At 67.2% G+C, this 57,671-nt stretch carries 48 protein-coding genes and 3 pseudogenes (1 of these 51 running past the window's edge); 23 read left to right on the plus strand and 28 right to left on the minus strand.

Going from position 1 to position 57,671, the window contains the following annotated elements; all coding sequences use genetic code 11:
- Positions 1-74 precede the first annotated feature (74 nt).
- The 4 genes from AAF430_22700 to AAF430_22715 all read right to left on the minus strand — a co-directional run bounded on the left by AAF430_22700 (position 75) and on the right by AAF430_22715 (position 5,090).
- The gene (locus tag AAF430_22700; GenBank protein MEM7413060.1) at positions 75-1,901 is read right to left on the minus strand and encodes a vanadium-dependent haloperoxidase; all 1,827 of its coding nucleotides are present in this window, start codon (positions 1,899-1,901) and stop codon (positions 75-77) included.
- A 166-nt stretch (positions 1,902-2,067) separates the two neighbouring features.
- Positions 2,068-2,271 (minus strand): hypothetical protein, encoded by a 204-nt coding sequence (locus AAF430_22705; GenBank protein MEM7413061.1) that lies wholly within the window; start codon positions 2,269-2,271, stop codon positions 2,068-2,070.
- Between the two features lie 4 nt (positions 2,272-2,275).
- Entirely contained in the window at positions 2,276-4,498 is a 2,223-nt protein-coding gene (locus tag AAF430_22710) for a molybdopterin-dependent oxidoreductase (protein ID MEM7413062.1), read from the minus strand.
- Position 4,499: 1 nt separating this feature from the next.
- Positions 4,500-5,090 (minus strand): TetR/AcrR family transcriptional regulator, encoded by a 591-nt coding sequence (locus tag AAF430_22715; protein ID MEM7413063.1) that lies wholly within the window; start codon positions 5,088-5,090, stop codon positions 4,500-4,502.
- 271 nt (positions 5,091-5,361) lie between these two features.
- On the opposite strand from AAF430_22715, the gene AAF430_22720 reads away from it, so the two are divergent.
- The gene (locus AAF430_22720; GenBank protein ID MEM7413064.1) at positions 5,362-6,048 is read left to right on the plus strand and encodes a hypothetical protein; all 687 of its coding nucleotides are present in this window, start codon (positions 5,362-5,364) and stop codon (positions 6,046-6,048) included.
- Positions 6,045-7,208 carry a hypothetical protein gene (locus tag AAF430_22725; GenBank protein MEM7413065.1) on the plus strand — a complete coding sequence of 388 codons (1,164 nt, stop codon included), beginning with the start codon at positions 6,045-6,047 and terminating at the stop codon, positions 7,206-7,208. The genes AAF430_22720 and AAF430_22725 overlap by 4 nt, the downstream gene beginning before the upstream one ends.
- 18 nt (positions 7,209-7,226) lie before the next feature.
- Here the strand turns inward: AAF430_22725 and AAF430_22730 are convergent, their stop codons facing one another.
- Together AAF430_22730 and AAF430_22735 are read right to left on the minus strand one after the other, a co-directional pair.
- Complete coding sequence (locus AAF430_22730) at positions 7,227-7,997, minus strand: SDR family oxidoreductase (GenBank protein ID MEM7413066.1); 771 nt, start codon at positions 7,995-7,997, stop codon at positions 7,227-7,229.
- Between the two features lie 34 nt (positions 7,998-8,031).
- On the minus strand, positions 8,032-8,880 hold the full coding sequence (locus AAF430_22735) for an SDR family oxidoreductase (GenBank protein MEM7413067.1): 849 nt from the start codon (positions 8,878-8,880) through the stop codon (positions 8,032-8,034).
- Between the two features lie 266 nt (positions 8,881-9,146).
- On the opposite strand from AAF430_22735, the gene AAF430_22740 reads away from it, so the two are divergent.
- Positions 9,147-9,551, plus strand: a complete 405-nt coding sequence (locus AAF430_22740; protein MEM7413068.1) for a VOC family protein — start codon at positions 9,147-9,149, stop codon at positions 9,549-9,551.
- Positions 9,552-9,574: 23 nt separating this feature from the next.
- Complete coding sequence (locus tag AAF430_22745; protein MEM7413069.1) at positions 9,575-11,218, plus strand: hypothetical protein; 1,644 nt, start codon at positions 9,575-9,577, stop codon at positions 11,216-11,218.
- A gap of 10 nt (positions 11,219-11,228) precedes the next feature.
- Here the strand turns inward: AAF430_22745 and AAF430_22750 are convergent, their stop codons facing one another.
- Positions 11,229-11,786, minus strand: coding sequence for a VOC family protein (locus AAF430_22750; protein MEM7413070.1), 558 nt, complete (start codon positions 11,784-11,786; stop codon positions 11,229-11,231).
- 109 nt (positions 11,787-11,895) lie between these two features.
- Between AAF430_22750 and AAF430_22755 the strand changes: the two genes are divergently transcribed.
- Entirely contained in the window at positions 11,896-12,660 is a 765-nt protein-coding gene (locus AAF430_22755; protein MEM7413071.1) for an SDR family oxidoreductase, read from the plus strand.
- Between the two features lie 25 nt (positions 12,661-12,685).
- Here the strand turns inward: AAF430_22755 and nhaR are convergent, their stop codons facing one another.
- Positions 12,686-13,585 carry a transcriptional activator NhaR gene (nhaR, locus tag AAF430_22760; GenBank protein MEM7413072.1) on the minus strand — a complete coding sequence of 300 codons (900 nt, stop codon included), beginning with the start codon at positions 13,583-13,585 and terminating at the stop codon, positions 12,686-12,688.
- A 156-nt stretch (positions 13,586-13,741) separates the two neighbouring features.
- Here nhaR and AAF430_22765 point away from each other — a divergent pair, with 156 nt between their 5' ends.
- Genes AAF430_22765 through AAF430_22780 form a run of 4 tightly spaced genes read left to right on the plus strand, consistent with a single transcriptional unit; the run spans position 13,742 to position 18,997 of the window.
- Complete coding sequence (locus AAF430_22765; protein ID MEM7413073.1) at positions 13,742-15,874, plus strand: ATP-binding cassette domain-containing protein; 2,133 nt, start codon at positions 13,742-13,744, stop codon at positions 15,872-15,874.
- Positions 15,871-17,196 carry an HlyD family efflux transporter periplasmic adaptor subunit gene (locus AAF430_22770; protein MEM7413074.1) on the plus strand — a complete coding sequence of 442 codons (1,326 nt, stop codon included), beginning with the start codon at positions 15,871-15,873 and terminating at the stop codon, positions 17,194-17,196. Before AAF430_22765 ends, AAF430_22770 begins: the two co-directional genes overlap by 4 nt.
- A complete protein-coding gene (locus AAF430_22775; GenBank protein MEM7413075.1) occupies positions 17,193-18,644 on the plus strand; it encodes a TolC family protein in 1,452 nt (483 codons plus the stop codon). Before AAF430_22770 ends, AAF430_22775 begins: the two co-directional genes overlap by 4 nt.
- A gap of 2 nt (positions 18,645-18,646) precedes the next feature.
- Entirely contained in the window at positions 18,647-18,997 is a 351-nt protein-coding gene (locus AAF430_22780; protein MEM7413076.1) for an HPF/RaiA family ribosome-associated protein, read from the plus strand.
- A gap of 55 nt (positions 18,998-19,052) precedes the next feature.
- Here AAF430_22780 and AAF430_22785 read toward each other — a convergent pair whose 3' ends face one another.
- The 3 genes from AAF430_22785 to AAF430_22795 all read right to left on the minus strand — a co-directional run bounded on the left by AAF430_22785 (position 19,053) and on the right by AAF430_22795 (position 21,924).
- Positions 19,053-20,243, minus strand: coding sequence for a 5-(carboxyamino)imidazole ribonucleotide synthase (locus tag AAF430_22785; protein ID MEM7413077.1), 1,191 nt, complete (start codon positions 20,241-20,243; stop codon positions 19,053-19,055).
- Complete coding sequence (gene purE, locus AAF430_22790) at positions 20,240-20,788, minus strand: 5-(carboxyamino)imidazole ribonucleotide mutase (GenBank protein ID MEM7413078.1); 549 nt, start codon at positions 20,786-20,788, stop codon at positions 20,240-20,242. The genes AAF430_22785 and purE overlap by 4 nt, the downstream gene beginning before the upstream one ends.
- A 239-nt stretch (positions 20,789-21,027) precedes the next feature.
- Positions 21,028-21,924: a universal stress protein gene (locus AAF430_22795; GenBank protein MEM7413079.1), complete on the minus strand. Its 897-nt coding sequence runs from the start codon at positions 21,922-21,924 to the stop codon at positions 21,028-21,030.
- 351 nt (positions 21,925-22,275) lie between these two features.
- Between AAF430_22795 and AAF430_22800 the strand changes: the two genes are divergently transcribed.
- Positions 22,276-22,560 (plus strand): hypothetical protein, encoded by a 285-nt coding sequence (locus AAF430_22800; protein ID MEM7413080.1) that lies wholly within the window; start codon positions 22,276-22,278, stop codon positions 22,558-22,560.
- Between the two features lie 25 nt (positions 22,561-22,585).
- The gene (locus AAF430_22805) at positions 22,586-22,948 is read left to right on the plus strand and encodes a hypothetical protein (protein MEM7413081.1); all 363 of its coding nucleotides are present in this window, start codon (positions 22,586-22,588) and stop codon (positions 22,946-22,948) included.
- 100 nt (positions 22,949-23,048) lie between these two features.
- Here AAF430_22805 and AAF430_22810 read toward each other — a convergent pair.
- Together AAF430_22810 and AAF430_22815 are read right to left on the minus strand one after the other, a co-directional pair.
- Positions 23,049-23,207: pseudogene (locus tag AAF430_22810) on the minus strand (heavy-metal-associated domain-containing protein).
- 219 nt (positions 23,208-23,426) lie between these two features.
- On the minus strand, positions 23,427-24,209 hold the full coding sequence (locus AAF430_22815) for an alpha/beta fold hydrolase (protein ID MEM7413082.1): 783 nt from the start codon (positions 24,207-24,209) through the stop codon (positions 23,427-23,429).
- Positions 24,210-24,315: 106 nt separating this feature from the next.
- Between AAF430_22815 and AAF430_22820 the strand changes: the two genes are divergently transcribed.
- The gene (locus AAF430_22820; GenBank protein MEM7413083.1) at positions 24,316-24,930 is read left to right on the plus strand and encodes a glutathione S-transferase family protein; all 615 of its coding nucleotides are present in this window, start codon (positions 24,316-24,318) and stop codon (positions 24,928-24,930) included.
- A gap of 42 nt (positions 24,931-24,972) precedes the next feature.
- Here AAF430_22820 and AAF430_22825 read toward each other — a convergent pair whose 3' ends face one another.
- Together AAF430_22825 and AAF430_22830 are read right to left on the minus strand one after the other, a co-directional pair.
- Entirely contained in the window at positions 24,973-28,032 is a 3,060-nt protein-coding gene (locus AAF430_22825) for an efflux RND transporter permease subunit (protein ID MEM7413084.1), read from the minus strand.
- Positions 28,032-29,120 carry an efflux RND transporter periplasmic adaptor subunit gene (locus AAF430_22830; GenBank protein MEM7413085.1) on the minus strand — a complete coding sequence of 363 codons (1,089 nt, stop codon included), beginning with the start codon at positions 29,118-29,120 and terminating at the stop codon, positions 28,032-28,034. The genes AAF430_22825 and AAF430_22830 overlap by 1 nt, the downstream gene beginning before the upstream one ends.
- Positions 29,121-29,498: 378 nt before the next feature.
- On the opposite strand from AAF430_22830, the gene AAF430_22835 reads away from it, so the two are divergent.
- Genes AAF430_22835 through AAF430_22845 form a run of 3 tightly spaced genes read left to right on the plus strand, consistent with a single transcriptional unit; the run spans position 29,499 to position 34,671 of the window.
- Positions 29,499-30,179 carry a TetR/AcrR family transcriptional regulator gene (locus tag AAF430_22835; protein MEM7413086.1) on the plus strand — a complete coding sequence of 227 codons (681 nt, stop codon included), beginning with the start codon at positions 29,499-29,501 and terminating at the stop codon, positions 30,177-30,179.
- Positions 30,179-31,405, plus strand: a complete 1,227-nt coding sequence (locus AAF430_22840; GenBank protein ID MEM7413087.1) for an efflux RND transporter periplasmic adaptor subunit — start codon at positions 30,179-30,181, stop codon at positions 31,403-31,405. Before AAF430_22835 ends, AAF430_22840 begins: the two co-directional genes overlap by 1 nt.
- Positions 31,402-34,671: an efflux RND transporter permease subunit gene (locus AAF430_22845; GenBank protein MEM7413088.1), complete on the plus strand. Its 3,270-nt coding sequence runs from the start codon at positions 31,402-31,404 to the stop codon at positions 34,669-34,671. The genes AAF430_22840 and AAF430_22845 overlap by 4 nt, the downstream gene beginning before the upstream one ends.
- A 361-nt stretch (positions 34,672-35,032) precedes the next feature.
- On the opposite strand, the gene AAF430_22850 is transcribed toward AAF430_22845, so the two are convergent.
- Positions 35,033-35,704, minus strand: a complete 672-nt coding sequence (locus AAF430_22850; protein ID MEM7413089.1) for a hypothetical protein — start codon at positions 35,702-35,704, stop codon at positions 35,033-35,035.
- 337 nt (positions 35,705-36,041) lie between these two features.
- Positions 36,042-36,872, minus strand: a complete 831-nt coding sequence (locus AAF430_22855) for a MipA/OmpV family protein (protein ID MEM7413090.1) — start codon at positions 36,870-36,872, stop codon at positions 36,042-36,044.
- A gap of 201 nt (positions 36,873-37,073) precedes the next feature.
- On the opposite strand from AAF430_22855, the gene AAF430_22860 reads away from it, so the two are divergent.
- Positions 37,074-37,775 carry a response regulator transcription factor gene (locus AAF430_22860; protein ID MEM7413091.1) on the plus strand — a complete coding sequence of 234 codons (702 nt, stop codon included), beginning with the start codon at positions 37,074-37,076 and terminating at the stop codon, positions 37,773-37,775.
- A gap of 2 nt (positions 37,776-37,777) precedes the next feature.
- Entirely contained in the window at positions 37,778-39,058 is a 1,281-nt protein-coding gene (locus tag AAF430_22865; protein ID MEM7413092.1) for an ATP-binding protein, read from the plus strand.
- 87 nt (positions 39,059-39,145) lie between these two features.
- Here AAF430_22865 and AAF430_22870 read toward each other — a convergent pair whose 3' ends face one another.
- Positions 39,146-39,694, minus strand: a complete 549-nt coding sequence (locus AAF430_22870; protein ID MEM7413093.1) for a nuclear transport factor 2 family protein — start codon at positions 39,692-39,694, stop codon at positions 39,146-39,148.
- On the minus strand, positions 39,691-41,592 hold the full coding sequence (locus tag AAF430_22875; protein MEM7413094.1) for an NAD(P)/FAD-dependent oxidoreductase: 1,902 nt from the start codon (positions 41,590-41,592) through the stop codon (positions 39,691-39,693). The genes AAF430_22870 and AAF430_22875 overlap by 4 nt, the downstream gene beginning before the upstream one ends.
- 114 nt (positions 41,593-41,706) lie before the next feature.
- Between AAF430_22875 and AAF430_22880 the strand changes: the two genes are divergently transcribed.
- A complete protein-coding gene (locus AAF430_22880) occupies positions 41,707-42,570 on the plus strand; it encodes a helix-turn-helix domain-containing protein (GenBank protein MEM7413095.1) in 864 nt (287 codons plus the stop codon).
- A gap of 19 nt (positions 42,571-42,589) precedes the next feature.
- Here the strand turns inward: AAF430_22880 and AAF430_22885 are convergent, their stop codons facing one another.
- Positions 42,590-43,624: an alpha/beta hydrolase gene (locus AAF430_22885; protein MEM7413096.1), complete on the minus strand. Its 1,035-nt coding sequence runs from the start codon at positions 43,622-43,624 to the stop codon at positions 42,590-42,592.
- Positions 43,624-44,700 (minus strand): Zn-dependent alcohol dehydrogenase, encoded by a 1,077-nt coding sequence (locus AAF430_22890; GenBank protein MEM7413097.1) that lies wholly within the window; start codon positions 44,698-44,700, stop codon positions 43,624-43,626. Before AAF430_22890 ends, AAF430_22885 begins: the two co-directional genes overlap by 1 nt.
- A gap of 151 nt (positions 44,701-44,851) precedes the next feature.
- Here AAF430_22890 and AAF430_22895 point away from each other — a divergent pair, with 151 nt between their 5' ends.
- The 3 genes from AAF430_22895 (at position 44,852) to AAF430_22905 (ending at position 48,693) form a co-directional block, all read left to right on the plus strand.
- Positions 44,852-45,532, plus strand: coding sequence for a TetR/AcrR family transcriptional regulator (locus tag AAF430_22895; GenBank protein ID MEM7413098.1), 681 nt, complete (start codon positions 44,852-44,854; stop codon positions 45,530-45,532).
- Positions 45,529-47,337 carry an NAD(P)/FAD-dependent oxidoreductase gene (locus AAF430_22900; protein ID MEM7413099.1) on the plus strand — a complete coding sequence of 603 codons (1,809 nt, stop codon included), beginning with the start codon at positions 45,529-45,531 and terminating at the stop codon, positions 47,335-47,337. The genes AAF430_22895 and AAF430_22900 overlap by 4 nt, the downstream gene beginning before the upstream one ends.
- 135 nt (positions 47,338-47,472) lie before the next feature.
- Positions 47,473-48,693, plus strand: a complete 1,221-nt coding sequence (locus AAF430_22905) for an aminotransferase class III-fold pyridoxal phosphate-dependent enzyme (GenBank protein MEM7413100.1) — start codon at positions 47,473-47,475, stop codon at positions 48,691-48,693.
- Positions 48,694-48,850: 157 nt separating this feature from the next.
- On the opposite strand, the gene AAF430_22910 is transcribed toward AAF430_22905, so the two are convergent.
- Positions 48,851-49,240, minus strand: coding sequence for a DNA-binding protein (locus AAF430_22910; GenBank protein MEM7413101.1), 390 nt, complete (start codon positions 49,238-49,240; stop codon positions 48,851-48,853).
- A 13-nt stretch (positions 49,241-49,253) separates the two neighbouring features.
- Positions 49,254-49,586, minus strand: a complete 333-nt coding sequence (locus AAF430_22915) for a hypothetical protein (protein MEM7413102.1) — start codon at positions 49,584-49,586, stop codon at positions 49,254-49,256.
- A gap of 86 nt (positions 49,587-49,672) precedes the next feature.
- Here AAF430_22915 and AAF430_22920 point away from each other — a divergent pair, with 86 nt between their 5' ends.
- Complete coding sequence (locus AAF430_22920; GenBank protein MEM7413103.1) at positions 49,673-50,335, plus strand: glutathione S-transferase family protein; 663 nt, start codon at positions 49,673-49,675, stop codon at positions 50,333-50,335.
- Positions 50,336-50,356: 21 nt separating this feature from the next.
- On the opposite strand, the gene AAF430_22925 is transcribed toward AAF430_22920, so the two are convergent.
- The gene (locus AAF430_22925; GenBank protein MEM7413104.1) at positions 50,357-51,085 is read right to left on the minus strand and encodes an SDR family NAD(P)-dependent oxidoreductase; all 729 of its coding nucleotides are present in this window, start codon (positions 51,083-51,085) and stop codon (positions 50,357-50,359) included.
- Positions 51,086-51,175: 90 nt separating this feature from the next.
- Between AAF430_22925 and AAF430_22930 the strand changes: the two genes are divergently transcribed.
- Positions 51,176-51,682: a helix-turn-helix domain-containing protein gene (locus AAF430_22930; GenBank protein ID MEM7413105.1), complete on the plus strand. Its 507-nt coding sequence runs from the start codon at positions 51,176-51,178 to the stop codon at positions 51,680-51,682.
- Between the two features lie 53 nt (positions 51,683-51,735).
- Here the strand turns inward: AAF430_22930 and AAF430_22935 are convergent, their stop codons facing one another.
- From AAF430_22935 to AAF430_22950, 4 genes and pseudogenes are all read right to left on the minus strand, one after another.
- Positions 51,736-54,795, minus strand: coding sequence for a hypothetical protein (locus AAF430_22935; GenBank protein ID MEM7413106.1), 3,060 nt, complete (start codon positions 54,793-54,795; stop codon positions 51,736-51,738).
- A 93-nt stretch (positions 54,796-54,888) separates the two neighbouring features.
- Positions 54,889-56,076, minus strand: a complete 1,188-nt coding sequence (locus AAF430_22940) for an integrin alpha (GenBank protein MEM7413107.1) — start codon at positions 56,074-56,076, stop codon at positions 54,889-54,891.
- Positions 55,970-56,296: pseudogene (locus AAF430_22945) on the minus strand (hypothetical protein). Before AAF430_22945 ends, AAF430_22940 begins: the two are co-directional and overlap by 107 nt.
- A 158-nt stretch (positions 56,297-56,454) precedes the next feature.
- Positions 56,455-57,671 (minus strand): annotated as a pseudogene (locus tag AAF430_22950) (integrin alpha) (it continues 580 nt past the right edge of the window).

Genomic DNA, 57,671 nt, shown 5'->3' on the forward strand with positions numbered 1-57,671 from the left:
CCGCGGGGGGGGCGTGTGGTTGGGGCGGGCGGCGGGGGGGGGGGGCCGGCCGGGCGGGGCCCCCCCCCCCGGCTCTACTTCCGCCCGATGCGCACCGTCTCACCATCGAAGGTCGGCACCGACAACACGAAGTCGTCGGTCGGGTATCCGATCGCCTGCTCTTCGAGGATGCCGATCGCGATCTCCTCCCCCATCCGCAAACTGTCGTAGTAGTCCGAGTAGTAGTGCACGCCGGCCATGTTGCGACCGATCGAGATGTTGGCTGCCAGCTTGTTCAGCTCGCCCTCGAGGGTCAGCGGGCACTCGTGCGGCTTCGGCGTCCGGGAGTCGATCGGAACCTTCTTCTTGCCACCGTTCCTGGTCGGTTCGAAGACCAGCGCCCTCGAGACGTTCCGATAGAAGCCCGCCTTCCCGCGGTTGCAGCCCGGGTCGCCGTTGAGACCGAGGACCGTTCCCGTATCGAAGAAGGCCTTCACGATCGTGGTGCACGCACCCGCGACCGTCGCGTGTCCAGCACCGTAGGTGGGGTGCATCGGCGAGCCCTCGGCAAAGGCCATCGGCAGCAGCGCCGAGGCCTGACGGACCGTGTTCCGGTTGAAGTCGCAAACCGCCTCGACCGTGGCCCCGATGCCGTCGCGCAGCTCGCCGAAGCCGCCGCAGAGCGCCGGGAACTTGCGATCGAGCTCGCGCGCCTTCTCGATGCGCGCGGCCAGGGCCTCGGGGCGCAGCCGGAGGTGGTTGTTGAACTTCTGGAAACGCACGGCCTTGAGCGCCCGCGTCGCGACCTCGGTGACCAGGGTCAGGATGTGCGGGCCGCCCCAGAGCGCGAATCCACCCGCGTTCTGCGGAATCTCGTCCTTCGAGAGCGGGTGGAACACGTCGCGCATGCCCGACAGCTTCGCGAAACCCGGATCGAAGGGCGTCTTCATCGCCAGCAGGATCAGCGTCGCGTTCAGGTAAGCCTGGTAGAGCGCGTCGAAGTGCACGTAGGTGGCGAGATCGCGGGGTGTACAGATGAGCCGTCGCTCGCCCGCGAAGCTCTGGCCGGGACCGCACTTCGCGTTCCTCCGGCCGCGTCCGCAGTCGTTGACGTCGAAGCCGTCCTGGACGTCGAGCCAGTCCTTCCAGAGCTGCATGTAGTCGACGTGTTCGTCGGCCACCGGCACCTTCTGGTCGATCAGCTGCGCGCCGTAGGGGATCTTGCCGTGCTCCAGATCGAGCTCCCCGGTCTGGTTGCGTCCGCCGATATGCAGGAACTGGGACAGATAGGGCCCGTTCTCGACCCCCGGGCTCGAGCCGCGGAAGAGGGTCTGCCGATCGAGAAGGCCGCTCGCGTCCGTCGTGCGCGGCCGCTCCGGGAAGCCGTCCTGGGCGTAGTCGAGGGCGTTGAGTCGCGCGATTGCGTCGTTCAGAGCGGGTCCGCCCCCGGTCTCGAAGGCGCTGAAGGGCACGTCTCGCAGCAGGGCGAGTTCGTAGACCTCGGCCATCTCGAAGGCGAGTTCGTCCGAGCCCAGCTCGGGGGCGGGCGGCATCGTCACCGCCTGGGCATCCGGCCCCTCCAGGTCGAACACGAGCCCCGCGGTCGGCGCCTCCCACTGGCGGCGACGACACCCGCGCTTCGGCGGGGTCTGCGGCGCAGTGGGCACCGGCACGCGGGTGGAAAAGGGCTCCACGAAGCCGTCGTCGATGGCGGCCCGGAAGGCTTCGAAATGGGCCGCGTCGGACACGACGCCGAGGTTCGCATCGTGGGCCAGGCCCTTCGTGAAGCTCATCGGGTAGCGCGCGAACGCGTAGCGCTGCTCGTCGGGGTTCGCGGTATGGGTCGGGTGCTCTCGGTTGCGCGCCCGCTCGGCGGCTTCGATCCGGACACGGCGGGCGGCTTCGGCGCGATCTTCGGGCATGGGAGACTCTCCTCGGTGGGTTGGGTGGGAGGAGAGCGTGTCCGAAACGCGAGGGTTTCGATGTAAACCAGGTTGCTTTCGGCGAGCCTCCACAACGCCCGCGAACGAGTACGCCCGACACCCGTCACCGGGGGGGCGCGACCTCGGAAACGCGCGGAACGGCGCCTCAGTCGATCGGGCGGTCCCAGTCGTCCGGGTGGTCGAGCTCGGGGTCGGCCTCCACCGAGCCGCCGGCCTGCTTGCCGAGCATCTTCTTCGCGAGCCCATCGAGGCCGGTCGTCCGGGTACTCAAGGCGCGGCGCGCCAAGCGGGTGAGCATCGATTGCTTGAGCTCGCGGAGACGCTGATCGCGTTCGGTGCGGATCGTCATGGCGCTAGGCCAGGGTCGTCTGCGACATGCCATCCGGCGGGTCGCATGGGACCAGGCGTCCCGGGTAGCCCTTGAAGTTCGGGATGCCCTGCTCGTAGTCGAGAAGGTCGTCGGTGTCGGTGGTCAGGACGGCGTCGGACGACACGAACGCGCCCGCGAGGTCGAGGTCGCCGCGGGTCTCGGGGTACCACCAGCCATGGGGCACGCGCAGATGGCCCGGGCGCATGCCCGACTCGATGCTCACCCGCGCGTAGACGTGGCCGTGCTCGGTTTCGAGCCGCGCCCACTGGTCGTCGACCAACCCATCGCGCGCCGCGTCTTCCGGGTGCACGTAGAAGTAGGGAGCGGGCGAGCGCCGCCGCAGCACGCCGATGTTTCGCTGACCGGTCTGGAAGAAGGGATCCTCGCGAACGCCCGAGAACACCCGGTAGGGATACGCGTCGGTCGGCTCCGGCGCGGGGCGGTGGTAGGGCAGCGGGTCGAAGCCCAGGTCAGCGAGGATCGACGAGGCCAGCTCCACCTTCCCGGACGGCGTCGCGAAGCCGGTCTTCCGGTACTTGCGATACTTCGGCACGGGCACGTCCATGAAGTTCGACGCGCGGAACTCCTCGAAGGTCCGTCCCGACGGCTCGAGCCGGTAGTCGATCAGCTCCTCGGCCGTCTTCCACGGGAAGTGCTCAGCGAGGTTCATGCGGTGGGCGAGATCCGTCCAGAACTGGAAGCTCGAACTCGCCTGCTCGGGTGCATCGGCCACCGCTTCCGACAGCGTCAGCCGGTCGGTCCAGGCCCAGGAGTCGCTGATGTGATTGCGCTCGCTGAAGACGTCGCCCGGCATCACGTAGTCGGCCAGCATGGCGGTGGGCGTCATGAAGATCTCGTGGGCGACGATCAGGTCCTGATTCATCATCGCGCGACGGATCTGGTGCTGGTTCGGGTACGAGAGCAGCGTGTTGTTGCCGAGGGTGAAGAACGCCTTGATCGGATAGGGGTCTCCGTCGGCCATCGCGCGGAAGACTTCCGTCGGGTTGGCCATCTGGCAGCCCATCACCTGGTCGACCCAGGGCTGCCCCCAGACGCGCTCCATATGGGGCTTCAGCATCTCCGCGGTCCGGTAGGTGTACGCGGGGTGCCTCTCGTAGCCGAGCTGCTTCGCGCGCTGCTCGGGCAAGATCGAGTCGTGGAGCTGCAGCTCGGATTCGTAGCGCCAATCCGAACGCAGCCCATGCAGGATCTCGCCGCCGACGACGTCGAGATTGCCGGTGATCGCACGCAGGATCGTCTGGATGCGGATCCCGGACGTGGAGTCGAGCTGCTGGTCGGTGATCGGCGTCCACGGAATCACCGCGCCGTCGGCGTTCGCGTAGATGCGCGCGGCCTCGGCGATCTGCTCGGCCGGGACGCCCGTGATCTCGGCCACGCGCTCGAGCGGATACTCGGCGACGCGCTCACTCAGCTCCTGGAAGCCGACACACCAATCGCGCACGAAGTCCTTATCGTAGAGACCCTCGTCGATGATGACCTTCGTCCAGCCGAGGAGCAGCGCGGCGTCGGTGCCCGCGCGAATCTGCAGGTGCAGCGTGGCCCGCTCGGCCTGTTCGGACACGCGCGGGTCGACGACGATCGTCTTCGCGCCCCGCTTGCGGGCCCCCTCGATCGCGTTGTAGATCGGCGTCCACGAGTGCTTCCGCGGGTTGTGGCCTAGCAGCACGATGCAGTTCGCGTTGCCGATGTCGGGCATCGGAAACCAGCCGTAGGTCAGTCGGTTCACCGCGGCCGTGTTCCCGGCACACAGGGCGACGCCCGAGATCCAGTTCGGGGCGCCCAGCAGGTTCATGAACCGGCGGTCGAGGCCGTAGGTGGTCTGGGTATTCCAGCCCGACGTCGAGGTGGCAAAGCCCTCCGGGCCGTACTCGTCCACGACCGCTCGGAGGCGCTCGGCGATCTCGTCCATCGCCTGTTCGTAGGAGATCTCTTCCCAGCGATCCTCACCGCGCGCGCCCACGCGCTTCAGCGGGACGCGCAGGCGTTCCTCATGGTTGTGGATGTGGGGTGCGGCCGTGCCCTTGTAACAGATGTTCCGCGCGAGGGCGGGCGAGTCGTGGGCGATGACACGGTCGACACGGCCATCGACGGAGATGGTGCGGACCTGGCAACCGATGTCGCAGACCGAGCAGATGTTGTAGCCGGTGCGCCGGGTCGAATCCGTCGGTTGGTTCTGGGTCGTCACGTCAGTCTCCCTCGCGCCCGATGCGGGCGTCGTGTTCGTCGGCCAGGCGGAGCAGCTGCTCGAGGACGCGATCCTCGTGGCGGAGCGGCTCGCCGTTCGTGGCGCGTCCGAGCAAGAGCCCGAACATGGTCTCTCGCGCCATCCAGAAGAAGGACTGGGCCGGCTCGTCGACGAGCAGCGCGGAACGCTGCTCGGGGTGCACGAGCTTCGCGAAGCGCTCGACGACGGGCCCGATCGAGGCGCCGAGCGCCGGGTCGTTCGCCGCCGCAAGCCACGCTTCGATCACGACCTTGAAGTCGAAGCGCGTCATCGTCTCCCAGGTGCGCGCCACCAGGTCGGTGACCGAAGCCGGCGCCGCCGAGGTCGTCGCGACTTCGGCCAATGCGGTGTAGCGGTGCTCGAGGGCAGCCGCGAAGAGCTCCGGCAAACCGTCGAAGTGGTGCACGAAGGCACCGCGGGTGAGCCCCGCACGCGCGCAAACGGCCACCGAGGTCACCCCGGCCCAACCGTGCTCGACGAGCAGTTCGAGGGTGGCCCGGACCAGGGCCTCCCGGGTCGCCGCCGACCGCTCTGCCTGGGTGCGCTTTGCCATCGCCGCAGGTTAGCAGATAGATGCATCGATGTATGTATATTTATGGAGTCGAAATTCACCAACTCTTTCGATGGCTTACGAAGCCCCTGGGTCGAGTCATGATCGGGAAGCCGAATCACCGGGCGCCCCCCCCCGCGCGAGCGGCGGGAGCCCGAGCGGTCGGGGCGCGACGGGGGCACCGCGCGCCACGCCTGGCGCCGAGCCGGCGCCCCGGCCGGCCGAGCCTTCGTCCTACACGTGTCGGCGTTGATGGCGGTAGGGTGGGCGAACCATGCGCCGTACCACCGCGCTCCTCACCGCCTGGATCCTCGGCTCGGTCTTCGTCTCGACCACGACGTCCGCGACCACCTTCACCTACATCGCGTCGGGCACCACGTCCCCGACGCTGGGGGTGGAGACCTTCGGCCTTTCGCGGACCTTCACCCTGACCTTCGACCTCGACACCGACGCCATGCGAGACGGCGGCGACCCGCATTCCATCTACCCGGAGGGTGTGCAGAACTTCCATCTCCGTTTCGGGCACGGCCGGTTCGTCTTCGCCCCGACGGCAGTCTTCAATGCCGTGATCAACCGCTCGTCGCACGCCTGGAGCATCCCCATCGACCTGACGAGCCCGCAGATCACGACCAACCTCCCCCTGACCGGACGGAACCTGATCACCCTGCAGCCGCTCTTCCTGGAGCGCATCAGTTTCTCGGCGTCCGATCGCGAGGAGGGCTTCTACCTGGAGGTGCCGCCGGAGATCGCCGCGACGGACCCATTCCTGTACGACAGCGTCAACATGTCGATCCGCTGGAGCACGCCCGTCAGCCCGAACGGCGGATCGACTCTTCGCCTATCGCTCGACACCTTCGACGTGCTCCCGGAGCCAGACGGATTCGGAGCGCTCACCGCCGGGGCCGCAGGCCTCGTGGCACTGGCGCGTCGACGGCGCGGTCGCGGGGGGGTGCCGAAGTGAGCGGGCTCGCCCGACGACTCGGGTTCTCCCTCAGCCTCGTGGGAGCGCTCGTCTTCGTCTGTCCCGCGTTCGCGGCGATCGTCGAGTTCGACAGCACCTACCGGCACGGCTTCGGCGACGGCGGCGATCCGGGCACGGCCGACCTTGGCCTGAACGGTCTGCCGGCTTGCAATCAGGGCATTCGGCCACATCTGAACGCCTCGATTCCCGGACACGGCTTCGCCGAGCTCGGCTCGGGAAGCCCGGCTTCGCTGATGGCCCTCCGACCGCTCCGATACGGCTCCGCGGGTCCCACCACCGGGAACCTCACGGTCATGGCCAAGCCTGGCGTCGCGGGTATCAACGGGATGGCGCGCTACCACCCGAGCACCTGCCAGGCCGTCTTCACCCCCTCGGTGCTGACACCGCCCGTCACGAGAGAGACCTTGATCGATCGGTTCACGGGCCCCGCTCAGTACACGATCAGTACCAGCACCACGCCCCTCGGTGGAAAGCTCTTCATGACGGGGCCCGAGACGGAGATGCACACGCTCGCGCCCCTCCGAGGGCCCGGCAACTGGACCTTCATGGTCCCGACCACCTTCGCGACGAGCATGCAGACCGCGCGCATCGTCGGTGGCGCGAATCGCTTCGGCGGCGGATGGCGTGCGAGCGGCGGGGGAATGCGTCAGACGGACATTCTGGTCGCGCCCGGTTTCGTGATCCGTCTCGGATGGGCTTCGGGCCCCCACATGGCCGGCCACGGGAGAAGCGTTCCCACCCAGTTCGTGTCGCAGACCGGGATGTTCACGGCGCTGGCGTCGGGTGGGATGGCTCCCATGCGAGCGCGCTGGTGGTATGCGCCGTTTACGACCGGCACCGTCTGGGCCGAGGATCGGGGCGGTCAGTTCGTCACGATCCGCTCCGAGATGGGCTTCGACAACCGCACGGGCCCCAACTCGAGCATGGGCTCGCTCCTGCTCGTGAGCCCGTGGGTGGCGAACATCGTCGGTTTCGGCGGATTCGCTGGCAACCCGGTCCACTTCGGCGGCACCGCGTCCCTCCGCTTCGAGTTCCTCCCCCAACCCGACGCCAGCGCCTCGCTCCTGGCGGGGGCGCTCGTCGTCCTGGCCCTGCACTTCGGGTTGCGCCGCCGGGATCGTGGGGGCGATCGGCGTTAGGAAGCGCCGCCGCTCCCATCAGAGCGGCACGGGGAGCATCGCCTCGAGCCCGCCGTCGACGGGCAGCACCACGCCGTTGATGAAGCCGGCGTAGTCCGAGGCGAGGAACGCGGCGACGTGCGCGATGTCCTCGGGCGTGCCGAGCCTCCCCATCGGTTGCTTCTCGGCGAAGCCCTCCACACCCCCGGGTTGGGTCTTCAACCAGTGGAGGAAGTTGGGCGCGGCGGCCGAGGGAGCGATCGCGTTGGCCCGGATTCCGCGACGTCCATACTCGAGCGCGACGCTGCGCATCAGGCTGTTCACGCCCGCCTTCGCCGCGCCGTAGGTGGCCAGCCCACGCACCGCGCCGCTGCCGGCGCCCGAGGTCGTGGAGAGGATCACGCCGCCACCGCGCTCGACCATCACGGGCAACGCCGCCAGCGTCGCGTGATAGACGGCGTCGAAGTTGACGCCGCGCACGCGCGCGTGCTCTGCCCGATCGACCTCTTCCATCGGCGTAGGGAGCGCGCCGCCCGCGTTGTTGTAGAGCACGTCGATTCCGCCGAAGTGCTCACACGTGGCGCTGACGACGCCCGCGGCCTGGTCGGGATCCGTGACGTCGCAAGCGATCGGCACCGCGACACCTCCCGCCCGCGCGATCGCATCGGTCGTCTCGTGGAGGGTCTGCTCGTGGATGTCGCTCGCGACGACCTTCGCGCCGAGCGCGGCGAAGAGCTGGGCGCTCGCGCGACCGATCGCTCCGCCGGCACCGGTCACCGCGATCGCTTTCCCCGAGTAGTCGATCCTCATGCCTTCTCCTTCCGCTGTCTCGCTCTGGGGCGGCCTAGGGCCAGCCCGGCAGCAACCGGTGCTTCTTGCAGAACGGTTGCGCATGGACATTCTCTCCGCTGAGCGGAAGCGCGTCCTCCGACGAACAGAGCCAGGCGATCACCGCCGCGGGCACTTCCACCGGCGCCGTCTTCACCCCCATCTTCTCGAGCTCGGTCACTTCCCCCAGCGACGCGATCGCCGATTCGCTGAGCACCAGGCCGGGCTCGAGGTTGTACGCGCAGATCCCGCGATCCCCGTATTCGAGGTGAAGAATGCCGGCCATGCGGTGGAGCGCGGCCTTCGTCGCGCCGTGCGCGAACCCCCAGCCACCGTGGGCGAGCTTCAGCGGCGGGTCGTGCATTCCCGCCGCGGACGTCAGGTTCACGACGATTCCGCTGCCGCGCTCGAGCATCCCGTGCAAGACGAGTCGGGTGAGCCGCACCTGGGCGACGACGTTGCCCTCGAAGACCTTCTCGAGCTCCTCCATCGAGCCGTCGAGGAAATCCGCCATCAGGCCCGGCCCCTGGTAGATCGCGTTGTTGACCAGCACGTCGATCCGGCCCCAATCGGCGAGGGTGTCGTCGACCAGGGCCTGGATCGTGGCCGGCTCGAGCAGATCGAGGCGCTGCACCCGGGCGCGACGTCCCTTGGCCACGACCGCGTCGCGGGTCTCTTCCAGGCTTCCCGGCAGCGAAGACCCATCCGCGTTGCGCACCATGTCCGCGTGCTCGTCACCGGATTGGACGGTGCGCGCCGCCAGCACCAGATCGAAGCCCGCGTCCGCCAGGGCCAGTGCCGTGGCCTTCCCGATCCCGCGGCTGGCCCCGGTCACCACGGCCACCTGGCCTTCTGCTCCAGCCATCCTGTGTCCCTCCCACTGTCCCTGTGGCCAGTAGAGCCGGTTGCGATCGACGACGTGCTGCCGTCGGGCCGCGATCACGTCGGACCGCTCGCGCGCCGAGACCCGAAGAGAACCCGACGGCAGCGCCTCACTACACTCCGTCGCGTGGGGTGCCATCTCGTTCTTGGCCCCTGACCTTCCCACGATCCGGACTCTCCCCATGTATCGTCCTCGGGTCGCTTTTTCCAGGGCAATCAGCGCCAGCGCCAACCGCGCAGGAGGCAGACATGAAGACCGACAAGCTGCAGCTCGGCGTGGTCGTCGAAGACCTCGACCGTGCGATCGCGCGGGCCGAGCAGGTCTTCGGAGCGGGTCCCTTCCGACGTTTGAGCGTCCCCGAAGCGGAGGTCGATGCCGCCGTGGCCGACTGGGCCGGTGTCGAGCTCGAGCTGATCGTGGCCGCAACCGACGACCTCCGTTCCCAACACCAGAAGCTCCTCAACGGGAAGTCGGCCCGACTCACCCACATCGGCGCCTACGTCCCGAGCAAGGACGCCGCCCTCGACCACTTCCGAGGGGTCGACGTGCCGGTCGTCTATGAGGACACGGGCGATGCAGACGTCCGCACCGGGATGGTCGACCTCCGCAACGACGCCGGTTTCCTGCTCGAGCTGCTCGAGCGGGTGTCCTGACACCGATGGCCGAACGAATCCCCATGACCGGCCGAACCCGAACGCACTGGCGCTTCGCGTGGTCTGCGCTGCTGGCAATCTTCGCCCTGACCCCAGTCGACGCGGCTGTCGCCGCGGAGCGCCAGGCCCGCAATCCCTTCCTTGCCGACTCGGCCTACCCGATGGCCCACGGCGATCCGGCGCAACAGGACGGCCTCTGGGTGCCGGGACCCGAAGCTCCCGGCCCGCAGCTCTCGTCCGAAGAAGTGAAGTACGTGGCCACGGGCCCCGGGCACTTCGGCGCCTACACCTCGAGCGCCTACCCCGATGGGCGCCGGGTGCTCTGGAGCAACGGGATCGACCGCATCCTCAAGCTCGACTTCGACAGCTACGAGATCCTGACCACCTACTGGCTGCCGGGGGCTCGCCGCTGGACCGAGGAAGAAGCAGACGAAGCCATCGCGAGCTTCGACGCATCGAACGAGGGCTTCTTCGCCACCTGGCGCGCGCTGCGCGGCAGCGACAAGTTCCGCGACCTCTCTGGCGTCTACACGATCCTCGACATCGACAACACCTACTACATCGGCAGTCGTGACGGCGCGATCACCGCCTACCGCGACGCCAACCCCGAAGACCCGGCGTCCGAGATCGTGGTCCGCGACTCGTTCCAGCTGCCCGACAGCGTCAGCGGTCACGCCGTCGGCATGAACCTCACCTGGGACGGCTGGCTCATCATTCCCACCGAGCACGGCGACGTCGTGGCCGTGTCCCGCGACTTCAGCGAGTACCGCGTCGGTCGCATGCGTCACAGCGAGGGCGCGGAGAACAAAGCGACGGGCGGGACCGGGCAGGGATGGGTGCGAAACGGATTCGCGCTCGACGAACGCGGCGGGATCTACATCGCGTCGCAGGAGCACATGCACAAGCTGGTGTGGACCGGAGACCAGATCTCGACGGATCCGGCCGACGGCGCGTGGACCAGCCGTTACCTGAACGGCTGGGGGCGCGGAACCGGAGCCACCCCGAGCCTGATGGGCTTCGGAGACGAGGACCGCTTCGTCGTGATCACCGACGGGGAGCCGCTGATGAACGTCGTGCTCTTCTGGCGCGACGACATCCCCGCCGACTGGGACGGAGTCTCTGGCGCACCCAACCGGCGGATCGCCGGCATGCTCCCCGCCGACATGGGCGACCCGGAGCTCGACGAGATCCAATCGGAACAATCGGTCATCGTCGCGGGCTACGGCGCACTCGTCGTCAACAACGTCCCGCGAAACTCGCCCTGGTACCTCCCCGCCCAGGCCGAGCGCTTGTTGATCGGGCTGCTCGGGAGCGCCCCGCTCTACCAACCCTTCGGCGTCCAGAAGTTCGCGTGGGATCCGGAGAAGCGCGCGCTTCTCGAGGCCTGGGTCAACCGCGAGGTGAGCTCGCCATCGTGCCTGCCGGTGGTCAGTTACGCGAGCGATCGGGTGTATCTGATCGGCGCCCGGGACAACGCGTGGACACTCGAAGCAATCGATTGGAGCACGGGCGAGAGCGCCTTCCACAGCGTGATCGGCAGCCAGCGCTTCAACCCGTTCTACTCGGGCACGCTGATCGATGAAGAAGCGCGCGTGCACTACGGGACGCATTGGGGCCGGGTGCGTCTCGACCCGAAGCCTTCCCCCCGAGCGGCAGCGAGCGAATAGCCGAGCGCCTCTACCTTCCCGAGACGAGCGCGGCGAGGTCCAGCTCGTGGACGCGCGTCGTGTCGTCCGCGGCGTCGAGAAAGCCACGAATCCCGTCGAAGTACGGTCGCGTGAAGTCGTTCCACTCGATCACTTCGCACACGAGGCCGGGAATCGTCGTGGACTCGATGTACGACATGCGAGCGAAGCCCTTGGCGCCTGCATCGACGACGGCCTCGAATCCCGCTCCCATCGCCGTGTCGTAGGTGTGGTCGAAGTCCTCGACGCAGAAGCCGTAGTGGTGGTGACCGAAGCCGCGCCGCTCGATCGCCTCCCGGTACATCGACGGCCCATCGCTGACCTGCTCGATGAGCTCGAGCTGCAGGTCCCCGATGTAGGCGAACGCCACGTGGATGGTCAGGTCGCCCGTCGGCTCGCCCCGATAACGAGAACCGGCCAGGGGCTGGATCCCGCGGCACACGGCGAACGGCCCCAGCTGGAGCTGACGCGCCCATTCCTCCATCGCCGCATCGATGTCGGAAACGATGTAGGCGGTCTGGCGCACGGGGCCGAAGAGCGGGCTCAGCATGGACGAACTCCGGTGGGTTCGAGACGTACTCGTGTGTGCGACGGTATATGGAACGGCTGTCGAGTTCTCAAGTCCGGCGCGCTCGCGCATGGGCTCCAGGAGTCGCCTCATGCGCAACATCGTGATCAGTGGCAGCGCCAGCGGGATCGGTCTCGCCACGAAGACGAAGCTCGAAACTCAGGGCGATCGGGTCGTCGGCATCGACCTCCGCGATGCCGACATCGAAGCGGACCTGTCGACGGCGAGCGGGCGCGGGGAAGCCGTTCGACAGGCGCTCGAGCTCACCTCGAACGAGATCGACGGCGTGGTGTTGTCGGCCGGCTTGAGCGGCGTGGACTCGCCGCCCGACACGACGCTGTCGGTCAACTACTTCGGTTCGGTCGAGCTCTTCGACGGCCTGCGCCCCGCCATGGAGGGTCGCCCGAACCCATGCGCGATCGGCCTGGTCTCCAACTCGTCCCAGTTTGGCATCGACTACGACGATCCGATGGTGCTCGCACTTCTCGAAGGCGACGAGGCGAAGTGTCGGGCGATGGTGCGGGAGCTCGACCGCGGAGCCGCCTACCGCTACACGAAGCACGCCCTCGCGCGCGCGATTCGACGTCGCGCGATCGAATGGGGCCCGCTCGGCGTGCGGATCAACGGCATCGTGCCCGGCATGACCGAGACCCCGATGGTCCAGGCGATCAAGCAGGACCCGGAGATGGGCCCCTACGTCGATCGGCTCCCCATCCCGCTGCAACGCCCGGGAACCGCCGAGGAAATGGCGGGCGTCATCGCCTTCCTGCTCAGCGACGCGGCCGCCTACATCCACGGCATGATGCTCTGGGTCGACGGCGGCACGGATGCCGCGGTGCGCCCCGACCGCTTCTAGCCGCGACCCATGCCACCGCCCGACCTCACGACAGGATCCCGTGGCGCGCCGCCTCGGCGATCGCCGCGACGGCCGGGGGGGTAATGCGGCGCTCGACCGTGATCGCGTAGAACTCTTCACGCACGTCGTCGGTGCTGCCGACCAGCTGGACGCCGTGGGTCTCGCGAATCTCGTCGGCGACGACGATCGGCGCTGCAAAGATTCCCGTCCCGTGCTGGCCAAAGACCTTGAGCAGGGCCGAGTCTTCGATCTCGGCCACGATCTCGGGACGAACGTCGATCTCTTCGAACCAGAGCTCGAGGGAGTGCCCGAGGGTGGTGTTGCGCGTCGGGACGAGCATCGGCGCGCCGTCCAGGCTCTGGGGGAAGCCCCGCCGGTGCCGACGAGCGAGCGAGGGCTCCCCGAAGAAGCCGATGCCGCAGTCGCCGAGTGAGTGGTTGAAGGCCTTGACGTGCACCTGCGGGCCCAGGGGTGCGTCGGTCAGCACCATGTCGTACTCCTGGACGGCCAGCGCCGCCATCAGGTCGTCGGTCTTCCCCTCGTGGAGCACGAGCTGCACGGGATCCTCCATCTCGAGGGCCGTCTGCAGGAGCCGGTGCGTGACGAGCTTCGGGACGACGTCCGCGATCCCGACGAGCAGCTTCGCCGGCCGTCTCGTCGGGCGCCCGCGCAGCGCGTCCTGCATCTCGCGGCCCAAAGAGAAGATCTCTTCCGCGTACTGGTAGGCGACGCGCCCGACGTCCGTGAGGACGAGCCGGCGCCCCTCCCGGACGAAGAGCTGCTCGTCCAGCGTGTCCTCGAGCTTGCGAATCTGGCCGCTGAGCGTGGGCTGTGCCAAACGCAGCACATCGGATGCCCGGGTGACGCTCCCCTCCCGCGCAACGACGTAGAAGTAGTAGAGGTGGTGATAGTTCAGCCAATCCAAGGGTCTACCTCCCCGGGCCGATCGGGTGCGGCCCGCCTCTCAGATATATCGGGATTATCGAACTAAATCTCGGATATTTTCTATTTTTCGAATCCAGAAGGAGACCCGATACTCCGCCGGACCCGAATCGAGAGGCTCGGGATCAGGAGGAGCGGGATGGAGGCTCGAAAGAGCGCAGAGCTGCGGGGCGCGCCGGAGATCTCGGTACCGGGTGTCCTGGTCGGCCGCCTGCTCGAAGTGGTGCTCGGAGTCGCCACCGGCGAAGCGACCTCGCTCGACCGGATCGAGGCACCGCGGTCGGGCGCGAGCTGGCAGGAAGCGCTCGAGAACGCCCTGGATCGGCACCCGCTGCGGGCGCGCCCCACCTTCTTGTCGGCCCTCGAGGCGGCGGGCGCCGCCAGCGCCAGCACCCCACTCGTGACCCACGGACGCAGCGGGGACCGGGGCTGGCTCGCGATCCTGGACCGCGCCCCGGGCCGCGTTCGAGCGGTCAGCGCCAGTGGCGAGGACCGTTGGCTGCGCCTCGAGGCCCTCGCCGAGGCCCTCGGACGCAACGACCCGGAAGAGCCGCACCCGTGGATGCTCGTCGAGCCGGAGCTCCCGGCCCTCGGCGCGGTGAAGCCGGCCTCGAAGGACTCGCGCAGCCTGCCCCCGCTGCGACGCCTCTTCGGACTGCTCAAACCCGATCGCAGCGATCTCTGGACGGTCGTCCTCTATGCCGTGCTGATCGGAGCGCTCACCCTCGCGACGCCAATCGCGGTGCAGCAGCTCGTGAACACGGTGGCCTTCGGGGGCCTGGTGCAGCCCGTCGTCATTCTCGCGCTGCTGCTCTTCGGCGTGTTGTCGTTCGCGGGCCTGCTCTCAGGCCTGCAGGCCTACACCGCCGAGATCATCCAGCGTCGCCTCTTCGTGCGCGTGGTGATGGACCTCGCCGAGCGCCTGCCGCGCGTCGAGATTCGTTCCTTCGACGGACGACACGGCCCCGAGCTCGTCAACCGGATCTTCGACCTGTTCACGGTGCAGAAGCTGGGCGCCCTGCTGCTGCTGGACGGCACCTCGGTGCTGCTGCAGACCGCCGTGGGCCTGCTGATCCTCTCATTCTACCACCCGATCATGCTCGCCTTCAGCATCCTGCTGGTGGGTGCGATTGCCGTCGTGGTGCTCGTCTTCGGCCGCGGCGCCGTGGACACGGCGATCGGCGAGTCGAACGCGAAGTACGCCGTCGTCCATTGGATGGAGGAGCTGGCCGCCCACCCCGTGACCTTCCGGGGGCCGGGCGGCCGCGCACACGCGGTCGGTCGCGCCGACCAGCTGGCAGCGAAGTACGTGCGCGCCCGACGCCGGCACTACCGCATCGTGCTGCGTCAGTTCTCGAGCGCCCTCGTCCTGCAGGTATTGGCGAGCAGCCTGCTGCTCGCGCTCGGCGGCTGGCTCGTCGTCGCCGGTCAGCTCACCCTGGGACAGCTCGTCGCCTCGGAGCTGATCATCACGGCGATCGTCGCCGCCGTCGCCAAGCTGGGCAAGCAGATGGAGAGTCTCTACGACCTGTTGGCCGCGACCGACAAGCTCGGCGTCCTCCTCGACCTGCCCCTCGAGCGCGAGGGCGGTTCGCCGGCAGCGCTCGGAAGTGGTCCTGCTCGCGTCCATCTTCGCGATGTCAGCTACGGCTACGAGGGTCGGTCGGTGCTCTCGAGCGTCTCCGAGGACATCGAAGCCGGCGAGCGCGTCGCGGTCCGCGGCGCGAACGGCTCGGGGAAGAGCACGCTGACCGAGCTGATGGCAGGCCTGCGCGCGCCGGAGAAGGGCTTCGTCGCCGTCGACGAATGCGACATCCGCGACCTCTCCCTCGACGAGCTGCGGGCTCAGGTCGTCCGGGTGGGCGAAGCCGAGATCTTCTCCGGGTCCATCCTCGACAACCTGCGCGTCGCGCGGCCGAGCCTGTCGGTCGCCGAAGCGGGCGAAGTACTCGGGCGCGTCGGATTGCTCGACGCCGTGCGCGCCCTCCCGGACGGGCTCGGAACCCACCTGGCCACCGAGGGCTCGCCCCTCGCCCGCGGCCAGGTCGCGGCCTTGACCCTGGCGCGCGCGCTGGTCGCGAAGCCGCGCCTGCTCTTGCTCGACGAAGCGCTCATCCACATCGAGACCCACACGCGAAAGCAGGTGCTCGACACCCTCTTCGCAGCGGACGCGCCTTGGACGCTGGTGGCCGTCACGGACAGCGCGGACGTGATCGAGCGCTGTTCGCGCGTGGTCGAACTGTCGGATCCGAATGCGAGGGCGGTGGCATGACGAAGGAAACCACGAGACAGCGGGCCGAGATCTCGGCGCTGCAGATGGTCCAGAGCCCGCGGGCACTGCGCATGTTCACCGTCCTGTTGCTGGTGCTCCTCGTCATCAGCCTGTTCGGCCTCGGCCTGGTTCCGTGGCAGCAGAACGTCCCCGGCGTAGGACGGGTGGTGGCCTTCGACCCCTTCGAGCGCATCCAGACCGTGGCCGCGCCCGTCGACGGTCGCGTGCAGCAGGCCTGGGTCATCGAGGGCTCCCGCGTCGAGCAGGGCGACCCGCTCCTCGAGATCGTCGACAACGATCCGTCGATCCTGCGGCGGCTCGAGGAACAGCGCCTCGCACTGGAGTCCCAGGTCGGCGCAGCCCGCGAGAAGGTCCGGCTCTTCCAGTCTCAGGTGGAGGCCCTCAAGTCGGCCCAGGACCTCGCCACCGATGCGGCGCGCAGCCAGGTCCAGGTCGCGCGCGCAGCGGTGCAGTCGGCCCGCCACGGGTTCAGCGCGGCACGCGCCGTGGAGGACCAGACTCGTTTGAACTTCGAGCGCCACCGCGAGCTCGTTCAGGACGGACTGGTCTCGGACCTCGAGTTCGAGATGACCGAGCGCGCCTTCAAGGAGGCCCGCGCCCGCGTGCAGCAGGGCCGGCAGGCGTTGGCGGCGGCCGAGTACGAGGAAGAGGCCGCGGTCGCCGAGCTCGGTCGCATCGAGACCGAGAATCAGGCGCGCATCGAGACGTCGCGCACGAGCGAGCAGTCTTCCGAGCTGGAGACGGCCGCGCTGAAGGAGCGGCTCACCGCCCTCGACGTGCGCATCGCCCAGCAGAACACCCAGCTGCTCCGGGCGCCCCGCGCCGGCACGGTGTACCGGCTCTTCGCCAGCCCGGGGGCCGAGCTGGTCAAGGCAGGCGATCCCGTCCTGCAGCTGATCCCGGACACCGAGAGTCGCGCGGTCGAGCTCTGGCTCGACGGCAACCACGTCCCCCTCGTCTCTGCGGACCGCACGGTGCGGCTGCAGTTCGAGGGCTGGCCCGCCGTCCAGTTCTCGGGTTGGCCGTCGGTAGCGGTGGGCACCTTCGGTGGACGAGTGTCGCTGGTCGACCCAAGCGACGACGGTACGGGGCGCTTCCGCATCCTCGTCGTTCCGGACGCGGAAGACGAGCCCTGGCCCGAGTCGATGTACCTGCGGCAGGGCGTGCGGGCGAAGGGCTTCGTGCTGCTCGACCAGGTGAGCATCGGCTACGAGCTCTGGCGTCAGGCGAACGGCTTCCCGCCGACGGTGGCGATGCGCGGTTCGGGCGGCGGCCCGGTGCCGGTGGTCGAGCAGCCGTGACACGACTTGCGCTCGCATTGTTGTGGCTCCTGGTGTCCGCGAACGCACAGGCGACGCGCACCGAGACGGCCGGCCCCGACGCACCGCGCTCTGCGCTGCAGCTCGAAGACGTGCTCGCCTCGGTCGACGCGCATTTCCCGCTCCTGGCGGCCGCCCGTCTGCAGCGAGACGTGGCCGCCGGATCCCTGCGCGAGGCAAGGGGCGGCTTCGACACGCGACTCATCGCCGAGGGCGAGCTCAATGAGGGCGGCTTCTACCAGAACCGCTCGGGCGACGCGCGCCTCGAACAGAACACCCGGCTCTGGGGCCTGCGCTTCTTCGGCGGCTACCGGGTCGGCCGCGGCGACTTCCCTTCCTATGACGGCGGGCGGCAGACGAACGAACGCGGTGAGATCCGGGGCGGCGTCGAGCTCCCACTGCTCCGCGGCGGCTGGATCGACCCGGAACGGGCGCGCCTGCGCACCGCCGAGATCGGTATGCGCCGCGTCACTCCGGAGATCGAGCTCGAGCGGATCGGTTTCCTGCGTCAGGCCGGCCTGGCCTACTGGGACTGGCTCGCCACTGCCCTCGAGGTCGGTGTCTCGCGGCAGCTCCTGTCGGAAGCGCAAGAGCGACAGCTACAGCTCAGCGGACGAGCTGCGCGCGGCGTCGTGCCCCGGATCGATCTGGTCGACAACGAACGCCTGATCCTGGACCGCGCGATGCGCCTACTCGGCGCCGAGCGCGATGCCGAGCAGGCCGCGATTGCCCTCTCGCTCTTCCTGCGGGATGGGAGCGGTGCGCCTTCCATTCCCGAACCCGAGCGACTCCCCACCGACTTCCCCGCAGAAGAGTCCCCCGACGCCCTCGACGTCGGCGGAGACCTCACGCGCGCCCTCGATCGTCACCCGTTGCTGCTCAGCCTCTCCTTCGAACGCGAGCGCCTCGACGTGGCGCTCTCGCTGGCCCGGAACGACCGGCTGCCCGGCGTCGACCTCGTGGTGGAGGGCTCGAACGACTCGGGCACGGCGGCGCCGGGGATCTCGAGCGAGGGGACCCTGTCTCCCGATCCGCGCGGCGAGGCCGAGGTCAAAGCCAGGCTCCGCTTCACCTTCCCGGTGCAGCAGCGCGAGGCCCGGGGACGGATCGCGGTGGCGCGCGCCGAACTCTCGCGGCTCGAGCGACGCGAACGGTTCGCGCGCGAGCGGATCGAGGCGGAGATTCGGCGCACGATCGCCGCCGTCGAGGCCGCTTTCGCACAGACGGAGACCGCGCGGGAGAACCTCGTGCTCGCCGACCGACTGCGTCTCGCCGAGGAGCGGAAGCTATCCCTGGGCGCGAGCAACCTGATCGACGTGAACATCCGCGAAGTTCAGGCAGCGGACGCGGCCGTCGCGTTGATCCGCGCTCAGGCCGCCTACTTTCGCGCCCGCGTCGACTACCGGGCCGCCGTCGGCGTGGGTGTGTAGCCGTGCAACTGCGCATCTTGTCTCAGGGCGTGGCCCTCGAAAGCGAAACGCGCCGCGCCGTCGAACGTCAGGTCCGGCTCGTCGTGGGTCGGTTCGCGGCGATCGTGGCGCGCGTACAGATCACGATGGGTCCCAGCCGCGACGATCCGGAACACGGCGCGCACCGCTGTCGGATCCGCGTCGATCTCGGACACGGGGAAATCCTGAGCTTCGTCGCAGACGATCCGGATCCGGTCGCTGCAGCCGCGGGCGCCGCCTGGCGCATCCAACGCCGCCTGCGCCAGCGCCCGGACCGCGCGCGACGCCAGCCGACGGACGCTCTGAACACGGAGGATCTGAAGGCGGACGGCTGAACTCGAGACCCCTCGCGCGGGGCGGCTTCAACGCCAGCGGGAGCCGGCGTTCGCGCTAGGACGCGGCGGTGGCGGAGGGCGCGTCGAAGCGCGTGCGGTCGGCCCTTGGCGGGTTCGCGGTCGACGGCTCCAGCGCGCTGAGTGCGCGACTCAGCTCCCGATCACCGATCGCACCCACCAGCGAACGCAGCCCTTCGTCCCGCGCCGCATCGTTCGTGCAGTTCAGGTTGATGTGGCCGAGCTTCCGGAGCGCGCGGGGGGATTTCTCGTAGTCGTAGAACCGCGCCCCCGTTACGGAGTGGACCGCGGTCTCCGGGGCGAGGGCACCGATCAGGTTGACCATCGCGCTCGCGCCGCGAGAGGCGGTACTCCCGACAGGCTGTCCGAGCACGGCCCGCACGTGGTTCTCGAACTGACTGGTCTCCGCGCCGTCGAGAGTCCAATGGCCCGAGTTGTGGACGCGACACGCCATCTCGTTGACGAGCCAGCGCCCACCTACATCGAAGAGTTCGAGGGTGATCACCCCGCGGTAGTCGAGGGTGTCGCCGAGGCGCTCGAACCACGCGTCACCGGTGAGGAGTGGTTGCTCTGCCACGCCGCGCAGGGGGCTCCGCGACAGACGCAGGATGCCGCCGACGTGAACGTTCTCGGTGGGCGCCCAGGTCTGGATCGCGCCCGAGGCGTCGCGAACGGCGATCAGGGAGAGCTCGCGATCGAAGGGCACGAAGGCTTCGAGGATCGCCGGCGTCGTTCCGACCTCGCGAGCGGCTTGCTCTGCATCGGCCCGGTTCTGGATGCGCCACTGACCCTTCCCGTCGTAGCCGTCCTGGCGGGTCTTCAAGATGGCCGGGAAGCCGAGCTCCACCAACGCGGCTTCGAGCTCGTCGGGTCCCGACACGGACCGGAACTCGGCGGTGGCGATTTCGAGATCGCGCAGGAAGCGCTTCTGGACCAGCCGATCCCGGACGACCTCGAGCGCCCGGGGATTCGGGAAGATCGGTACGCGCGACTCGAGCTTTCGGCACACGTCGAGCGGCACGCCTTCGAACTCGTAGGTCACGGCGTCGCAGCCCGAGAGGGCGTCCTCGACGGCGGCCGAGTCGAACGACTCGCGGAGGACCGGCGCGACCGAAGCAGCAGAGCTTTCCTCGTTCGGGTCGATGACCAGGACTTCGACGCCCAGGTTCGAGGCGGCTTCTGCGAGCATCCGCCCGAGCTGTCCTCCTCCGAGGATCCCGAGCTTCACCGCGCGCCCTTCTCGTCTTCGGTCGTCGCCGCGAGGGGCGTACTCAGCACACGCTGGGTCTGGGCGTCCCGGCGACTGCGCAATCGTTCACGGAGCGCGGGGTTTCCGTGCGCCAGCATCTCCGCCGCCAGCAACCCGGCGTTGGCGGCTCCGGCCTCGCCGATCGCGAGCGTCCCGACGGCGACGCCGGCTGGCATCTGTGCGATCGAGAGCAGCGAATCGATGCCGCGAAGGGCGCGGCTCTGAACGGGCACCCCCAGGACGGGCAACACGGTCATCGACGAGAGCATGCCCGGGAGATGGGCCGCTCCCCCGGCCCCGGCGATCAAGACGGCCAGGCCCCGCTCTTCGGCGCGGCGTCCGTAGGCGTAGAGCAGGTCGGGAGTGCGGTGTGCCGAAACGATGCGGGCCTCGAAACCCACCTCGAGCTCGGTCAGCGTTTCCGCAGCGCGCTGCATCGTGGGCCAGTCGGAAACCGACCCCATGACGATGCCCACCTCACCGGGCGCGGGCTCCTCGAGCCAGCCAACGCTTTCGTCTCCCATCCCGAGGCCCTCCCTGGAAAAGGTGCGAGCTCACGGCCCGCTCCGCGCTGCGCCCCATCTCTGCCGGGTCACACGAGTGCGACCCCTCGCATGTCGACCCCCGTGCGTGCACAAGCGGAGGCGTCTCGTCCGGCTGTGCGCAACGGTAGCGAACTCGCTGTCGCGCCCGGAGCGAGTACGCCGCTCGATCGGAGCGGACCGTGGTGGGTTGTGGCGCTTCGCTTGCGCCCGAGACGTCCCTACTCGGTGTCGGGCGGGATCGTCAGGATCGAAGAGCGCACCTGCCGGATGATGGTCTCGGCCGTCTCGCCCAGCAGATCGCCGACGCGATCCTGGCGCCCTCGGGTTCCCATCACGATCAGGTCGACGTCTCGATCGTTGGCGACCCTCGGCAGCACCTCTTCCGCCGGCCCCTCGACCAGCTGGCCCGCGATCCCGCGGTGCGCATCCTGGGCGAGCAAGTCATCGAGGTCCGCCTGGACCCGGCCGCGGGTCGTCTCGACGTAGTCCTTGAGCTCGGCTTCGTCGAGGCTCTCCTGCAAGAGCTCGCCGCCGGCCGCGTGCCACGCCGAGACCACTTCGAGGTTCGCATCGGCCCAGTCGCGAACCCGCTCCGCCCAGCCGAGGATGCGGTCCGCGGAAGCGCGCGGACGCGGCGTACGCGTGGGATCCACCGCGGCCATGATGCTTGCGGGCAATCGTCCGTCGTCGCCGACGATCCAGACAGGACAGGGACAGCGGCGAAAGAGGTGAAGCGCCGTGGAGCCGAAGAAGACGGCGCCTTCGTGGCTCCAGCCGCTCGCGGGCTTGATCACCAGGTCGAAGCCATCCCGCTCGACCAGGTCCAGGACGAGCTCCCAGGCGACCCCCCAACGCACTTCGACGGCCACCTCGAGCTGGGAGGCGCGCATGCGCTCGGCGACCTCTTCCATCCGGCTCGTCTCCGTCGCGAGGAGCAGCTCCCGGACCGTGCAACCCTTCACCTGCGTGTCGAGCGAAGCGTCTCCGCCCACGCTCTCCTCGAGGACGCGGAGCAGGGTCAGGCTCGCGCCCGTGCGCTGAGCGAGTTGACCGGCCAGGGTCAGCGAACGTTCCGCGCGATCTTCGTGCGGGGCCAGCACCAGGATTCGTCTCACGGCGGTTCTCCTCGAGGGAGGAATCGGCGTGCGAGGGACGAGCCTTGAGGGAGGTGTGTCGGTGCGTCGACTCCGGCGCACCGATCTGCCCTGTTGCCGATTCGCGCCCGCGGGGTCGCGGGACGCGGGGGCAGTTTGCCTCGACCGCGACGCGGGCCCCGCTCGGACGCGCGGTTGGCTCGCAGCTGCCGTTCTCCTGCCGGTCGGCGGTTCTCGATATATCGGTTTTGCCGATCATTTCTCACAACATTTTCTATTTTTCGAATCGAGAATCGAGCCCTAGTTTCGAAGTGCGCCCGCAGGTTCGCCTGCCCCAGCCACGCAGCACGGCAGGCGGCGAAAGGCGAGATCATGCGACTTCGAATCCTCATCGCCCTCTTCTCGATCCTGACTCCAGCGGTGGGTCACGCGAATGCGAGCATCCAGGAACCGCAGATCGGGAAGGACCCGCTCGTCCTCCGCGCGATCGAGTCGGACGCGACACCGGCCCCCGCGCGCCAGACACGCAGCTACTCGATTCCGTTCCTCACGGACCAGCTCGGCATCGAATGGAAGCCGGTGCGCGACCTCGATGAGCGCGAGCTCCTGGCCGAGTGCCGGCACGCCCCGGTCACCCACGGGCTGGCGTGCCAATGACACACATCCCGCCACAGGAGAGCCCATGCGATCCACTCTCGTGAACCGACTCGTCCCGGCCGCGCTCTGCGCAGTCGTGCTGGCCCTGCCGACCGCGGGGCTCGGGGTCGACTACCTGCCCGAGCCGGAGCAGGCCGCGTGGGCCGAGCGACTCGCCGAGGCCCACGAGGCGATCGACGAGGCGAATCGGCGCGTGGAGAAGGCGCGCGCTGCGTACACGGAAGCGCGCCACGAGCGCCATCCGCGGGGAGCGGCCCTGAAGGAAATCGAGACCGAGTTCCGGGACGCGCAGCGCGACGCAGCGGAAGCCCAGCGCGAATTCGACGCGCTGCTCGAACGGGCGCGCCCGGCGGGCGTGTTGCCCGAGGTTCTGAGGCCCTACCTCTGAGGGTTCGGGGCGGTCAGGGACGGCGCGCCCCGGCTCAGGCGTGTGGCCTGTCGCGGCCCGCCCGCCGAGGTGGGCGGGCCACGACGAAGACCGGCGATCGCTAGAGCTTCTCGTGTTCGGGGACCGTGTACCCCGCCTTGCCGAGCGCCCCGATGATCGCGTCGAGGTTGGTCACCTCGTCATCGAAGGTGACAGTGAGCGTGTGTGCACTCATGTCGGTGCTCGCCGACTGCACTCCATCGACACCCTGTACGGCCTCACGGGCCGCAGCAGAAGTGCTCCCTCACTTGACGCCAGGCGTCTCCAGTCGATACGACACGTCCCCGGCGAACGCCGGGCCTGCGAAGAGCATCATCGCGAGGATGCTCATCGTGAATCGAGCCAGCATGGTGACCCTCCTCGAGTGGATGTTGTCTCCAAGAGTATCGAACGCTGCAGCGATCGCCTTGAGACCGCAGCCTGCGCTCGAACCGGCGCGCTAGTCGAAGCGCGCGCGCAGCCACGCCTCGACGGCCTCCGCTCCCGCGCGCCAGTCGGGGTCGAGCATCAGATCGTGGGCTCCGGGCACGCAGAGCAGCGTCGCGTCGAGCCGTGCTCGGGGCTCCTCGTGGCTGCGTACCGGAATCGACACATCGTGCTCGGCGGCCACGACCAGCGCTGGGCGCGCGTCCCCCTCCGCTCGCGCGATCGGCCCGCGTCGAAACAGCTCTCGGATCGCGACCGGCGACTCGAGGTCGAGGCGGGCGAGATGCGCTGCTCGCTCGCTCGCATCGAGGTCCGGTGACAGGAAGAACGGCGCCATCGCGCTGCGGAGCCGCCGCGGATCGCCTCTGAGCTGACCCCAGAGGAGCGAAAAAGGGGTGGCCAGCAGCATCTTCGCGACCACACCCAGGTCGGGACGAAGCGGCGAACCGGCAAGCAGCACGAGCCCGGCGATCTCCGGGTGAGCGGCCCAGCAGCGCTCGGCGATGGCGCCCCCCATCGAATGACCCAGCAATACGACGCGCTCGCCGAGTTCGCGACACGTCGCCATCACGTCCTGCGCGTAGTCCGCGAGCGACCAGCGACGAATCCGATCGTGGCCGTCGCTCTTACCGTGACCTCGCAGGCTCAGCGCGTGCGCGGCCCAGCCCCGCTCGGCGAAGAAGCCCAGGTAGTGCTCGTCCCAGCACCAGGCGCCGTGGAACCCCCCGTGCACGAAGAGCAGGGCCGGTCGGCCCGGCCGCGCGTCGCCCGCTCTCGTGAGTAGTTCGAGGTTCACGCCCGCGAATCCTACCCGACGGCGCCCACCGAGGGTTCCGGTCGCGCCGGGACGTGCAAGACTGTCGCCCCACCCCACCCATTCCGAGCCAGGAGGTCCCCCCGTCATGAAGCTGCACGAAGCCGAGTCCCCGAATGCGCGCCGCGTCTGGATCTTCATGGCCGAGAAGGGGATCGACATCCCCCGCGTGACGGTCGACATCCGCGGCGGCGAGAACCTGAAGCCCGACTACCTGAAGATGAACCCGATGGGTCGCGTCCCGGTTCTCGAGCTCGACGACGGCACCTGCATTTCCGAGAGCGTCGCCATCTGTCGCTACCTCGAGGGCCAGCACCCCGACCCGTGCCTGTTCGGGGCACCGGGGGCCGAGGCCGCCCAGGTCGAAATGTGGAACCGCCGCGCCGAGCTCAACTTCGGACTGAACGCAGCCATGGCGTTCCGCAACATCACGGGCTTCTTCAAGGACCGGGAAGAGTGCATGCCCGAGTGGGGGAAGCTGTGCGCGGGCGAAGCGCGCAAGTTCCTCGGCGTCTTCGAGGAGCGCCTCGGCGAGAGCGAGTACGTCGTCGGCGACCAGTTCTCGATCGCCGACATCTCGCTGGGCGTCTTCTACGGCTTCTCGTTCATGATCGAGCAGCTCGCGAAGATCGACCTCGAGCTGAAGCGTCCCAACCTCACGCGCTGGTACGGCACGTTGAGCGAGCGCCCGAGCTTCGGGTAGCCGGCCTCCTTCGAGGGCAATCTCGCGCCCAACCCGAAACGCCTAGCGACTTCTTCGTAGTTGCTCCCGACTCCCAATGAGCGAGTAAAGGGACGGGACGAGAAAGAGCGTAACGGCAGTAGAGAACGTGAGGCCCCAGCCAAGCGCGAGCGACACCGGCGAGACGATGGTGTCGTACCCACCGAGACCGTACGCCGTTGGAAAGACGCCCGCGAGAGTCGACAAGCTCGTGACGACGACCGGGCGAAGTCGCCCAACACATGCTTCGATAAGGATGTCCTTCGAGGCCACCCCCGAGGCCCGATCCTTGGCTCTTCGGACGGCGTCGATCAGTAGAATCGATGAGTTGACCACGACGCCCGAAAGGCCCACGGCTCCAACTAGAGAGAGCATGGACACCGGCATCCCGTGCGCGAAGAACGTCATGATGACCGCGGCGACCGAGAAGGGCACTACCGCGAACACGACGATCGAATCGCGTAGCGACCCCAGCATAAGGGTGATGACGCAGATCGTGAGGCCAATGCTGATGAGGAACGCGACTGCAAGTCCCTGCAAGCCCTCGATGCTCTCTGCGGCCTCGCCTCCAATCTCAATCAATACTCCGTCCGACTCGAGGCCGAGCTCCTCATCGACTGCGGCTGCGATACTGAGCGGCGTGGCCGCGCTTCGCGGGTCGATGCCTCCGGTGACCGTTGTCGAACGCATTCCATCCCTCCGAGTCACGCGAGGAGAGACCCGCCTCTCGATCGGCTCCAAGACGTCACGCAGCGGCACCAAGTCACCGCGTCGATTCCGGATCTCAGCGTCTAGAAGCGCATCGATATCACGCCGGTGAGAGGCTTCGTATAGGACCCGCACGTCCATCGACCCGCTTGCACCGCGTATCTCTGTAGCAATGGTCCCTTCCAGCGCGGCTTGCAGCGTCTCAACGACGAGCTCGACATCGAGTTGTCGCATCGCGAGGCGTTCGTGCGAGGGGTTCAGGTCGAGTTCGGCGACGGCTGCCTCGTCGGTGAGCGCAACGTCCACGCCTCCGGCTTCCTCGGCTACGTGCCGCACCTCCTCCGCAACTCGAATCCGCGACGCGTCGTCGTTGCCGAGCACGTACACTTCAATCGGCTGGAGGATGGGCGGCCCATCGACAACGGCCGCATACTCAACGTCGACTCCGTCAGGGACGACGATGCGATCTCGCACATGCTCAATCCACTCGGTGGCATTGAGGCGCCGCCGATCCAGGTCGAGGAATACCCCGACGAATCCCTGGTGCTGAGTGCCGCCGGTTGTTCTGGCAATCTCCCCAGACTCGATGTGGCCTGCTCGAGCCGTGACAGCGAGCAGGTCGGATCCCATGATGGTTGGCACCTGGTCCTGAATCGACGCCAGTATCGCCTCCGTGCGCGCAAGTGGTGTCCCCGCCGGGGCTCTAACTTTGATGTGGAAGCCCTTGCTTCCCTCCTGTGGGTAGAAGACGAATTGCATCGTCGGTGCGATCACAACTATCACCAAGCACCATCCCAAGATGAAGCTCGCAACGATCGCCAGCGGGCGGTTCAGCGACCGCTCCAAGAGCCCGCGATAGACCTGCTCCATTCGCACCAAGAACGCGCGCTTGCCCAAGCCGTCGGAACGCTCGCGCAGCCCGCCCATATGCGCGGGCAGAATCGTGAACGACTCGAGAAGCGAGAATACCAGCGCGATGCAGACCATTGCCGGTAGCGGCCAGACCATCTGCCCCGAACTTCCGCCGAGCGACAAGAGCGGCACGAACGCGAGGATCGTTGTCACCGCGGCCGTCGCCACGGGGGCAGCGACTTCCGAAGCTCCCATTGCTGCGGCGTCTGCGGCCGAGTAGCCGCTTGCTCTCTTCGACAAGATGCGCTCTGCGACGACGACAGCGTCGTCCACAAGCATCCCAAGCACGATGACGAGTCCCAACGTGGAGACAATGTCGAAACCGAGGCCGGCTCTTGGCATCACCGTGACGACACCGGCTACAACAAGCGGCACCCCGACGCATACCCAGAGCGCTGCCCCGGGGGTGAGGAAGGTGAATACGATGATTCCGACCAGGAAGGTTCCGATGAGAGCGTTCTGCCCCATGATGCCCATCCGTTTTCGGATGTCGTAGCTTCCATCGTTCACGATCGAGATGCGTACCGAGTCCGGTACCGCGAGGTTCGACAACACGCGGTCGATGTCGCATCGAGCTTCGAGCAGGTCCGCGCTGGCTGTCTTCGTAGGGATAACGGACACACCGGATTCACCATTGGTCCCGACCGCGAGGCCAACGTCCTTGCGTGACATCACAACGCGAGCGACGTCGCCAACCCGCACCAGGCCCGAGGATCCTCCGAAGCGAAGCGCAGTATTCTCGACATCCTTGGCACTCTCGAAGCGCCCCAAGATGACTACGTCCCGGCGATCAGTCGCTGACTTGATGCCGCTTCCAGCGCCGGACGCGTTTCTTCGTCGGAGTGCCGCAGTGACATCACCCGAGGTAACGCCAAGCCCCTTGGCAACGTGCGGCTGAAAGAGAACGTGTACCTCTCGGTCAGGCAGGCCGACGACCGCTACGCGACCGATCGTTTCCAGGCGGCGGAGTTCATCTTCGAGGCGCTCAGCAAGCGGAGCGACCTCGCTTCCGGGGCCGGAGAGCGCGATCTCCAGCAGCGGATATTCGGCATCGACGACGCGAGTGATCGTCGGTTCGTCCCGCATCTCCACTGGAAGTCCGGAGATGTTGCCAACCGCCCAGCGGATGTCTCGTTCGATCCGGGCGGAGTCCTCGGCCTCGGTATCCGGGGAGAGCTCGACGTGCGTACTGCTCTGTCCTCTGATCGACACGGAGGAGTAGTGGCGGATTCCGTCGATTTCCTGCAGGGCCTCCTCAATGGGAACCGTTACGCGTCCTTCGACTTCTTGCGCCGACGCTCCGGGAAGAGAAGCAGCAACGATGAACTTGGGCACCTCTCCGGGTGCGAACGCATCCACGCGGACATTCGAGATCGAAGTCAGACCGAGCAGCGCCATCATGATGGTCAACAGGTGCACCACGAAGGGGCGGTCCAACAAGAATCGAACAACCCGTTCCACCACTAGAATTCGGTGCCCAGCGGCGAGACAGGCATTCCGTCCACGAGGGCGAACTGCCCGGACACGACAACGACCTCTCCCTCCTCCATACCGTTCACCACTTCGACGTAACCGGCAGCCTCACGCCCAACTCGGAGACTTCGCTCTCTTGCAACCCACCCGTCCACCGCCCGCTCGACTATGAAGAGGGCGGCCTTGCCGTTGTCCTGAGTCAAGGCGGAGCGAGGGACGCTGAGGACGGCTGAGTTCGACGCCGGTAGCTCGACAACTGCCACGATCCCATCTCGCACTCCATCCACGGCGGCATTGGACCAAAGCTCCAGACCGAAGGTCCCCTCGAGCTCATCGGCCATCGCGCCGAGCTTTTGGATCGCCATGATTTCCTCGATCCCCGGTAGGTCTGGGAATCGAACGACGAGCTGCGTGTGCGAGCGAATCCGGTGTAGATCACGAGCTGATACGCCGGCTACGACTCGAACGCGAGCTAGGTCGACCACGGTTGCCACATGGTCACCGGTCTGGACCGAGTCTCCGGCATCCACGAGCAACTCTTCAACTGTTCCGGCGAACGGCGCGCGGATGAGGGCGTCTTGCGCCAAGCGTTGCGACTCCTTGAGCTGCACCTCCGTCAGGCGTAGACCTGCTGTCGCGATTTCAAGATTGTTCTCGAGCTCCGCTAGCCGCACGTCGCTGATCGCGTCCGCTTGCGCCAAGGGTTGCGCTCGCTCGAGCTCTCGCCTTGCATGAGCATTCGCGGCGCGCGCGCGCTGCCTCTCGGCCAGGGCGCGTTGCACCCTGATCTCCGTGCGACTCGGGTCCAACGCAATAAGCACGGCGTCCGGCAGGACAGGCTCGCCAGGCGCGACTTGACGGTCGACAACGCGACCGGTCAACTCAGACTTGAGCTCCGCGACACGGAATGCACGGGCGCGGCCGGTGATTTGTCGGCTCTCGCCGATCACGCGAACCTGGGCTCGATCCACGGACACCCGCGCCGCGACGACGGGCCTCTTCGCTGCGGGCGATCGGTCCTCCTCCGCAGATTCCGAGGCAGAGCAGGACGCCAAGCCCAGCAACAGGGTCGCCGCCAAGACGGTTTCCGATCTCGGGTGGCCCAGCGGCCTTTTTTGCGACGGGTGACTCACCGTGCTCTCCGATGGCGATGCTCCCCACAACCATCGGCGCCGGACCTTGCTGCCCCTTTTGGGGCGTGTGAAGAAGTGTGTATTTCGTTGGGGAGAGGGTGTCGCAAACGGAAAGACCAGTGATTCCGGTCGACTGCGGCCAGCGTTAAGGGACCGCTTCGCCGCGCCGGCGGGCTCATGCATCCGCGAAACGGACGCTGGGCTAGGCAGAGCGCCTGGCGCTTAGCGTTCTTGATTTCCTCAGAGATCGAACGTACGTTTGAAACGATCGTTCGACCGCTTTGTTGATCCCACGGATCGAATCGCGCGCCCCGCGAGAGCCCTTTGACCTCCGCCCCTCGAGTCGACTCGGACCGGCCTTCCAGCCATGACCGGCCGCCGTCTGCCGCCAAGCTCCGACTGATCGATGCCGCCGAGCGAATCTTCGCGGAGCGAGGCTTCGAGGGTGCCTCGATGCGCGCGATCACCGCGGAAGCGGGCATGTCGGTCTCCGCCGCGAACTATCACTTCGGTTCCAAGGAAGCGCTGCTGGCGGCGACGATCCGCCGCCACGTCGAGCCGATCAACGAGCGGCGCTTGGCGGAGCTGGCGCGGACCGAGGCCGAGTCGGCTCCGGACCCTCCCGACGTCGAGGCGATTCTGCGTGCCTTCCTCTTCCCGTCGTTCGAGGAGCCAAGCGAGCGGGACAGTCACCGAGAAGTCGTAAGCCGTCTTCATTCCGATCCGCCCGAACGCGTTGGCCGGCTCAAGAACGAGCTCTACACAGCAATGCGGGAGCGGTTCTGTGATGCGCTCGCGCGTGCCTTGCCGGGTGCCGACCGGGCCCAGATCGAGGTCGGTTACCAGTTCTGCATCGGCGTCATGGTGCACGTGATCGCTGGCCATCACATGCCGAGCGCTCCAACGAAGGAGCTCGATCCCGAAGAGACGACGCAGGCCATCGCGCGCTACACGAGCGCAGGGCTTCGCGCCCTTGTCGGCGATGGCGGTGGGGGTAACGGCTGATGGACGGGCGGCGGCGCAAGCATATACTTCCCCTGTTGCTCCTCGGGGTTGGCGCGGTTCTGGTCGCGCTGCTTGTTGGCGTCCAGCCCAGTCCGAGTCGTACAGAGCCGGCGCCGATCTCTCCGCTCGTACGCGTTGTCGAGGCTATCCCCGAGACGATATCGCTACGCGTTCACGCACAGGGTACGGTCGTTCCGCGAACCGAAAGCGACCTGGTTCCCGAGGTGGCCGGGCGGGTCGAGTGGGTGTCTCCAGACCTCGTCTCCGGCGGCACCTTCGAGTCTGGCGAGCCGTTGGTTCGCATCGAGCGAGCCGACCATCAGGCAGAGCTCGAGAGTGCGCGCGCCGCGGTTGCCCGCACGCGCAGCGAGGCAAGCCGCGCCGCGAAGGAGCTGCGTCGCCAACGCACCCTCGCCGGTCGATCCGTCACGAGTCAGGCGCGCATTGACGACGCCGAGAACGCAAGCCGAGTTGCCGACGCGCTGGCACTGGAGGCCAAGGCGAAGCTGGCGCGAGCCCAGCGCGATCTCGAGCGCACCGAGCTGCGTGCACCCTACACGGGGCGCGTGCGGGAAGAGAGCGTCGATCCCGGTCAGTTTGTGAATCGCGGCACCGCGATCGCGCGGCTGTACGCGGTCGACTATGCGGAGGTGCGCCTTCCGCTGCCCGACCGCGAGTTGGCCTACCTCGACGAGAGCGTTCTCCATGTCGTCCGTGGAGCCGATGGGCTTCGACCGCGCGCGACCCTCCGGGCGGAGTTTGCGGGTGGCTCGCACGAATGGCGTGGTGAGATCGTCCGTTCGGAGGGCGAGATCGACGCGCGCAGTCGGATGGTGCACATCGTCGCTCGGGTGGAGGACCCCTACGGTCTCGCCGCGGATCCCACGCTCGAGGCGCCGCCGCCGCTTGCAGTTGGGCTCTTCGTTGACGCAGAAATCGAGGGTCGCTCGATCGAGAACGCTTTCGTGTTGCCCCGTGAGGTGCTGCATGTCCACCGTGGCCAGGAAGGTCAGGTCTGGGTGGTCGACGCGGAAGATCGGATCCGAGTGCAAGATGTCGAGGTGCTGCGCACCGAACGAACCGACGTGGTGATCACGGCCGGTCTCGGCCGAGGCGACCGCGTACTGCGGACGCGCTTGCGAGCACCGATCGATGGGATGAGCGTGCGCGTCGCGAGCCCGGACACCGCTCCGAATCGAGAAGCGCTCGCGGAGCGGAAGCAATGACCCGGATCATCGCTTGGTGGGCGCGGAACCCTGTTGCGGCGAACCTGTTGATGTTCCTGATGCTGCTCGGAGGCCTCGCAAGCGTTCCAGCGATCGGCCAGAAATCCTTCCCTGACCTCGACCTCGAGCGCATCACGATCAGCGTGGAGTATCCAGGAGCGGCTCCCGAGGAGGTTGAGGAAGGCGTCTGCATCCGCATTGAGGAAGAGGTCCAGGGGCTCAACGGCGTCAAGAAGATCACATCGACGGCGACAGAGGGCCTCTGCGCCGTGACCGTCGAACTCTCTCGAGGATATCCGGTCGATCGGGCGCTGAGCGACGTGAAGAACGCCGTTGACGGTATCGACGCCTTCCCCGACGAAACCGAGGAGCCGGTCATTCGCTACCTCGAGATCCAGAGGACTGCCGTGCAGATCGCGCTCTCCGGAGCGGCTTCGGAGCGATCGCTGAAGGTGTGGGGTGAGCGTCTACGCGATGGACTTTCTGCGCAGCCAGAGATCTCGCAGGTGGAGTTACAGAATGCCCGCGAGTACGAACTCGCCATCGAAGTCCCGGAGGCCTCGCTGCGCCGCCACGGCCTGAGCTTCGACCAGGTAGTGGCGGCGGTGCAGCGCGGGTCGCTCGATCTACCGGGGGGCGCGATCAAGACGGATTCTGGGGAAGTACTCCTACGCGCAAAAGGCCAGGCCTACACGGCCGAGGATTTCCAAGCGCTCGTGGTCATGACGCGCGCCGACGGAACGCGCCTTCGCCTGGGAGAAATCGCGAACGTGGTGGACGGGTTCGAGGACGAGGACCGCTATGCCCGTTTCGATGGCGAGCCTTCTCTGATGATCCGCGTGGTACGGGTCGGCGACCAGAAGGTCATGGGCGTGGTCGAATCGGCCCAAAGCTTCCTCGGGCGCGAAGGTCCACGCCTACCGGAAGGCCTGAAAATGACGGTCTGGCGCGACGGGGCGAAGGAGCTCCGTGAGCGGCTCGACATCTTGTGGCGCAACGGACGCGCGGGCTTCGTCCTCGTGTTCCTGGTCTTGGCGCTCTTTCTGCAGTTTCGTTTGGCGATCTGGGTTTCGATCGGTGTTCCGGTCGCGATCGCCGGTTCACTCGTCCTCTTGCCGGCATCTGACATCTCCATCGACGTGATCTCGACCTTCGCCTTTATCATGGTGCTCGGCCTGTTGGTCGACGACGCGATCGTCGTTGGTGAGAACGTCCACACCCATCAGGAGAACGAGGAAGATCCGTTGCAGGGCGCTGTAAGTGGCGCCCAGGAAGTGGCGGTCCCTGTGATCTTCGGCGTGTTGACGACGATGGTTGCATTCCTTCCGATGATTGCATCGCCCGGTTTGATGGGTCAGATCTTTGGGACGATCGGTATGGTGGTCATCTTCTGCCTGATCGGCTCCCTGGTCGAATCACAGTGGATTCTACCTGCGCACCTCGGTCACCACGGAGGGCGCGGCCTCTCCGACGCGCGATCTCGTCTCGGAATGCGCTGGAGGGGCATACAGCAGCGATTCTCGGGATGGCTCCGCAGGTTTACTCACGACCACTACGTGCCCGCACTCGATCGCGCGATCGAATGGCGCTACAGCGCAGCGGCGGGTGCGGCGGTTCTCCTGCTTCTCGCCTTTGCGCTTATCGGGACGGGGTGGGTCAAGTTCACTTTCTTCCCGGAGATCGAGTCCGACTACGTAACGGCCAGCGTCGCGATGCCGCAGGGGACTCCCGTCGACCTGACTGCTCGCGCGGTGGACTCGCTCGAGCGCTCGGCGATCGAGCTCAGCGAGCAACTGAACGCCGAATTCGGGGCGGACGAAAGCGATCCGCTGGTTCGGCATGTAATGGTCTCTGTCGGGGTGCAAAGTGCGGACGAGGGATCGCCTCGGGGAGCGAACGCGCCCACCGGCTCGCATCTCGGTGAGGTACAGATCGAGATCCTGAGCGGCGATCGCCGGCCGCTTTCCGCCAAGGAAATCGCGAATCGCTGGCGCGAGCTCACGCCGCCGATCCCCGGCGTCGAGGAGCTGTCCTACGCCGCCGATTACTTCGCGAAGGGCGACGAAATCGATGTCCAGTTGCAGTCGGAAAGCCTGGCGGACCTCCAGTCTGCCGCGACCTTACTCCGCCGCGAGTTGACCTCGTATCCGGGCGTCTACGACATCACCGATTCATTCAGGGCTGGCAAACAGGAGATCAAGCTCAAAATTCTACCCTCCGCCGAGGCGCTCGGTCTGACGCTCGAGGACCTCGCTCGGCAGGTGAGACAGGCGTTCTATGGTCACGAGGCGCAGCGAGTTCAGCGGGGCCGTGACGACATCAAGGTCATGGTGCGATTTCCGAAGGATCAACGTCGCTCGTTGACCGATCTCTCGGAGCTTCGCATCCGAACGCCCGACGGCGCGGAGGTCCCGTTCGACAGCGTGGCGCGCGCCGAGATGGGCTCTGGCTTTGCCAGCATCAAGCGGGCCGATCGCAGTCGCGTGATCAACGTGATGGCCGGTGTGAATGATCGGCTCGCCAACGCCAATGAGGTCCTTGCTTCACTCGAGGCCGAGTTCCTGCCGACGCTGGTCGGTGACTACCCCGGACTCTCGTTCTCCCTCGAGGGCGACGCAGCCGAACAAGGTGAGTCGGTGGCGGCGCTCGGACGCAACTACATCGTCGCCATGTTCGCGATCTACGCGTTGCTTGCCATCCCGCTCCGCTCGTACCTCCAGCCACTCATCATCATGGCGGTGATTCCTTTCGGTGTGGTGGGTGCCCTGCTCGGACATTTGCTAATGGGTGGCCTCGCGGGCGCACTGCCAGAGTGGATGACGGTGACGCGGGCCGTCGTCGGTTTCAGCATGATGTCGATCTTCGGAATCGTCGCCGCATCGGGTGTCGTCGTGAACGCGAGCCTCGTCCTGACTCACTCGATCAATGGGCGACTCGGGGCAGGTTCCGCGCTTCGTGCCGCCGTGCGCGAGGCCGGCGTCACGCGCTTCCGGCCTGTGGTGCTGACGTCGATCACCACGTTCGTGGGTCTCGTACCGATGTTGCTTGAGGGAAGCTCGACCGCACAGTTCTTGATTCCGATGGCGTGCTCGCTTGCCTTCGGAACTCTGTTCTCTTCGGTGATCTCGCTGTTCCTTGTCCCCTGTGCCTACGTGATCGTCGATGACCTCCAAAAGGCCTACGCGACGACATGGGACCGGCTTATGGGAATGGGGCCGCTTGGCCTGGCGGCAGGGGCGGACCCTCCTGAGGACCGGTTGCGCTAAGGAGGGTTCGACACGTTCGCGTGCCTCGTCTTGCATTGATCAAGAAAGAAGAACCCAGGGCCGCGTACGCCGGCCCTGGGTCTCTAGCCAGGTGCTGAGCTCGTCTCACTTGCTAGGCCGCCCACGATGCCCTCCCATCGTGCCGCTGTCGCTAGGCTCGCGAGTGGTCCCGCTGCACCCGTGGACTGATCAGCTTGATTCTGAGTTTACCTAGGACTTCGGGCCCCCTGACCGATGCCGTTGGTCCTTCGTCGCGTTGCATTGATCGTCACGTGGTACGTCTCATCCCCCCTCTGTCATTGACGCTGTGGCATTGTGGAAGCCTCTCGGTGCGAGCGCGCCTGCGTCTCCCGACGCCTTCTCAGAGAATCATGCCACTCTCTATCGGTGATCCCACTTCGCTAGAAATCTGGAGGAGCCGCTGCCTGTCTACTCGATCGTGCCACGCAGCCTTGGCATCGAGTTGAGCGCCGACGCTCTGAAGGAAGAAGACGCCGTTACGGTGAAGCAAGCAAGAAAGCGGGTCCGTCTCCGAGTACGCTTCGAAGTAGGTCACGCCCCGGTCGCCATCCGTCACGAGTATCTCATGGCGTGCTGCCACAACTGCTGCGAAGGCCGAGCGAGACGAGTCGTCGCTGGTCTCGAGCACGATGTCCTCGAGCAAAACGCTCTCGCACGTTCTGCGAGAGGACGCCGACCACCGCAGTGTGATGAGCGCGCGATTCTTGAGGCAGCAAAGGTTCTCCCTTGTGTCACCGGTGCGATGCATCGGGTTCTCGAGGAACGTGCCATACACAAGGAATCGAGATAGCTGGTCAGCTTGGCTCGGCTCACGAATCTTGAGGGACGCCAGATAGGCAGATTGGTCCCGACGCTCCATGTCAAGCACTTGCACGAGGCGCGGGTATTCGTCCGCGTCGACGAGTAAATGGGTTCCGTTGTATTGAAACGTCGCGAATCGCGTTACGGATTCCCCGCGCCGCGAAGCTGCGTGACGTAGCGGTGGTCTTCGGAAGGCGATCTTCTCGTTCATGATGGACTGCTAATCTGCAGCCGCGACCGTTCCGCCATCGCGATACTCGTCGCCGAGAGCGGGAGCGCTCTGGCGCAGGTTGAAGAGCGGTTCCTCCTGGAGACGACGCTGTGGAGCGCGTGCAGGAACGGCGTGCGGGGTTCACCGAACGGGCTTCGAGACATCTTCGGGCACTCAACCATCTCTCTCACCTGCAGCGGATCATTGGCCAAGCCTAGAGGGCGAGCGTTTCCGAAATCTTCGTTCTCTGTGTAGAAGAACGAACTTCGTGTTGGTCGTCGGGCTGGCTGCGGCCCTCCGCGGGACGAGTATCCTCCGGAGATCACGCGAGAGCCTCCTAGAACGAGTAACTCAAGAAGGCGCCACCCATCCCCTGATCCCGCGATCCGCGTCGCCTCACAAGCGGTGATTCGGCTGCATCGCCGAGCAGCTGGTCATAGCCGCCGAATGTCGTTAGTGAGATGTGCCTCGTAAGCGGAATAGAAATGGTCGCGTGGAAACCAGCCGAGCGAAGCCCGCCATCCGCTTCGAACCGTGCAAGTCCCGAGCGACTCGATGCTCTCGGGGATACCCCAAAGAACGAGTCCATGTACTTCGAATCCGCGAAAGTCACCTCAGGTCCTAGGCTATAGAAGCCCATCTTCCCGAGAACCGGAAAGGCGCTCTGGTACTTGATCGTTCCGCTGCCGACGAGGCCGTGGTGACCATTCGTGCCTTGCACGAGCTCGATCTTCCCGACGAACCCATCTACCGAGTACTCGACGAATCCTCCCAGTTCGATCGTGAAGTCGACGTTGTCAAGTCCATCGAGATCGTCGGTCCTGCCCCCAACGATCTGAAGCGGGTTGCTGCCGTCTTCATTCCGGCCGAAGTCGAACGTGGCAAGGGGCCCCGCACGGAAGCCATGAGAGTTGATGAGGTTCGCCCCAAGACCTTCGAATGAGAGGAAGATGGTCTGTTTGTAGTTGACACTCAGGCTAGGAACGACGCTCATGATGTAGCTGTCGTCACCCAGATAGGTGGGCGAGGCGATTGTGCCTACTGCGAGACTCACGTCCCAGTCGCCTCGCTCAGGAGGGGGGCCGTTGCCGGGTGCATCGCTCTCTTGCGCTGTCGCAGCGCCGGCGATGAGGTTCCAGGTGGCAACGATGAGAAGGGACCTCTTCACGCGGCTCAATGGCTTCTCCTCACGGTTTGGAGCACGCGGGGACCATCGGCATGGAGGCTTTCCGCAATCTGTTCGCTGTATGAAGAAGTGTGAATTCTCCCCGCGGATCCTTCCGAACGGTCGTGAACTGGCCGATTCTATTGGCGTTCCAGCCGGAAGGTCCCACCGTCGGATCGACTGAGAAGCAATGGGAGACCGGACGTGGCAGCCGGGGTTTCGCGTCGTCGTGTGTTGCTCGTCGAGGACAATGAGCAACTAGCTGGGATGGTCCGTGACTACTTGGGCCGGTCAGAGTTCGACGTCACAGTTGCAGGCACCGGCTCCGAGGGCCTAGCGCTGCAGGGCGCGCGCACGTTCGACGCGATCATTCTCGATATCATGCTGCCAGATATCAGTGGCCTAGAGGTGTGCAGGAGCCTCCGCCCCTCCGACGACACACCGATACTGATGCTCACGGCGAAGGGAGACCCGAATGATCGAATCGTGGGTCTGGAGCTTGGCGCGGACGACTACCTACCAAAACCTTTCGAGCCCCGAGAGCTCCTAGCGCGCTTGCGAGCGATCTTGCGTCGTGGCCGGGCGAGCGGTCCGGACGACACCCTGCGATTCGGTCGCCTCGAAGTTGACCGGGCCGCGATGAAGGTGAGCGTGGATGGAGCTCCATGCGATCTCACGTCCCATCAGTTCCGCCTGCTCGAAGCGCTGGCGTGTGCACCTGGGCGAGTCCTAAGCCGTGAGCAGCTCGTCGCTGCTGCTCAGGGGACAGAGATGGTGGGAATGGACCGTTCCGTCGACGTACACATCTCGAGAATCCGGGCTGAGATCGAGGATGACCCACGCCATCCGAAACGCGTCCTCACCATTCGTGGTGCCGGCTACGTGTTCGCGCGGTCCCAGGATTGACGATGGCTAGGCGCCATCTCTTCGCCCAGTTCTGCCTGATCTTCGTCGTCGCGCTCTTGTTCTACGCGATCATGACCACAGCGCTCTGGAACGTCATCGGGCACAACGAGTTCGAAGCTGATCTGTTGAACCGAACCAGCAGGCTGGCCCAGCGACTCCTTCCGGGCGCAGATGCGCCCCTCAAGGTCCACCAGGCAGTCGCCCGCGATCTCGGAGCCGCGTTGGAGGTGGAAATCACAGTGTTCCGGGCCGACGGTTCCATCCTCGCGAGTCCCGACGTACCGTCGGCGTTCCCCGACTCGGTGCCGGCTCCGGGGAGCTGGACGCTGAATGACGGAGACACCAGATGGACGACTTCGCTCACAGACGGCCGTGTGGTCGTCGTTCGACTGGATCGGCAGGGTGCGCTCAGTGAGAGAGCCACTGTCGGACTCTTGCTTGTCACGCTTGCCCTGTTCATCGCTGGGATTTCGTATCCACTGATCCGGGGAGTAACACGGCGCCTGGAGCGCCTTGAGGTTCAAGTCCGACGAGTAGGCTCCGGCGACTTGAACGCTCGCGTGGACGTGGAGGGGGACGACGAGATCGCGGCTCTCGCCCGGAGCTTTAACCACGCTGCGGCGGAGATCGAGACTCTCGTGACATCCCAACGCCTGCTCCTTGCGAACACGTCCCACGAGCTTCGCACTCCGTTGACGCGCATTCGGTTGGGCGTGGAGTTCTTGAAGAGTGGTGAGGACCCCGAACGAAGGGCAGGCCTCGAGAAGGACATCCGCGAGTTGGATGAGCTGATCGACGAGCTTCTGACCATCTCGCGGCTAGACACCGATCCACTGAGTGTGCCCCTGGAGAAGGTGGACCTGCTGGGTCTAGTGGCGGAAGAGGCCTCACGATACCCGTTCAGCAGTCTCGGGGGTGAGCCCGGGCTCGTTCTAGGAAACGTCGGCTTGTTGCAACGGCTTGTGCGGAATCTTCTCGAGAACGGGATCAAGCATGGCGAGCCGCCCATCGACATCTCCGTGTACGCGACACATGAGCACGTAACGCTGAACGTGTGCGATCGCGGGGACGGGTTCAGCGAGTACGATCTCGATCGCGTTCTGGAGCCCTTCTATCGGGGCAAGGGCTCCAAGCAGAACGACGGATATGGCCTTGGTCTCTCCTTGGTGCGTCGAATTGTCGACATGCATGGCGGCCAGCTGACGATCGCAAACCGTGAGGACACCCACGGCGCGACGATCGAGGCTCGGTTCCCGAGGGTCTTCGAGGACTCTCCGAGATAGCATCAATGAGTCTATGGGCTCAAACCGCAGACCCAGGCGCACCCCGATGCGTCGGTTGCCCTCCGGCCCAAAAGCGTGACCTAGCGTCTACGACTCCCGCCCGGTCCGCGGGTACGGCGGCGGGCCCACGAAGGGTCGCGGGAACGGCCCGGTGTGCCACTGCTTCGAGGTGACGCGCCGGATGATCTTCCAGTCGTCGCCGGCGCGGATCAGATCGTCCTGGTAGCGCAGGCCGAGCACGAGGTGCTGGAGCGGACTGTCGGGCGCTTCCATGTGATACCCGACCACCCAGCTCTCGACGAATCCCTCGTCTCCGTCGATCTCGACGTACTGGTTCCCGACGAAGTGCATCGTGGCATCCCAGGCGTGCAGCGCCTCTTCCAGACCGTTCAGATAGCCGTCGAGATCACCCTGCTCGGCGGTGCCGACGCAGACGCAGTCCGGGTGGAACACGCTGCGCACGAGATCGAAGTCGATGGAATCGACGCCGTAGGCGTAGCGTCGGTAGAGGTTCTTGATGACCTCGCGATCCCGCAGCCAACGGACCGTCGCTTCGTGGTCGCCGATCGGAGGAGGCGCGCCCTCCCGAAACTTCATGATGCGACGCTTCTCGTTGCGGATGTCCGCTTCGGTCATCGTTCCCTCCTGGTGGACGCCCCGAACGCGAGCTCGTCGCGCTTCGGCTCCTTCATCATCGCGTAGAGCTCCGCGGTCTCGTAGGGCGTGTTCACGAGCAGCCGCCCGTGGGCGTCGACGTAGTAGTTCCGATCGACCGAACGCTTGTCCTTGACGAAGGCCAGCTCCGACGAGACCGCATCCGTCTCTTCGTTGTAGGTCTGGTAGGCGTCCTCGGTCACCGACACCTGCGCATGCCCCTCTTCGAACATCGTGTCCAGGCACTGGGCCACATAGGCGGCCCAGATCTGGAACCACGAGAGGAGCGAGATGCCACCCGAAACCGGTTGGGAGTTCGGGCCGTAGAGCATGAAGAAGTTCGGGAAGTGCGGGACCATCATGCCGAGGTACGCGCGCGGGCTCTCAGGAGCCCAGTAGTCGCGCAGACGCACTCCGCCCTCGCCGTGGTACTCGGCCGGCCACAGGAACTGATCGACTTCGAAGCCCGTCGCCGAGACGACGAGATCGAACTCGTGCTGCTTCCCGTCGGCGGTCTCGATCCCGCGCTTCGTGAAACGCTCGATCCCCGACGTGACGAGCTCGACGTTGTCGCGGGTCAGGGCCTGGTACCAGCCGTTGTCGACGACGGGGCGGCGCACCATCGGCGCATAGTCGGGGACGAGCTGCTCGAAGAGATCGGGCCGATCTCCGATCTGCTGCTGGATGTAGTCGACCATGAACTCGCGGAGCTGCTCGCTCTTCTCCGTGATGTACCCGCCCTTCGCCTCCCACTGCTCGTCCGGAATGAGGAAGTCCTCGTGCCAGGTCATCAAGCCGATGATCGAGGTGTAGCGACACCAGTTCCAGTAGCCCGGGACGTGGTCGAGGAGCCAGCGCACCTCGGGCTCGATCGGGCGGCCGTAGTTCGGCCGCGGCGCGATCCACTGCGGCGTGCGCTGGAAGACGTGGACCTGTGCGGCCTCGTTGGCGACCCGCGCGAGCAACTGCACCCCGGACGATCCGTTCCCGATCACCGCGACGCGCTTGCCGCGCACGTCGATGTCGTTCGTCCAGCGCGTCGGGTGGACGAGCCCGCCTTCGTAGGCGTCGATCCCTTCGATGTCGAGCCGCTTCGGCTTCGAGAAGAGCCCGGCGGCACTCACCACCACGTTCGCGCGACGCTCGACACGCTCGCCGTCGTTGCCGCGAAACACCAGCTGCCAGCTCGAGGTGGCCTCGTCGAAGCGCGCGTCCTCGAGGTCGTGACCGAGCCGCATGTGGGGACGCACCCCGTGCTTCTCGGCGATGTGCTCGAGATAGCCCCGCACCTGCTCGCCCCGGGCGAAGTACTCGCGCCACCGATAGGGCTCGTCGAAGCTGAACTCGTAGTGAAGGCTGAGCGTGTCGACGCGGATGTCGGGGTACTTGTGGATGCTCCAGGTCCCGCCGATCTCGTCACGGCGATCGTAGAGCACGTAGGGAATGCCGAGACGACCGAGCTGCACCGCCATCGCGATCCCGGCCGGGCCGGCGCCGATGATCGCGACCTCGAAGCCCTCGGGCACGGGTGCGGCACCGTCGGGGCGCTCGTGCAGAAAGGGAAAGGGCGTGAAGGCGAGGAACTTCTTCCGCACTTCGAAGTGCGCGTCGCGGGTGGGAACGCCGAGCACGAGGTCCATCAGCTCGCGCACCTCGTCGTCGGAGGGAACGCGGCGCTCGAACCCCGAGGCGTGGGCCTCGAGCAGCTCGACGGCGCGCTCGGCGAGTCGCGCGGTACCGGCCTCGTCGAGCCCCGCCACCGGACCGAAGCTCGCGAGCTCCGGGTCTCGGGTCGCCTGGTAGAGCGCCGCGCGGAGCGCAGCCAGGTCGCAGGCCGCGACGGCGCGACGGAGAAAGGCAGCGTCGACGGTCTCGCTCATCAGCTCGCTCCTCGTGGCCGTGAAGCGGCCCCAGACTGCGAGAGTGCGGGTTCGGCGGTCGCTGCGTCTATTGCAATGGCGATAATCTCGTCGCATCCGTAATATCGCTGGATCGTGTCCAGACGCGCCCTCTCTGCGACCCGGGCCGCGGATCTCCTGAACTTCCTCGCGGCCCACCCCGACGAAGCGCTCACCTATTCCGAGCTCTCGAGCCGGCTCGGCATCAACCAGGCCTCCACCCACAATCTGCTGATGGCTCTCACCGAGTGCGGCTATCTCAGCCGCGACCCGAAGAACCGCACCTTCTCGCTGGGCGCGGCGCTGGTCGCGATCGGGGATGCCGCCCTCCGCGGAAACCCGATCGTCGACGAGGCTCGCGTCGGCATGGCGAAGCTCGCGAAGGAACTCGGGATGGGAGCGGTCGCCCTGGTGCGGGCCGGTGGCGATGCCCTGTGCATCTCGCGCGCCGGGCCGCGGCGCGCGCGGGTCGACCCACCGGAGGTCGGGCAGCGCATTCCCATCATCGCCCCGCTGGTCTCGGTCTTCGTGGCCTGGGCACGCCACGAGGCCGTCGACCAGTGGCTGCTGCGCGGCAGCACGTCGGCCCGCGACCAGCGCCGAGCGCGCGAGATCCTCGAACGCGTGCGTCAGCGCGGCTACAGCGTCGCCCTCGAGGTGCCGGGCCGGCGCCGGCTGGGCGCACTGATCGCGGACCTCGCCGAGGATCCGCACTCGGCAGAGCTGCGCCATCGGCTCCAGGCCACGATCGGAGAACTGGGCCGTGCGTCCTACCAGCTGCGCGAGGTCTCGGGTCAGAAGCAGAGCATCAGCACGATCACCGCGCCCGTCTTCGATCGCCACGGCGAGGTGAGTGTCGCCGTCTCGCTGCAGGTATTCGAGCAGGCCATGGACCCGCGCGAAGTCGCGAACATCGGCGACCGCCTGCTCGCGCTCACCCGGTCGGTGTCGCGCAGCTAGCCCTGCGTGGGGTTCGCGCTCACGCTTCGCGGCAGAACTGGGCCAGGCTTGCGGCCGTCTCCCGACTGATGTCCGGACACGCCATCTGGAAGATCTCGGTGCCGTGGATCGTTCCCATCACCTGGCGACAGCGGGCGGGGACCCCGGCGCGCAGCAGCATCCGGTAGAACTCGATGCCTTCGTCGCACAGCGGGTCGCATTCGTTCACGCTGATCACCGTTGGCGGGAACCCCTGCACGTCCTTCTCGGTGGCGAAGGAAGGCCAGGCGAGGGGGTTGCTCTTCTCGAGTTCCTCGATTCCGTAGGCCATCGCGGCGCGATTGCTGTGCAGGTCCAGCAACAGCCCGTTGTTCTCCACCGACGAGGGAAAGCGATCCTGGGGCCAGCGCCCGGCGATGTAGGGACAGAGCGCGTAGAGACCGCGCACCAGGCCGATGTCCCCGTCGCGCAGGAGCTGCATTCCGGTGGCGAGGGTGAGGTTGCCGCCTCCGCTCTCGCCCGCGACGATCAGCCGGCTCGGATCGATGCCGAGGTGGGCGGCGTGCTCCGCCACCCAACGCACACCCGAAACGCAATCGTCGAGGCCCGCCGGAAACGGCGCGACCTCGGGCGCCGAAGACGCGATCATGCAGTTGCGGAAGTCGACCATGGCGACGGCCACGCCCTGCGCGGCGATCGTTCGCCCCCAGGCGCGGTAGATGCCGTCGAAGCAGGACATCGTCTGCATGCCACCGCCGTGGAGATACACGACCCCGGGCTGGGGCTCTGGGACGTCGGGACGGATCAGTTGCACCTGGATCGTGTTGCCGTCGGGTGCGGAGGTGAACGCGTGGGTCTCGGTGACGAGACCCTTCGAAGGCGCGATCTCCTCCGAATCCAGTTGGTCCATCGAGACCTTGATCGCCTCGGCCGCGGCGCGCGCCTCGGGGCTGTTCGCTTCCGCGATCAGCTCCTCCCGGCTCTTGGCGTCTGCACGCGCGATCGTCGGGAAAGACCCCATCGCGGCCTTGATCCGGGGATCGATTCGGGGGTCGGCTTCGATCTTCGAGGCCATCAGCGGCTTCCTCCAAATTCGAGGACGCCGCGGGCCAGGCGTCCGGCTTCCAGGTCTTCGATCACCTCGGCGATCGACTCCATCGGGTAGACCTTCGTGATGAGTTCGTCGAGCAGCAGGTCTCCCGAGAGATAGAGCTCGGCGTAGCGCGGGATGTCGCGCTGAGGCCGGCTGGCACCGTAGCGACAGCCCAGGATCGAGCGGTCGAGGAAGAGCGTTTCCGGCAGGAACTCGATGCCGGTCCCGAACGGGGTGACCCCCAAGAGAACGAGACTGCCGGACCAATCGAGATAGGCGAGCGCCTCCTCCATGACGGTCTTCTGGCCGACGCACTCGAAGGCCCAGTCGGCGCCGCCGCGCGTCAGATCGATGACGGCCTCGGCGACATTGCCCTGGCTCGCGTCGACGAAGTGGGTCGCGCCGAACTGGCGCGCCAGAGCCTCCTTCGCCGGGTTCGCGTCCACCGCGACGATGGTCCCCGCGCCGACGAGCCGCAGCGCCTGGATCGCGTTGAGTCCGATCCCGCCGACCCCGACCACGACGGCCCGATCCCCGGGCTCGACGCGCGCGCGGTTGAGCACGGCGCCGGCGCCGGTGAGCACGCCGCACCCGATCAGGCACGCGGACGCCAGCGGCACCTCCTTTGGAATCGGGACCGCTTGCGTCGCCTTCACGACGGTGACCTCCGCGAAGGACGACACGTTCGCGAAGGCGTAGTGGGGCTTCCCGTCGAGGGTGAATGGTGTCGGGCGGTGGCCGAAGGTGTCGCGACACATCGTGGGCCGACCCCGATCGCAGTGGGTGCAGGTCCCGCAGTTACCGAGGGTGGAAAGCACGACGTGGTCGCCGGGGGCGAGGTGGCCGACGCCCGGCCCGACCTGCTCGACGACCCCGGCGCCTTCGTGCCCGAGCACTACGGGGGTCTCGAAGGGAATCGTGCCGTTCATGACGCTGAGGTCGCTGTGGCACACGCCCGAGTTCGCGATGCGGACCGTGACTTCCCCCGCGCCCGGCGCGCGCACCTCGAGCCCGTCCCGAACGCGCAGCGCGTTCCCGTCCCAGACGATGCCTTTCATGCGTGCGCTTCCTTCCGACTCGCCAGACCCGGAGCCTCGGATCGGGCTCTGGACAGAGATCCAGTCGCAGTCTGCCCGAGCCCCTGCGCCGAGGACACACCCGAGAGGAGGACCGTGTTTACTATTTGTACCTGAAAAGTATACTTCGACAATGGCGGCCACCCCCGAGCTCTACCCGCCCCGCGACACCGCGGCCTACCGCCGCATCCTCGCCGCGGCCGAAGCGTCCTTCGGGACCCTCGGTTTCCAGAAGACGACCGTCGTCGAGATCGCGGCCGCCGCCCAGGTCTCGAAGCCCCTCGTCTACCGGTACTTCGAATCGAAGGAACACCTCTACGAGGTGGTCACCAGCCGCCTGATGCAGAGCTGGAACGAAGAGCTCGTCGGCGCATTGGCCCTCGCCCGCCAGCCGGGCGAAGGCGCCCCTCAGGGCAACGTGTCCGAAGCGCTGCGGCGCATGCACCGCGTCTCGCTCGAGTACGCGCGTCGCAGCCCGCTCCTCCGCGGGCTCCTCGCCAACGAGGGCCGCTTGCTGCTGGCGTCCTACGGCGATCTCATCGAGCGCACCATCGGCACCCTGCGCAACCAGATCGCCCAGTGCCTCCAGCAGGGGATCGACACTGGCCAGGTCCGGCTCGATCTGCCCCTCGATGCCATGGCCGATGCGGTCACCGAGATCCACCTCGCGTATGCGGAACGCGTCGTCTCGGGAACGGAGAGACCCAACGCCCAGCAGCTCTCGCTCGATGCGTTCGAGTGCCTGCTGTTCGGAATCTGCGTCAAGGAAGAGAACACCCCCACCATGAACCGACGGAAGAAACGATCGCGATGAAGACCTTTCGAAGACTTCCCGCCGAGTCGGAACTCCCGGCGATCCGGGAGAAGTACGACCGAGAGCGCGACAAGCGGCTGCGCGAGGAGGGTTCCTCTCAGTTTCGCGATCTCGCTCCCGAAGGAACCCATAACGACGTCGACCCCTACGTCGAGCGCGGCTTCACGCGTGCAGCGATCGAGGCGGAAACCGAGGTCGTGATCATCGGCGGCGGCTTCGGCGGCATGCTCATGAGCGTCCGCCTGCTGGAAGCGGGGATCGAGGACTTCCACATCATCGAGGCGGGCGGCGACTTCGGCGGCACCTGGTACTGGAACCGCTACCCGGGCGTCCAATGCGACGTGGAGTCCTACATCTACATGCCTCTGCTCGAAGAGGTCGGGACGATCCCGACCGAGAAGTACGCGCACGGGCCCGAGATCTTCGCCCACGCGCAAGCGATCGGGCGCCACTACGACCTCTACGCGCGCGCTGCGTTCCAGACCCAGGTGCGGGGCCTCGACTGGGACGAGCCCGCGAAGCGCTGGCTCGTTCGGACGGACCGGGACGATCGCATCCGCGCGCGCTTCGTCTGCATGGCGACCGGGCCCTACTCCCAGCCGAAGCTGCCGGGGATCCCCGGCGTCGGAAGCTTCGGCGGCCACACCTTCCACACGAGCCGCTGGGACTACGACTACACGGGCGGCGACACGAGGGGCAGGCTCACGAAGCTCGCCGACAAGCGCATCGGGGTCATCGGCACCGGAGCAACGGCGATCCAATGCGTTCCCCATCTGGGCCGCGATGCGAAGCAGGTCTTCGTCTTCCAGCGCACCCCTTCTACGGTCGACTACCGCGAGAATGCGCCGACCGACCCGGAGTTCGGGAAGACCCTCGAACCTGGCTGGCAACAGCAGCGAATGGACAACTTCAACGCCCTGATGGATGGACTTCCCCAGGGCGAAGACCTCGTGGGCGACCGCTGGACGGAGCTCACGCGCGGCCTGCACGAGGTGATCGCGGCGAGCACCAACCCCGCGGACCTCAGCCTCGACGACATGGCCGGCATCGCCGAGCGCGTGGACCTCGCCAAGATGGAGCGCGTGCGCGGTCGGATCGACGAGGTCGTCGAAGACCCGGCGACGGCCGACGCCTTGAAGCCCTGGTACCGGTACCTGTGCAAGCGCCCCTGCTTCCACGACGAATACCTGCAGGCCTTCAATCGGCCGAACGTCACGCTCGTCGATACGGACGGCCGGGGCGTCGACGAGATCACTCCGCGCGGCGTCGTGGCCAATGGCGTCGAGTACCCGCTCGACTGCCTGATCCTGGCCACGGGTTTCGACGTCAGCACGAACTACACGCGCCGCGTCGGCTACGACGTCGTGGGGCGCGACGGGCAGCGTTTGAGCGAGAAGTGGAACGAACGCGTTTCGACGTTCCAGAGCTTCTTCACCCGCGGCTTCCCCAACTGCTTCTTCATGATGGGGTTCCAGAGCGGTCTCACCCCCAACATTCCCCACACGATCAATGAGCAGAGCCTGCACCTGGCCTACGTCATGCGACAGGCCCTCGACCGGGGCGCCGCGACGGTCGAGCCGACCCAGGAAGCCGAAGACGCGTGGGGAGCCCTGATCGACAAGGGGGGCACCTTCCAGCAGCTGCAGGCGAACTGCACGCCGGGATACTTCAACGACGAAGGCAAGGTCGGGAAGAAGAGCCAGGGCTGGCAGGCGGGCTTCTACCCGCACGGCTCGGAGGCGTTCTTCAAGCGCCTGCGCAAATGGCGCACGCAGGGCGAGCTGGACGGTCTCGAGCTCGACTGACTCGCGGGCCCCGGCGCGGATCGGCTGCCGCACGTTCGATTCGCTATGGGTTGCGCCAGGCGCTGCTGCGCCGCGTCGCACCGGCTTTCGAGCCCGCCGGGCTCCGAAGGGTTGCTTCAGAAGGGAGGCGCCGCGATGTTCGAGACGAAGAACTCCCAGGAGCTGTACGCACGGGCGAAGCGGGTGATCCCGAAGGGCGTCTACGGTCACTACGGACATTCGGTCACGCCCGAGTCCCCCGTGTTCTTCGAGAGTTGTCGGGGGAGCCACTTCACCGACGTCGACGGCAACGACTACGTCGACTGGATGTGTGCCTACGGCCCGATGATCCTCGGCTACAACCACCCCAGGGTCGACGCGGCGGCCGCGAAGCAGCTGGCCGCGGGCAACACGGTGAGCCTCGCCGCACCGGTGATGGTCGATCTCGCAGAGCGTCTGGTCGACCGGGTCGAGGGCGCCGACTGGGCGCTCTTCGGCAAGAACGGTGCGGACGCGACGGCGCTCTCGGTGATGGTGGCGCGTGCCGCGACGGGTCGTCGATACGTCATCAAGGTGGACGGCGGATATCACGGCTCGGCCCCGTGGATGCAGTCGCCCGGCAGCCCCGGAACTTCCGAGGACGATCAGTCCCTCGTGCTCAGCGTGCCCTGGAACGACGCGGCGGCCATTCAGGCAGCGATCGATCGGCATCCGAACGAAGTCGCGTGCTTCATCTCGTCGCCGTATCACCATCCCGTCTTCCAGGACAATGTCCTACCCGCCGAGGGCTACTGGTCCCAGGTGGAGAGTCTTTGCCGCAAGGCCGGCGTCGCCCTGATCGTCGACGACGTCCGCGCCGGCTTTCGCTTGAACCTCGCCGGCTCACACGTGGCGTACGGCTTCCAACCGGACATGGTCTGTTTCGGCAAGGCACTCGCGAATGGGAGCCCGATTTCGGCGCTGACCGGGAGCGACGCGTTTCGGCAGGCAGCAATCGACACGTTCTATACGGGGACCCAGTTCTTCAACGCGGCGCCCATGGCGGCAGCCCTCGCCACGCTCGACGAACTCGAGAAGGCAGATGCCGCGAATCACATCACCGAACTCGGCAATCGCCTGAACGCGGGCCTGCTGGAAGTCGCAGCCTCCCACGGATACGAGCTCGTGGTATCGGGAATCCCGGGGATGCCGTACTACAGCAACGGCGGCGAAGGCGGCTTCCAACGTCACCACCGATGGATCTGCGAGTGCGTGAAGCGGGGCGCCTACCTGCTCAGCTATCACAACAACTTCGTGTCTGCGGCGCACACCGAGGACGACATCCGTCGGACCTGCGAGATCGCCGATCAGGCGTTCCAGGCGCTCGCAGCGGGCTGATCGGGCTCGGAAGCACGCACGACCCAAACCTTCGCGTGGTGCGAGAACCCGACCACGAGGTCGCACGCCTGGAGCCCATTCAAAGGCACGTCAACGGTCCCCGGGTGTCGCCCGGCCCAGGTCGAGGCGAGCGGAGACACCCGAGAGGGCGTCGGGGCTAGGAGCGATGCGCCTCGAACCAGGCGGCTTCTTCGCCGGGCTCGGGAAGCAGCGAGCCGCCTTCCATGTTCCACTTCGCGGGAATGTCGACGGTGATCGCCCCGACCTCGGCTTCGGCGCACCCCAGCGCCGTCGCCACGCTCTTCCTCAGTTCGGAGACGATCTCGGTCTTCTGCGCGTCGGTGCGACCGGCCCGGATCGTCCCGAAGACGAAGGCCACCTGCCCGTCGGGCAGCTCGGCCGCCGGACGCTCGGAGAAGAACGCGTGGACGAAGGAAGCGGGCGCACCGGTGACGCCGCAATGCACGCGCACGACCTCCTTCGCGATCTGAGCGCGCTGGGTCTCGTTGCTGCGACCCGGCGCAATGGCGCATCGATACAAGGGCATGAGGACCTCCTCGCTAGAGCGACAGCGGGCCGTCGAAGGCCGTCGCGACGATTTCGTTGATGGAACAGCCGGTCGACTCGACCCAGAGATCGCAGACCGCGCGAAGGAACGCCTCGCGCTGGACGTCGTCGTACCCGACGGGCACCGAACGCACGACGATCGAGGAGGTGCTGGGCTCCCCCGCCGTCCAGGCCCAGCCCGCCGCCTGGCGCGTCCAGCGAATGTTCACCTCGTCGGGGTCGTCGTCGAAGAACTCGCGGGCGAGACGCTTCAGACCCGCCTCGAGCACCTCGGTCTGCCGATCGGCGACCTGCCCTTCCTGGATGATGCAGGAGTAGTGGTCCATGGATTCTCCTCGGCGCGCCGTTGTGAGTTCAGAATCTAGACTATAGTGTCCAGGCCGGCAATACGACCTTAAAGGAGACGACGCGAATGCTGAAAGTCATCGGCGCCCTGCTCTCGCCCTGGGTGCGGCGGGTGGTGGTCACGCTCGAGGAGAAGGGCATCGCCTACGAGCACGACGGGTTCTTCCCGACGGGCGAGCTTCCCGAGGACTTCAAGCGGAAGAGCCCGCTCGGGCTCGTGCCCGTCCTCGAGACCGACGAGGGCCCGATCGCCGACTCGGAGGCGATCGTCCAGTACCTGGAAGCGCGCTTTCCGGAAGTGCCGCTCCTCCCGAAGGAGCCCTACGCCCTGGCGCGGACCACCTGGTTCTCGGCGTTCGCAGCGGCCGTGTTCCGCCACGAGGGAACCCTCTTCTATCAGCTCGCCCTGCGCGGACACCTGATGAAGCAAGAGCCCGACATGGTCGCCGTCGAAGTGGCCCGGAAGGCGGTGCCGCCGCTGCTCCGCTACCTGGACGGCGAGCTCTCGGGGAAGACCTACCTGGTCGGCGACACGTTCTCGCTGGGCGACCTGACCGTCGCGAGCGTGCTGCTCAACTACCTGCACACCGGCGAGCGCATCGATGCCAGCGAGTACCCGGCCCTGCGCGCCTTCCTCGACCGCGTGTTCGCGCGCCCCACCTTCGCGCGCCGCATCGAAGCCGATCTCTCGATGCTCTCCGGGCTCTCGACCGCCAGCGTGCCGGACTAGGAAATCGCGACCAGGAACGCGCTAGAAGGTCTCTTTGTAGGGACGGAGGTCCAGTTCGAGGGTCCAGGTGGTGCGGTCCTGGCCGTGGAGCATCCACATCGCGTCCGCAATGGCGTCCGTCGAGAGCATCCCGTCCTCGCCGAGGTGTTCGACCGCGCCGGGGAAGCGGCTCTTCACCTGGTCTCCCAGGATGACGCCGTCGATGATCAAGTGCGCCACGTGGAGCCCCTGCGCACCGAACTGGCGGGCGAGCCCGTGGGCCACGGCTCGCTCCGCGGCCTTCGCCGACGCGAACGCGATGAAGGGCGGACGTGAGCGCATCGAGGCGGTGGCCCCCGTGAAGATCAGCGTGCCCCCATCGTTCGCCGGCATCCGGCGCGCCGCTTCCTGGCCCGCAAGAAATGCGCCGAAACCGCAGACCCGCCATGACGCCTCGAACTCGTCGGGGGTCATCTCGAGCAGGTCCTTCGGGAAGTTGTTCCCAGCGTTGTAGACGACCAGCTTCGGAGGGGCGCTGGCGTCGGCCTCGACCCGGTCGAAGAGGCCCGTGACGTCGGCCGGCAAGGTGCAGTCGGTGACGACCGGCGTGGCCACGCCACCGTCGGCTTCGATCTGCTTGGCGACCGCCTCGAGCTTCGTGAGCGTCCGACCCGCGACGAATACGTGGAGCCCTTCGCGCGCGAAGCGGCGCGATGCTGCCGCCCCCACGCCTTCCAGTGCGCCGACCCCTGCGACGATTGCGCTTTCCATGCTCGGTCCCTCCTGGTCCTTCGGACGCGCGCGAGCCTCTAGAGTACGAAATCTAGACTGATGGCGGAGGTGTCGCTAGTCTGTTCCGCAATGAAATGGAGCGAAGTCGGGACCCAGGTGTGTTCGCTGGCGCGGAGTCTCTCCGTCGTCGGGGATCCGTGGACCCTGCTCTTCCTGCGCGAAGCGTTCACCGGAACCACCCGGTTCGAGGATTTCCTGTCGGGAACCGGCGCCAGCCGGGCGATCGCCACCGAGCGCCTGGGCGACCTCGTCGCTCACGGTGTCCTCGAGCGCCGCGAGTACCTCGAAGCACCGCGACGCTACGAGTACCTCCTGACGCCGATGGGACGCGACCTCCTGCCGGTGATTCTGACGCTGGTGCAGTGGGGGGACGCATGGCTGAGCGACGGCGACCCGGCTCCCGCGCGCCTCACCCATGCGACCTGCGGTGCGTCGGACGGCTACGAGCTGCGCTGCAAGTCCTGCGACGAACCGGTCGGCACCGACGTCCGCGTCGACTACCGGCCCGGCGCCTGGGCGACCGGACGCAAGACGACGAAGAAGCGCCTGCGTCCCCGCGAGCGCGACGCGCGCTAGCGCACGGCGCGTGCGACATGGACTCGGTGTGCTGCCGCCCGAGTAAGCCCGCGCTACCGAACGGCGCTCCCCTCGCTGAGCGCCGCTGCCTGCGCCCGCGCCCGGGCGGCCCCCGCCGGATCGTCGAGGTCCGTCCGGAGCGCGGAGAGTCGACTCCAGAGAGCGGCATCGTTCGGCCTGCGGTCGAGAAACGCTGCGGCCATGCTCGCCGCACCTGCTCGCGACTCCGACTTCTCCGTCGCGTCGACCGCCCTCAAGGCCGCCGCGGCGATCTTGTCTTCCAGGTGAGCGCGCTCGCTTTCCGCCCAGTCGTCGTAGACCTCCGGAGCGAAGGGCCCCCGGTAGAGCGCAAGGAGCGCCTCGGTATCGACCTCGCTCGCAATGGCCCGTTCGAGACGCGCCACGTCCCAGGCATCGCGAAACGCCGTCGACACCCCGACGCGATCGCCCTCCAGCGTCAGTGGGTCCTCACCGAGGCCACGCAGCGCCGAGCGCAGTCGCGAGAGCGCCACGCGCAGACTATTGCCCGCTTGTCTGGACGAGCGATCCGGCCACAGCTCCACCTGAAGCTGCTCGCGCCGAACGCCGCGAGGCCCCGCGCAGAGGACCCGCAACAGCAGGCGCTTCGCGGTCGCACCCCGCCAGGCCGCATCGGGAAGGACGGTCCCGCTACGGGACACCTCGATCCCGCCAAAGCTCCGGATCGACCAGCCGAGTGCCGGATGCCCAGCTGGCGAGAGCGCTTGGGGAGCCACCCACCCGATGTCGAACTGCTGGGCGCGGTTCGCTGCCCACTCGAGGAGCTGCGGCTCGACCTCGGGCGCCAGATCGCGGAGCTGGGCACTGGCGGCGAGCTTGCTCGCCTTCGTGAGCCAGCGCATGCAACTGCGGGAGTCGGATGCCAAATCGGCAACCCGCGCACACTGGACTCCACTTCCCCACCCAGAGAGAGGCAGATCGGGGGCCTCCACCCTACGACCGAGCGTACGCACCGCCTGCAGCGCTTCTTTCGCGGCGCCGCACTCCGCTAGCACCCTTGCTGCCAACGCGGCTCGGAAATAGTGGAGGCTCCGGTGCCGCGTCTCGTTCATCTTCAGAAAGAGACCGAGCGAACTGCGTGCAGTTTCCGCCGCCAACGCGGGCTGGCCCGCCAGCCAGAGTTCGCGAGCGCACAGGGCCTGCATATGGGCCACGTGGTCGCGTTGCCGGGTCGTGCTCGTCAACCGCCCGGATCGCTCGAACTCGCGACGCGCCCCGTCGACGTCTCCGCCCTGGCGCAGCAAATGCCCGAGGATCTCCCCCGCGCGGGCCTCGTCGAAGGTCAGCCGAAAATCGGCGAACGCGTCGCGCGCGCGGGTCGCTACGGCTGCGTGAGCCTTTGCGCCGGCGCTGCGCATCCCGAGAATGAAGGCCCGCTCCATCTCCAGGACGAAATAGGTGGGGTTCTCGTCACCTTCCGTATCGCGAAGCGCCTTCTCGATCAGCTCCAAAGACTCATCCCAACGCCCTTGGAGGCGCAGGAGCACGAGGCGAAGCACCCGCACGGCGGAAGCGCGGGGGTCCAGCCGACGCAGGATGGTATCGGCGATTCCTACGCGTCCTGCGAGCAGCGCGGAGACGGCAACCCCGACGAACCCCATGGTGCGCACCCGCGGTTCCGTGGCGAGACTCCGCAGCGACATCGCCCGCTTCGCAATGACCCGCATCCGATCCATGCGATTTCGATTCGCGGCGATGACTCCCGCATCCGTGAGCGCGGAGATCTCCCGGACGCGATCGCGGGCCGCGCGAAACCGGTCGGCCACCTCCATCAAGGCGTCGAGCGCGGCGTCCATGTCGACGCGGCGCAGCTGCAGGGCGGCCAGGTAGTCGAGACCGGGGCGCCCCTGTCGAAGTCGCTCGGGAACCCGCGGCAGGAACTCCTCGACCCACGAATCGCGGCCGTGGTTCAACCACTCGCGCCCCTCCCGCTCGAGAACATCCGCGAGCGCCTCCCAAGACTCGGACTCGACGTACAGGGCCGCGGCGCGCGATGGATCGGCGGCGTCCAGTAGTCGAGCCAGCCGCGCGTTTCGCGCGAGCCACGCCGCGCGACCCTGCTGCTCACGGACTCGGCTGAGCAACAGCTCGCGCCAGAGCTGGTGAACGAAGACCCGGCCGCCCTCGTGAAGCAACAGCCCTCGATCGATCGCGGTTTGGATTCCCGAAGCCGGAACCTCCTCGGGCAGCGCATCGGCGAGCCGTTCGCGCGGGACCGCACCGAGGATGGCCGCGGTTTCGGCGACGGCGACCGCCTCCGGGCCCTCCCCGCTCAGGAGCTCGCCCGCGACGAAATCAAAGAGGCTTCCCTGCCGGGCCAGATTGTCCACGAAATCGGGGCGCTCGTGGGCTTCCAACTGGGCGAGCGCGCGCGCCGCCAGCACGACGCCCGTCACCCAACCCCGGGTCTGCGTGAGCAGCCGGTCTGCGTCGTCTGGGGTGGCCGCGACTCCGGTCGCATCGAGAACGGCGCGCACCTGGTCACCACGCAACTCGAGATCGCCGGGGCCGACTTCCACCAGCCCGTCCGACGCCGACAGCCGCGCACTCACCAGCGGCGGCGCACCGCGTGTCGCCACGACGAAGCGCAGCTGGCGCGGGGACTCGCGAAGCAGGGTTCCTACCAGCCGGTCCGTTCCCGAGTCGCGACCGATCAGGTGGTAGTTGTCGAGGAACAAGGTGACGGGTTCGGGCAAGCGCGCGACGTCGTCGCGCAGGTAGCGCCAGATCTCGGCCGGAGCGTGGCGCTCGAGATGCGGAATCGCTTTGAGCAGCCAGGTACCGAAGGGCGGATCAACCCCAGCCGGCCCCAGCGATTCCCGAATCGCCGGGATCAGGTCCTCGACGAAGAGCGCGGGGTTCGCGTGAAGCTCGTCGAGCTCCAACCACACCGAGGGCGCCGCGCCCAGTCGCGCGCGCCAGGCCCGCAGCAACGTCGTCTTCCCGCTGCCGCCCGGTGCCGTCACCAGCGTGAGAGGCGCTTCGAGCGCGCCGTCCCAGACTTCGAGCAAACCGGGACGGATCCCGAGGCCGAGGAGCGGCGCCCCTCGCCCGAAGTCGACTCGCGCGGACATTGGTCCAGTCTACCCGGCACCCCTCCCCGCCCGAGGAAGTTCCTGGTTCGCGGCGTCCGACGTGCCGAAACCTGCTGGAACGCGCGCTTGGCATTACATGTTGCCGGCTCCGGGTTGCGGTTCGCTTCCGCTGCGGCGCCGCCAGCGGTGGAGAATCCCCAGCCAACCGGCACCCGCGGCGAGCAGCGACACCGCCCCCGGTTCCGGAAGCACCCGGAGGTCGGCCTCCCGGGCCTGAGCCTGCGGCCGACGCCACGGCCCGTGCGGCGGGTTCGCCTTCTGGGTGATCCCCGGGGCATCGCCCGAGAACGGCGCGTGCAACACCCGGGCCCGCCAGCGGTAGAGCGTGTCGGCGCTCAACCCCAGGAGCGTCTCGGTGAGGGTGACACCGGTCGCCGTCGCGGTGACGTCGGTCCAGTTCGTGGAGACCTGGCTGCCACACACGACGTTCCCGAAGGGCGCGCCTGGCGGACACCACTCGACCTCGAGCTTCACGAGCCCGCGACCGGCCGGATGCGTCGCCGGGAGTGTGACGTCGAAGCCGTTGAGGTTCGAAAGGCCCCACGGCGGGATTTCGTCGCCGCCGCCGGCCTGGTACTGCCGAGGCAACGCCGGCCGTCCGAACTCGGGCCCGGACAAGACGACGAAGGCGGCGCCCTCGTCCGTCTGGCCCGCGTCGTATTCGGGAGCGCCGACCACGAGGTCGGCGAAGCCGTCGTGGTTCACGTCACCTGCGGACGCGACCGCCCAGCCGAGTTCGGCGCCCGCCTGGTCGCTCTCGATCCACGCGGCCGCGGTCGAAACGTCACCACTCGCGATCCCCGTGGCGCTCCCGAGGTAGACGAACGCCACGCCCTCGTCGGTCTCACCGTTGTCGTAGCGCGGTGAGCCGATCACCACGTCGGGGAAGCCATCTCCGTTGACGTCGCCGGCCGCAGCCACGCTGGCCCCGAAGCTGGACGTCGCCTGCCCTGACGAGAACGTCGTGTCTGCCGCACCGACGGACCCATTCGGGATCTTGGGGCTGCTCCCGTGGAACAGGAAGGCGCGCCCCTCGTTGTCGTTCCCTGGACCGGCGTCGTAGGACTGCGCGCCGACGATCACGTCCGCGAAACCGTCGCCGTTCACGTCTCCGGCCGAGGCCACGCTGAAGCCGAACGAGGACGACGCCTGGTCACTGTCCAGTTGTGTCGAGTCGTCGACGAACACGCTGCTGTCTCCGTAGAAGACGAACGCGGAGCCCGCGTTGATGGCGGTGGTATCGGAGAGGTTCGCCCCCACGATGGCATCGGCGAACCCGTCGCCGTTGACGTCTCCCGCGCCGGCGATGGAGCTCCCCAACCGCGAGCCCACGGGGCCGAAGAAGTTCTGCGTCGCCGTGCCCGGGTTCCCGTTGCCCACGCCTCCGGGCCCCCCGGCGAAGAACAGGACCAGGCCGTTCGAGAACCCGATCCCGGGGTCGTCTTCCCAGAACGGCGCGCCCAACGCGACGTCGCCGTAGCCGTCTCCGTTCATGTCGCCGACGGACGCGACCATCGTGCCGAGGCCAATCGCCGCGCTCGCCTGGTCGACCTCGAGGGTGGCGTCGGCGGTTCCCGGGTTGCCGTCCGCGATGCCGCTGGCGCTGCCGTGGAAGACGAAAGCGACGCCCTCGTCGACCTGCCCGTTGTCGTAGCCGTCGGTCCCGACGATGACGTCGTCGAAGCCGTCGCCGTTGACGTCACCGGCGGTCGACACGCGGTTGCCGAGGCCTCCGCCTACCTGGTTGCTCTCGAGCTGAGCGTGGGCGGTCGCCGGGATCGCATCCGGAAAGCCGCTCGCCGTTCCCAGGAACAGGAAGGCCGCGCCTTCGTCCGCCTCGCCGGCGTCATAGCCCTGGGCGCCGATGATCAGGTCACCGAAGCCGTCGCCGTTGATGTCCCCCGCCGACGCGACGGAGCGGCCCAGGTCGGCGTCGGCCTGGTTGCTCTCGAACCGGGTCGCGGCGTCGCCGACCGAGGAGTCCGCCAGACCGTCGCCGCCGCCGTGGTAGATGAACGCGGCGCCTTCGGAGTTCTCGCCGTCGTCGAACAGGGGCGCACCGATGATCACATCGGCGTATCCGTCACCATTGACGTCCCCTGCGCCGGCCACGCTATCTCCAGAATTTGCACCGCCCTGGTTCGGTTCGAGGACCGCGTAGGCGTTCGACGGGTCGCCGTCGCCCGTACCGCCCGGGCCGCCGAGGTAGACGAAGACAGCGCCCGCGTTCGACAGCGGCGCATCATAGAAATCCGCACCGATCGCCACGTCCGCATACCCATCGCCGTTCACGTCACCGAGCCCGGCCACTTCGGAACCCCAGAACGCGCCGGCTTGCCCGCCCACGAAGGTCGCGTCCGCAGATAGCGGCCCGGCGCTGGGGATGCCTGCCGGACCTCCGTGAAAGAGGAGTGCGATCCCTTCGGTCGTGTTGCAAGCGCCGCTGCCAACCAGGACATCCGCATAGCCATCGCCGTTGACGTCGCCCGCGCTGTCGAGCGAGCGGCCGAGGTCGCAGTCGACGCTGTCGCCCTCGAGCTGGGTGGCGGCTTGGGCGGGGCCACCCGACGGAACGCCGGCGGCACTGCCGTGGAACACGAAGACCGCCCCTTCGTCCGATTGCCCCGCGTCGTAGCCGATCGCGCCGACCATCACGTCGTCGTACCCGTCCCCATTGACATCGCCTGCAGACGACACGCTGAAACCCAGATTCGCGATGGTCTGATTGGAGTCGAGCTGGGTATCTGCAGTGCTCGGCCCCCCGCTCGAGATCCCGGTCGCGCTCCCGTGGAAGACCCACGCGGCCCCATCGTTGGCGCTCCCCGGAGCATCGTAGAAGTGGGCTCCCACGATCA

Source organism: Myxococcota bacterium (genome assembly GCA_039030075.1).
Classification (GTDB): Bacteria; Myxococcota_A; UBA9160; order UBA9160; family SMWR01; genus JAHEJV01.

Bases quoted from the DNA above. Each gene is read 5' to 3' on its own strand.
- AAF430_22700 (MEM7413060.1), bottom strand. From the start codon at position 1,901: ATGCCCGAAGATCGCGCCGAAGCCGCCCGCCGTGTCCGGATCGAAGCC.
- AAF430_22705 (MEM7413061.1), bottom strand. From the start codon at position 2,271: ATGACGATCCGCACCGAACGCGATCAGCGTCTCCGCGAGCTCAAGCAA.
- AAF430_22715 (MEM7413063.1), bottom strand. From the start codon at position 5,090: ATGGCAAAGCGCACCCAGGCAGAGCGGTCGGCGGCGACCCGGGAGGCC.
- AAF430_22720 (MEM7413064.1), top strand. From the start codon at position 5,362: ATGCGCCGTACCACCGCGCTCCTCACCGCCTGGATCCTCGGCTCGGTC.
- AAF430_22730 (MEM7413066.1), bottom strand. From the start codon at position 7,997: ATGAGGATCGACTACTCGGGGAAAGCGATCGCGGTGACCGGTGCCGGC.
- AAF430_22735 (MEM7413067.1), bottom strand. From the start codon at position 8,880: ATGGCTGGAGCAGAAGGCCAGGTGGCCGTGGTGACCGGGGCCAGCCGC.
- AAF430_22740 (MEM7413068.1), top strand. From the start codon at position 9,147: ATGAAGACCGACAAGCTGCAGCTCGGCGTGGTCGTCGAAGACCTCGAC.
- AAF430_22745 (MEM7413069.1), top strand. From the start codon at position 9,575: ATGACCGGCCGAACCCGAACGCACTGGCGCTTCGCGTGGTCTGCGCTG.
- AAF430_22750 (MEM7413070.1), bottom strand. From the start codon at position 11,786: ATGCTGAGCCCGCTCTTCGGCCCCGTGCGCCAGACCGCCTACATCGTT.
- AAF430_22755 (MEM7413071.1), top strand. From the start codon at position 11,896: ATGCGCAACATCGTGATCAGTGGCAGCGCCAGCGGGATCGGTCTCGCC.
- AAF430_22765 (MEM7413073.1), top strand. From the start codon at position 13,742: ATGGAGGCTCGAAAGAGCGCAGAGCTGCGGGGCGCGCCGGAGATCTCG.
- AAF430_22770 (MEM7413074.1), top strand. From the start codon at position 15,871: ATGACGAAGGAAACCACGAGACAGCGGGCCGAGATCTCGGCGCTGCAG.
- purE (MEM7413078.1), bottom strand. From the start codon at position 20,788: ATGGGAGACGAAAGCGTTGGCTGGCTCGAGGAGCCCGCGCCCGGTGAG.
- AAF430_22800 (MEM7413080.1), top strand. From the start codon at position 22,276: ATGCGACTTCGAATCCTCATCGCCCTCTTCTCGATCCTGACTCCAGCG.
- AAF430_22805 (MEM7413081.1), top strand. From the start codon at position 22,586: ATGCGATCCACTCTCGTGAACCGACTCGTCCCGGCCGCGCTCTGCGCA.
- AAF430_22820 (MEM7413083.1), top strand. From the start codon at position 24,316: ATGAAGCTGCACGAAGCCGAGTCCCCGAATGCGCGCCGCGTCTGGATC.
- AAF430_22840 (MEM7413087.1), top strand. From the start codon at position 30,179: ATGGACGGGCGGCGGCGCAAGCATATACTTCCCCTGTTGCTCCTCGGG.
- AAF430_22845 (MEM7413088.1), top strand. From the start codon at position 31,402: ATGACCCGGATCATCGCTTGGTGGGCGCGGAACCCTGTTGCGGCGAAC.
- AAF430_22850 (MEM7413089.1), bottom strand. From the start codon at position 35,704: ATGAACGAGAAGATCGCCTTCCGAAGACCACCGCTACGTCACGCAGCT.
- AAF430_22865 (MEM7413092.1), top strand. From the start codon at position 37,778: ATGGCTAGGCGCCATCTCTTCGCCCAGTTCTGCCTGATCTTCGTCGTC.
- AAF430_22870 (MEM7413093.1), bottom strand. From the start codon at position 39,694: ATGACCGAAGCGGACATCCGCAACGAGAAGCGTCGCATCATGAAGTTT.
- AAF430_22875 (MEM7413094.1), bottom strand. From the start codon at position 41,592: ATGAGCGAGACCGTCGACGCTGCCTTTCTCCGTCGCGCCGTCGCGGCC.
- AAF430_22885 (MEM7413096.1), bottom strand. From the start codon at position 43,624: ATGGCCTCGAAGATCGAAGCCGACCCCCGAATCGATCCCCGGATCAAG.
- AAF430_22890 (MEM7413097.1), bottom strand. From the start codon at position 44,700: ATGAAAGGCATCGTCTGGGACGGGAACGCGCTGCGCGTTCGGGACGGG.
- AAF430_22895 (MEM7413098.1), top strand. From the start codon at position 44,852: ATGGCGGCCACCCCCGAGCTCTACCCGCCCCGCGACACCGCGGCCTAC.
- AAF430_22900 (MEM7413099.1), top strand. From the start codon at position 45,529: ATGAAGACCTTTCGAAGACTTCCCGCCGAGTCGGAACTCCCGGCGATC.
- AAF430_22905 (MEM7413100.1), top strand. From the start codon at position 47,473: ATGTTCGAGACGAAGAACTCCCAGGAGCTGTACGCACGGGCGAAGCGG.
- AAF430_22910 (MEM7413101.1), bottom strand. From the start codon at position 49,240: ATGCCCTTGTATCGATGCGCCATTGCGCCGGGTCGCAGCAACGAGACC.
- AAF430_22915 (MEM7413102.1), bottom strand. From the start codon at position 49,586: ATGGACCACTACTCCTGCATCATCCAGGAAGGGCAGGTCGCCGATCGG.
- AAF430_22920 (MEM7413103.1), top strand. From the start codon at position 49,673: ATGCTGAAAGTCATCGGCGCCCTGCTCTCGCCCTGGGTGCGGCGGGTG.
- AAF430_22925 (MEM7413104.1), bottom strand. From the start codon at position 51,085: ATGGAAAGCGCAATCGTCGCAGGGGTCGGCGCACTGGAAGGCGTGGGG.
- AAF430_22930 (MEM7413105.1), top strand. From the start codon at position 51,176: ATGAAATGGAGCGAAGTCGGGACCCAGGTGTGTTCGCTGGCGCGGAGT.
- AAF430_22935 (MEM7413106.1), bottom strand. From the start codon at position 54,795: ATGTCCGCGCGAGTCGACTTCGGGCGAGGGGCGCCGCTCCTCGGCCTC.